54 protein-coding genes and 1 other RNA gene (1 of these 55 running past the window's edge) are annotated in these 57,671 nt (G+C 43.9%); 23 read left to right on the forward strand and 32 right to left on the reverse strand.

Annotation, left to right across the window (positions count from 1 at the left end; genetic code table 11):
• Positions 1–163: 163 nt before the first annotated feature.
• Positions 164–552: a transfer-messenger RNA gene (gene ssrA / locus J7529_RS08995) on the reverse strand.
• Positions 553–714: 162 nt separating this feature from the next.
• Here ssrA and J7529_RS09000 point away from each other — a divergent pair.
• Positions 715–1,566: an Npun_R2479 family HD domain-containing metalloprotein gene (locus tag J7529_RS09000; protein ID WP_271944711.1), complete on the forward strand. Its 852-nt coding sequence runs from the start codon at positions 715–717 to the stop codon at positions 1,564–1,566.
• A 9-nt stretch (positions 1,567–1,575) separates the two neighbouring features.
• Here the strand turns inward: J7529_RS09000 and J7529_RS09005 are convergent, their stop codons facing one another.
• Positions 1,576–1,875 (reverse strand): TMEM165/GDT1 family protein, encoded by a 300-nt coding sequence (locus tag J7529_RS09005; RefSeq protein ID WP_271944709.1) that lies wholly within the window; start codon positions 1,873–1,875, stop codon positions 1,576–1,578.
• A gap of 202 nt (positions 1,876–2,077) precedes the next feature.
• On the reverse strand, positions 2,078–3,997 hold the full coding sequence (locus J7529_RS09010; RefSeq protein WP_318728704.1) for a response regulator: 1,920 nt from the start codon (positions 3,995–3,997) through the stop codon (positions 2,078–2,080).
• A gap of 223 nt (positions 3,998–4,220) precedes the next feature.
• Between J7529_RS09010 and J7529_RS09015 the strand changes: the two genes are divergently transcribed.
• Positions 4,221–4,979, forward strand: coding sequence for a thioesterase II family protein (locus J7529_RS09015; RefSeq protein ID WP_318728705.1), 759 nt, complete (start codon positions 4,221–4,223; stop codon positions 4,977–4,979).
• Here the strand turns inward: J7529_RS09015 and rsmA are convergent.
• Together rsmA and J7529_RS09025 are read right to left on the reverse strand one after the other, a co-directional pair.
• The gene (gene rsmA / locus J7529_RS09020; RefSeq protein WP_318728706.1) at positions 4,974–5,798 is read right to left on the reverse strand and encodes a 16S rRNA (adenine(1518)-N(6)/adenine(1519)-N(6))-dimethyltransferase RsmA; all 825 of its coding nucleotides are present in this window, start codon (positions 5,796–5,798) and stop codon (positions 4,974–4,976) included. The genes J7529_RS09015 and rsmA overlap by 6 nt on opposite strands.
• Positions 5,799–5,915: 117 nt before the next feature.
• Positions 5,916–6,989, reverse strand: a complete 1,074-nt coding sequence (locus J7529_RS09025) for a hypothetical protein (RefSeq protein ID WP_318728707.1) — start codon at positions 6,987–6,989, stop codon at positions 5,916–5,918.
• A 344-nt stretch (positions 6,990–7,333) separates the two neighbouring features.
• Between J7529_RS09025 and J7529_RS09030 the strand changes: the two genes are divergently transcribed.
• Positions 7,334–8,122, forward strand: a complete 789-nt coding sequence (locus J7529_RS09030) for a glutathione S-transferase family protein (RefSeq protein ID WP_271944699.1) — start codon at positions 7,334–7,336, stop codon at positions 8,120–8,122.
• A gap of 449 nt (positions 8,123–8,571) precedes the next feature.
• Here J7529_RS09030 and J7529_RS09035 read toward each other — a convergent pair whose 3' ends face one another.
• From J7529_RS09035 to J7529_RS09045, 3 genes are all read right to left on the reverse strand, one after another.
• Positions 8,572–10,722 carry a Tex family protein gene (locus J7529_RS09035; protein ID WP_318728708.1) on the reverse strand — a complete coding sequence of 717 codons (2,151 nt, stop codon included), beginning with the start codon at positions 10,720–10,722 and terminating at the stop codon, positions 8,572–8,574.
• Between the two features lie 59 nt (positions 10,723–10,781).
• Positions 10,782–11,510, reverse strand: a complete 729-nt coding sequence (gene radC / locus J7529_RS09040; RefSeq protein WP_271944696.1) for a RadC family protein — start codon at positions 11,508–11,510, stop codon at positions 10,782–10,784.
• Positions 11,511–11,630: 120 nt separating this feature from the next.
• Positions 11,631–12,587 (reverse strand): phosphoribulokinase, encoded by a 957-nt coding sequence (locus tag J7529_RS09045; protein WP_271944694.1) that lies wholly within the window; start codon positions 12,585–12,587, stop codon positions 11,631–11,633.
• A gap of 222 nt (positions 12,588–12,809) precedes the next feature.
• Between J7529_RS09045 and J7529_RS09050 the strand changes: the two genes are divergently transcribed.
• Positions 12,810–13,130 carry a cupin domain-containing protein gene (locus J7529_RS09050; RefSeq protein WP_413038855.1) on the forward strand — a complete coding sequence of 107 codons (321 nt, stop codon included), beginning with the start codon at positions 12,810–12,812 and terminating at the stop codon, positions 13,128–13,130.
• A 60-nt stretch (positions 13,131–13,190) separates the two neighbouring features.
• On the opposite strand, the gene glgA is transcribed toward J7529_RS09050, so the two are convergent.
• The 9 genes from glgA to J7529_RS09095 form a co-directional block, all read right to left on the reverse strand.
• Positions 13,191–14,669 (reverse strand): glycogen synthase GlgA, encoded by a 1,479-nt coding sequence (gene glgA, locus J7529_RS09055; protein ID WP_271944692.1) that lies wholly within the window; start codon positions 14,667–14,669, stop codon positions 13,191–13,193.
• A gap of 43 nt (positions 14,670–14,712) precedes the next feature.
• Positions 14,713–14,961 carry a hypothetical protein gene (locus J7529_RS09060; protein ID WP_271944690.1) on the reverse strand — a complete coding sequence of 83 codons (249 nt, stop codon included), beginning with the start codon at positions 14,959–14,961 and terminating at the stop codon, positions 14,713–14,715.
• Entirely contained in the window at positions 14,936–15,172 is a 237-nt protein-coding gene (locus J7529_RS09065) for a photosystem II protein, Psb35-related (protein ID WP_271944689.1), read from the reverse strand. The genes J7529_RS09060 and J7529_RS09065 overlap by 26 nt, the downstream gene beginning before the upstream one ends.
• A gap of 85 nt (positions 15,173–15,257) precedes the next feature.
• Positions 15,258–15,632 carry a hypothetical protein gene (locus J7529_RS09070; RefSeq protein WP_318728710.1) on the reverse strand — a complete coding sequence of 125 codons (375 nt, stop codon included), beginning with the start codon at positions 15,630–15,632 and terminating at the stop codon, positions 15,258–15,260.
• Positions 15,607–16,470, reverse strand: coding sequence for an ABC transporter permease (locus J7529_RS09075; RefSeq protein ID WP_413038856.1), 864 nt, complete (start codon positions 16,468–16,470; stop codon positions 15,607–15,609). Before J7529_RS09075 ends, J7529_RS09070 begins: the two co-directional genes overlap by 26 nt.
• A 110-nt stretch (positions 16,471–16,580) precedes the next feature.
• Entirely contained in the window at positions 16,581–17,714 is a 1,134-nt protein-coding gene (locus tag J7529_RS09080) for an ABC transporter substrate-binding protein (protein ID WP_318728712.1), read from the reverse strand.
• 35 nt (positions 17,715–17,749) lie between these two features.
• Positions 17,750–18,889, reverse strand: coding sequence for an ABC transporter ATP-binding protein (locus tag J7529_RS09085; protein ID WP_271944686.1), 1,140 nt, complete (start codon positions 18,887–18,889; stop codon positions 17,750–17,752).
• 641 nt (positions 18,890–19,530) lie between these two features.
• A complete protein-coding gene (locus J7529_RS09090) occupies positions 19,531–19,923 on the reverse strand; it encodes a type II toxin-antitoxin system VapC family toxin (protein WP_413038857.1) in 393 nt (130 codons plus the stop codon).
• Between the two features lie 368 nt (positions 19,924–20,291).
• On the reverse strand, positions 20,292–21,251 hold the full coding sequence (locus tag J7529_RS09095) for a hypothetical protein (RefSeq protein WP_318728714.1): 960 nt from the start codon (positions 21,249–21,251) through the stop codon (positions 20,292–20,294).
• A gap of 173 nt (positions 21,252–21,424) precedes the next feature.
• On the opposite strand from J7529_RS09095, the gene J7529_RS09100 reads away from it, so the two are divergent.
• Entirely contained in the window at positions 21,425–22,732 is a 1,308-nt protein-coding gene (locus J7529_RS09100; protein WP_318728715.1) for a hypothetical protein, read from the forward strand.
• A 134-nt stretch (positions 22,733–22,866) separates the two neighbouring features.
• On the opposite strand, the gene J7529_RS09105 is transcribed toward J7529_RS09100, so the two are convergent.
• The 10 genes from J7529_RS09105 to J7529_RS09145 form a co-directional block, all read right to left on the reverse strand.
• On the reverse strand, positions 22,867–23,877 hold the full coding sequence (locus tag J7529_RS09105; RefSeq protein WP_318728716.1) for an NAD(P)-dependent alcohol dehydrogenase: 1,011 nt from the start codon (positions 23,875–23,877) through the stop codon (positions 22,867–22,869).
• 131 nt (positions 23,878–24,008) lie between these two features.
• Positions 24,009–24,992 (reverse strand): Gfo/Idh/MocA family oxidoreductase, encoded by a 984-nt coding sequence (locus tag J7529_RS09110; RefSeq protein WP_318728717.1) that lies wholly within the window; start codon positions 24,990–24,992, stop codon positions 24,009–24,011.
• Between the two features lie 12 nt (positions 24,993–25,004).
• Positions 25,005–25,742: a ribonuclease III gene (rnc, locus tag J7529_RS09115; RefSeq protein ID WP_271944669.1), complete on the reverse strand. Its 738-nt coding sequence runs from the start codon at positions 25,740–25,742 to the stop codon at positions 25,005–25,007.
• A gap of 72 nt (positions 25,743–25,814) precedes the next feature.
• A complete protein-coding gene (locus J7529_RS24675; protein ID WP_413038858.1) occupies positions 25,815–25,982 on the reverse strand; it encodes a DUF6760 family protein in 168 nt (55 codons plus the stop codon).
• Positions 25,961–26,290 carry a hypothetical protein gene (locus J7529_RS09120; protein ID WP_318728718.1) on the reverse strand — a complete coding sequence of 110 codons (330 nt, stop codon included), beginning with the start codon at positions 26,288–26,290 and terminating at the stop codon, positions 25,961–25,963. Before J7529_RS09120 ends, J7529_RS24675 begins: the two co-directional genes overlap by 22 nt.
• Positions 26,283–26,588, reverse strand: a complete 306-nt coding sequence (locus J7529_RS09125; RefSeq protein WP_271944665.1) for a hypothetical protein — start codon at positions 26,586–26,588, stop codon at positions 26,283–26,285. The genes J7529_RS09120 and J7529_RS09125 overlap by 8 nt, the downstream gene beginning before the upstream one ends.
• Positions 26,589–26,753: 165 nt before the next feature.
• A complete protein-coding gene (locus J7529_RS09130) occupies positions 26,754–27,347 on the reverse strand; it encodes a phage tail protein (RefSeq protein WP_271944663.1) in 594 nt (197 codons plus the stop codon).
• A 90-nt stretch (positions 27,348–27,437) separates the two neighbouring features.
• Positions 27,438–27,938: a phage tail protein gene (locus J7529_RS09135; protein WP_318728719.1), complete on the reverse strand. Its 501-nt coding sequence runs from the start codon at positions 27,936–27,938 to the stop codon at positions 27,438–27,440.
• 60 nt (positions 27,939–27,998) lie between these two features.
• Positions 27,999–28,502 carry a phage tail protein gene (locus J7529_RS09140; protein WP_271944659.1) on the reverse strand — a complete coding sequence of 168 codons (504 nt, stop codon included), beginning with the start codon at positions 28,500–28,502 and terminating at the stop codon, positions 27,999–28,001.
• Positions 28,503–28,585: 83 nt separating this feature from the next.
• On the reverse strand, positions 28,586–30,355 hold the full coding sequence (locus J7529_RS09145; protein ID WP_318728720.1) for a phage tail sheath family protein: 1,770 nt from the start codon (positions 30,353–30,355) through the stop codon (positions 28,586–28,588).
• 393 nt (positions 30,356–30,748) lie between these two features.
• Between J7529_RS09145 and J7529_RS09150 the strand changes: the two genes are divergently transcribed.
• The 15 genes from J7529_RS09150 to J7529_RS09220 all read left to right on the forward strand — a co-directional run bounded on the left by J7529_RS09150 (position 30,749) and on the right by J7529_RS09220 (position 50,035).
• Positions 30,749–32,053, forward strand: coding sequence for a DUF4255 domain-containing protein (locus J7529_RS09150; protein ID WP_271944656.1), 1,305 nt, complete (start codon positions 30,749–30,751; stop codon positions 32,051–32,053).
• Between the two features lie 30 nt (positions 32,054–32,083).
• Positions 32,084–32,299 carry a hypothetical protein gene (locus tag J7529_RS09155; RefSeq protein ID WP_318728721.1) on the forward strand — a complete coding sequence of 72 codons (216 nt, stop codon included), beginning with the start codon at positions 32,084–32,086 and terminating at the stop codon, positions 32,297–32,299.
• A gap of 66 nt (positions 32,300–32,365) precedes the next feature.
• The gene (locus J7529_RS09160; RefSeq protein ID WP_318728722.1) at positions 32,366–34,342 is read left to right on the forward strand and encodes an ATP-binding protein; all 1,977 of its coding nucleotides are present in this window, start codon (positions 32,366–32,368) and stop codon (positions 34,340–34,342) included.
• A gap of 200 nt (positions 34,343–34,542) precedes the next feature.
• Positions 34,543–34,761 carry a hypothetical protein gene (locus J7529_RS09165; protein WP_318728723.1) on the forward strand — a complete coding sequence of 73 codons (219 nt, stop codon included), beginning with the start codon at positions 34,543–34,545 and terminating at the stop codon, positions 34,759–34,761.
• 150 nt (positions 34,762–34,911) lie between these two features.
• Positions 34,912–36,756: a fatty acyl-AMP ligase gene (locus tag J7529_RS09170; RefSeq protein ID WP_413038859.1), complete on the forward strand. Its 1,845-nt coding sequence runs from the start codon at positions 34,912–34,914 to the stop codon at positions 36,754–36,756.
• 23 nt (positions 36,757–36,779) lie between these two features.
• Positions 36,780–38,534 (forward strand): acyl-CoA dehydrogenase family protein, encoded by a 1,755-nt coding sequence (locus tag J7529_RS09175; protein WP_318728725.1) that lies wholly within the window; start codon positions 36,780–36,782, stop codon positions 38,532–38,534.
• A gap of 19 nt (positions 38,535–38,553) precedes the next feature.
• Positions 38,554–38,943 (forward strand): acyl carrier protein, encoded by a 390-nt coding sequence (locus J7529_RS09180; protein ID WP_271944646.1) that lies wholly within the window; start codon positions 38,554–38,556, stop codon positions 38,941–38,943.
• A 124-nt stretch (positions 38,944–39,067) separates the two neighbouring features.
• Positions 39,068–40,525 carry an MBOAT family O-acyltransferase gene (locus J7529_RS09185; RefSeq protein ID WP_413038854.1) on the forward strand — a complete coding sequence of 486 codons (1,458 nt, stop codon included), beginning with the start codon at positions 39,068–39,070 and terminating at the stop codon, positions 40,523–40,525.
• A 17-nt stretch (positions 40,526–40,542) separates the two neighbouring features.
• Complete coding sequence (locus J7529_RS09190; protein WP_271944642.1) at positions 40,543–41,502, forward strand: hypothetical protein; 960 nt, start codon at positions 40,543–40,545, stop codon at positions 41,500–41,502.
• Between the two features lie 2 nt (positions 41,503–41,504).
• Positions 41,505–42,764 (forward strand): NAD(P)/FAD-dependent oxidoreductase, encoded by a 1,260-nt coding sequence (locus J7529_RS09195; RefSeq protein WP_271944640.1) that lies wholly within the window; start codon positions 41,505–41,507, stop codon positions 42,762–42,764.
• Positions 42,765–42,788: 24 nt separating this feature from the next.
• On the forward strand, positions 42,789–44,639 hold the full coding sequence (locus J7529_RS09200) for a DCC1-like thiol-disulfide oxidoreductase family protein (protein WP_318728727.1): 1,851 nt from the start codon (positions 42,789–42,791) through the stop codon (positions 44,637–44,639).
• A gap of 46 nt (positions 44,640–44,685) precedes the next feature.
• Complete coding sequence (locus tag J7529_RS09205) at positions 44,686–46,167, forward strand: MBOAT family protein (protein ID WP_318728728.1); 1,482 nt, start codon at positions 44,686–44,688, stop codon at positions 46,165–46,167.
• A 21-nt stretch (positions 46,168–46,188) separates the two neighbouring features.
• On the forward strand, positions 46,189–47,382 hold the full coding sequence (locus J7529_RS09210; RefSeq protein WP_318728729.1) for a hypothetical protein: 1,194 nt from the start codon (positions 46,189–46,191) through the stop codon (positions 47,380–47,382).
• Between the two features lie 19 nt (positions 47,383–47,401).
• Complete coding sequence (locus tag J7529_RS09215; protein WP_318728730.1) at positions 47,402–48,070, forward strand: TVP38/TMEM64 family protein; 669 nt, start codon at positions 47,402–47,404, stop codon at positions 48,068–48,070.
• A gap of 21 nt (positions 48,071–48,091) precedes the next feature.
• Positions 48,092–50,035: a CRTAC1 family protein gene (locus tag J7529_RS09220; RefSeq protein ID WP_318728731.1), complete on the forward strand. Its 1,944-nt coding sequence runs from the start codon at positions 48,092–48,094 to the stop codon at positions 50,033–50,035.
• 2 nt (positions 50,036–50,037) lie between these two features.
• Here J7529_RS09220 and J7529_RS09225 read toward each other — a convergent pair whose 3' ends face one another.
• Positions 50,038–50,955 (reverse strand): sulfotransferase, encoded by a 918-nt coding sequence (locus tag J7529_RS09225; protein WP_318728732.1) that lies wholly within the window; start codon positions 50,953–50,955, stop codon positions 50,038–50,040.
• 83 nt (positions 50,956–51,038) lie between these two features.
• On the opposite strand from J7529_RS09225, the gene J7529_RS09230 reads away from it, so the two are divergent.
• The gene (locus J7529_RS09230) at positions 51,039–51,182 is read left to right on the forward strand and encodes a hypothetical protein (protein WP_318728733.1); all 144 of its coding nucleotides are present in this window, start codon (positions 51,039–51,041) and stop codon (positions 51,180–51,182) included.
• A 145-nt stretch (positions 51,183–51,327) separates the two neighbouring features.
• On the opposite strand, the gene J7529_RS09235 is transcribed toward J7529_RS09230, so the two are convergent.
• Positions 51,328–51,717, reverse strand: a complete 390-nt coding sequence (locus J7529_RS09235) for a VOC family protein (RefSeq protein WP_413038860.1) — start codon at positions 51,715–51,717, stop codon at positions 51,328–51,330.
• Between the two features lie 191 nt (positions 51,718–51,908).
• On the opposite strand from J7529_RS09235, the gene J7529_RS09240 reads away from it, so the two are divergent.
• Positions 51,909–54,911, forward strand: coding sequence for a plasmid replication protein, CyRepA1 family (locus J7529_RS09240; RefSeq protein ID WP_318728735.1), 3,003 nt, complete (start codon positions 51,909–51,911; stop codon positions 54,909–54,911).
• A gap of 226 nt (positions 54,912–55,137) precedes the next feature.
• Here the strand turns inward: J7529_RS09240 and J7529_RS09245 are convergent, their stop codons facing one another.
• From J7529_RS09245 to J7529_RS09255, 3 genes are all read right to left on the reverse strand, one after another.
• Positions 55,138–55,791 (reverse strand): hypothetical protein, encoded by a 654-nt coding sequence (locus tag J7529_RS09245; protein ID WP_318728736.1) that lies wholly within the window; start codon positions 55,789–55,791, stop codon positions 55,138–55,140.
• Positions 55,792–55,839: 48 nt separating this feature from the next.
• The gene (locus J7529_RS09250; RefSeq protein ID WP_318728737.1) at positions 55,840–56,406 is read right to left on the reverse strand and encodes a Uma2 family endonuclease; all 567 of its coding nucleotides are present in this window, start codon (positions 56,404–56,406) and stop codon (positions 55,840–55,842) included.
• A 74-nt stretch (positions 56,407–56,480) separates the two neighbouring features.
• The gene (locus J7529_RS09255) at positions 56,481–57,326 is read right to left on the reverse strand and encodes a shikimate dehydrogenase (protein WP_318728738.1); all 846 of its coding nucleotides are present in this window, start codon (positions 57,324–57,326) and stop codon (positions 56,481–56,483) included.
• Positions 57,327–57,492: 166 nt separating this feature from the next.
• On the opposite strand from J7529_RS09255, the gene J7529_RS09260 reads away from it, so the two are divergent.
• A protein-coding gene (locus tag J7529_RS09260) for a GAF domain-containing protein (protein ID WP_318728739.1) crosses the window boundary here: on the forward strand, positions 57,493–57,671 show its 5' end (the start). Its footprint extends 2,593 nt past the window's final position; 179 of the gene's 2,772 nt are visible here — the first part of the coding sequence; it begins with the start codon at positions 57,493–57,495; its stop codon lies off the right edge, out of view.

A 57,671-nucleotide genomic window follows, 5' to 3' on the forward strand; every position in this document is an offset into this window, starting at 1 on the left:
TAGAAAACTCTAATTACTATCTAACTCATTTAACCTATTTCTTGCCCCTTACTTTTGGAGGTGCTATGGTGGTTTTAGGCAGATTTTAGGCAGAGCATAGCCTTCCAAGCTATTGCGGACGGCTGGGAGACTCTGTCCAGCAAGGCTTTTAGGAGTTAATTGTTAATGGAGCTGGGCAGAATCGAACTGCCGTCCGCAATAGCTATTACTCTCTGTTCATTCACAAGCTTATCCCATCTCAATCCTCTGGGCAGGAACCATTCTTGACCCCGAATGGTGGGGATTTCTAGTAAAGTCTTAGCCCTTCAATTGACTAGAAGCTGTTTTAGGGAGCATCCGTTGGGGTTTCACCATAGACCTTAACGGAGTCGGACTATGATGGCTCGCGCCTGTTTGAGGCTAGATTTAGGCTACAGCAGCAGCCTTACGAGCGAAAGGAACGATGTTGTTCGCAGTTACATTTAGTTTGAGCCTTGATTTACGAGAGGGGACTCACTCTCGGCTTGCATCACAGAACAGCTTTCACTATCCCGTCGAAACCATTACAGCCCCGTGCGTGATTCAAGAAACAGATCATGAACACTTAACCCAATTATAACCCCAGCTACCGCTAAACGGCCAAATTTATCCAGAGGACATCTGTTAGCATCTACAATAAAGAAACGACACCAAGTTTATTGATCAAGGTTCCAGAACGGTCTAGCCAGGGACATCATGTTAAACACTACAGAAATTCTCATTAACCATTTTGTTGAGCAAGTTCAAGAAGGATATCGTCGTACCTACGGCGGCTGGAAACATGACTATGAAGATATTATTGGTTGGGCAGCTAATATGGCCTTGGAAAATATCGCTAATAGTGATGCGCTATACCATAATGTAGAACACACGATTTTAGTGACCTTGGTTGGTCAAGAGGTCATTCGAGGACGACATATCCGAGAAGGCGGGGTGTCTTGCGAAGATTGGTTACATTTTATTATTTCTCTGCTCTGTCACGATATTGGCTATGTGCGTGGGGTTTGCCGCCAAGATCAAGAAGGTCTTTATGCGACGGGTAAGGATGGGGCGATGGTTTCTTTACCTCCAGGGGCTTCAGATGCCAGTATGACCCCCTATCATGTAGACCGGGGAAAGTTGTTTATTGAGGAACGGTTTGGCGGTCATAAGTTAATTGATGCGGATGTAATTAAGCGCAATATTGAGTTGACTCGCTTTCCGGTTCCCAATGATAGCGACCATCAAACGACCAGTGATTATCCGGGATTAATTCGGGCAGCGGATTTGATTGGCCAATTGAGCGATCCTCGATATTTGCAAAAAATTAGCGCTCTCTATTATGAGTTTTTGGAAACGGGAGCGGCTAAGGCTCTCAAGTATCGTCATCCAGAGGATTTACGCAATAATTATCCTAAGTTTTATTGGCATGGAGTGTTTCCCTATATTAAGGAGGGACTGGGTTATCTGGAGTTAACTCAAGAAGGGAAGCAAGTGATTGCTAATTTATACGCGAATGTATTCCGGGTGGAACATCAGCCGAATCCGTCTTTGGAGATGATTGTTTAAGGGGAGACTCTAATCGGAATCAAAGTCTTGAGGGATATCTTCTTGGGGCCAGAGTAAACGTACGGCCATGATAGCGAATCCGAGGGCGGCGATCGCCTTTAATAGCTTGGTCGGTAAAATAGCGGCGGTTCCTTCACCGACCATTACCCCAAGAAAGCTGGCTAATAATAGAGCGGTCGCTGTGCCCAGAAAGACAGCGCGGGGAGAGCGGGATGTGCCACTGAGGGCGATCGCCGCAACCTGGCTTTTATCTCCTAACTCGGACAAGAATACGGCTGCAAAACTTAAACTCAATAATTGCCAATCCATAGGGTTTGATCTAGTTTTTGACTCAGTCCCATAGTATAGCGCTAGGCGCTAGGCTAGGTGAATCGCATAACTCTAAAATCAGGTCATAGAGGGCTTCGCGCTAGGGAATAGGAAATAGCTTGTATTGATTAGGGTCTAAGGCTTCAAGGTGTACTCCTCTAGAAGAGAGAAGCAGTATCTACCAAACTTCCCACAGCCTAAGTTACTGTTTTTTGGGCCGTTGAGGAAGAGCGATCGCGAAGGTAGTGTGGCCTGGAGTATCTAGGCATTTAAGGCTACCCCCATGTTTTTCGACAATAATTTGATAGCTGATGGCCATTCCCATCCCAGTTCCCTTACCGACGGGTTTAGTGGTAAAGAAGGGATCAAAAATGCGAGGTTTAATATTTGCTGGAATCCCCATTCCATTGTCACTAATCTGGATTTGGACTTGAGATAAATCCTGAATCCATTGGGTTTTAATTGCCAGACTATAGGGAAAATTAGGCTGTTCTTTTTCCCCGTGATATCTTTCCTGTAGGGCATCAATACCGTTCATCAGGATTTGCATAAAGGCTTGATTGAGGTCTCCCGCAAAGCAGTCGAGTTTGGGCAATTGACCATAATCTCGTTCGACTTGGATTTCGGAGATATTAACTGGACTCATGTCTGGAGAAGACTGGAGTTTGAGGCGATTATTTAAGATTGTAAGTACACTTTCAATTTCATCATGAATGTCTACGGTTTTGAGTTGAGATTCATCTAAATGGGCGAACCGACGTAATGAGTTAACAATTTTGGTGATTCTTTCGGTTCCGCTTTTCATAGACAGGATGACATTGGGTAAGTCAGTTAGGGTAAAGTCGAGTTCTAGATCGGCAATGAGTTCAGTTAAGGAAGAAGAAGGTACAGGATAGGATTGTTGATAAGCATAATACACTTGAATCAGATCGTGGATGTAGCTTTCTAGGTGGTCGATGTTGCCCGCAATAAAGTTTACTGGGTTGTTGATTTCATGGGATATTCCAGCCACGAGTTGCCCTAGGCTAGACATTTTTTCACTTTGGATCAGTTGGATTTGAGTAGTTTTCAGTTGGTGAAGCGCTTGGGCGAGATCTTGGGCTTGCTGTTGAAGTTGCAGTTCACTTTGTTTACGTTGGATCAGGAAACTGATTTGGCTGGCGATCGCCTGAACGAGGGCAACGATATTTAGTTGACAAGGGGTGATTTGACTTTGGTAAAACACTAGAACTGCCATCACCTTTTGGTTGACTAAAATGGGCATACCAAAGGCGCATTTTAAGCCAATTTGAAGGGCTAAGGATTGCCGCGTATATAATTCTTCAGGGGCTTGAGTAATATCTTGAATCCATTCTAGAGTCTGATTCTGCCAGATTTTTCCAGGTAACCCTTCTCCGGCTTGGAACTCTAAGGTAGAACTGAGTTGACAAAAGGGTTTAAGCGTCGGATGAGTAGCGAAGGGATTGGGAAGATAGGATAAGGTTTGGGTGTCCTCCTGGGGTAACCAGGCTTCTCCATAATCCCAGAAAATGCGATCGCAAATACTTTTGATGATTTGGGTAATGGCCTTTTCCCAGGTAGAGGCTTGGGTTAAATATTGAGTGACTTCTAACAAGAGTCGCGTTTCTCGCTCTGCTTCTTGGAGTTGATGGTTTTTCTGGAGTAAAATTTGGTTTTTTTCTTGAAGTTCGAGGTTTAACTGAGTTAACTTTAAGTGATGGGCTACTCGCGCCAAGACCTCTTCACCCTGAAATGGTTTAGTAATATAATCTACTGCTCCTACTTCAAACCCTTTTACTTTATCTGCTCCTTCATTTAAGGCGGTCAAAAAAATAACAGGTATTTTTTGGGTTTCGGGATTACGTTTTAATTGTTCACAGAGAGTATATCCGTCCATTTCTGGCATCATGATATCCAGGAGAATTAAATCCGGGACAAATTGAGTGAGACTCGCTAAGGCGAATTTAGCATTAGGGGCGAATCGTACATCATATCCTTCATTTTTCAGTAGAGTTTTCAGCAAGCGCAGGTTTTCAGGTACATCATCAACCACCAGGATTTTGCTGGTTTTGTAACTGAGAATCGCGCTCTCTTCAGGGTTTGTCCTATTGCTATCTGCCATTACTGTAACCCATTGATTTTCTGATCTAATGCTTACTGGGAAGCACTGAGGACTATCTCTCTATCTTAAAGGAGTTCAGAGAATCTAGGGAAGGGAAGACATCACAAGAAACAAAGGTTTATCCGTTAGATCGGGTATTCTACGGTACAATTCAACGAGATCGATATAGATTGGGTTGTCCGATCGCCGATCGGCCTGTGGTTGTTCAATCTGAGTTTATTGTATGGTCATCTCTCATCCATCAACCCCCTGGGTTATTTCTGCTCCTAAGCGATTTGATGCTCCGTTACGTCTGTTTTGTTTTCCTCCCGCAGGAGCAGGCGCTTTTTTATTTCGTCCTTGGTTAACCTATAGCTCGTCGGCAATTGAAATTCTAGCGATTCAATTGCCAGGGCGAGAACATCGCTTAAAAGAACCTTGTTTCACTCAATTAGATCCATTAATTAAGTCCCTTGCCAAAGCTATTATTCCTCATTTAGAGTTAGGTAAATTCACATTTTTTGGTCATAGTTTGGGAGCCTTAATTGCGTTTGAACTCACCCGTGAACTGCGTCGCCAAGGTTCGGTTTTACCGGAGCATTTATTTATGTGTGGTCGCCGTGCCGCACATATTCCGATAGAGAATCATCTGTGTTCCCAACCAGATTCTAGTTTGATTGAAGCATTGCGTGAATATGGAGGGACACCGGAGGGGGTTCTACAAAACTCAGATTTAATGGAGTTGTTTTTACCCATTTTTCGTTCAGATTTAACCGTCAATGAACAATATCAGTATCAATTAGAGCCACCATTGGATTTGCCGATCTCGATGTTTGGGGGCATGAATGATACTGTAGCTACGCCAGAACAGTTTGAGCAATGGAATCAGCATACTTCAGGAAAATTTAAATTAAACCTGTTTGAGGGCGGTCATATGTTTTTCAAGGATGATCCTGAGCTATTATTAAAGCCGATCTTTGAACAACTCAATTGTCGTTTATAAGGAACTCTCTTGTAAGACATTACTCAGATTAACCCAATTTTCCAGGCTCAGATCTTCAGCGCGAGCTTGAGGGTTAATGTCAAGTTGTTCTAGAATGGGAGTCAGGCGATTGCTCTCAATCCTCGATTTGAGATTATTGTGTAACATTTTTCGTTTCGAGGAAAAGCCAAGAGTTACAATTTGTTCTAAATGACGGGGGTTGAAGGCCAGTTTTTCCAGAGTTCTGGGAGTTAAGCGAATCACGGCAGATTCAACTTTAGGAGGGGGATAAAAGGCTTTTGCTGGGACAGGACAAATGAGTTCACAATGAGCTAAATATTGCACGCGAACTGATAAGGCCCCAAAGGCTTTGGTACTCGGTCTTGCTACTAGGCGATCGGCTACTTCTTTTTGTACCAAGAGGACAATACTCTCGTAGGTTTTGGGAACTGGAGAAGCAATTTTTCCCAAGAGTTTTTCTAAAATCGGGCCGGTAATATTGTAGGGAATATTAGCTACTACTTTATTAGGGTTTTGAAACAAGGGATAGGTGGAAAGGAGAGCTTCTAACTCTAAGGAAAGGATATCCCCTTGTAAGAGCATAAAATTTTGAGAGTCTCCTAATTTTTTGATCAGCTTTTTACACAGATCCCGGTCAATTTCCACAGAAACAACAGCTTGTGCATGGGAAATTAATTGACGAGTTAAAATACCGGTTCCTGGGCCAATTTCTAATACTCTATCTGTGGCTTCTAAATCCGATGCTTGAATAATTTTATGTAGAATGGCTTCACTGTTAAGCCAATGTTGGGCAAAGCGTTTGCGGGGTTGAGGATTCATGTTAGAATTTAAATTAATATTGTTCGCATTAAACCAAGAGTTAGAAACTGGAGTTCTTTCTCCAATTCCCGATCATCTTGACTCATCTGTGTTCATCGTATCAATTGAAGATCTTTATCATGGGGAGGGTGAGAGAACTTCCGGAAAGAGGATTTTGGCGATCGCCTCAGCATTACGTTGTTTTCGCCATTGCCAATGATTATCTTGTCCATATTCGTACAGATGGAGAATTGCCCGATCAATTAGTTCAGGAATCTGCTCAAAATTCTCAAAGGTTTCACCAATGGGAGTTGGCCACTTGACCTGGTGCTCGATTACGGGATAATTGGAGGCAATAATATAGCATCCGCAGGAAGCAGCATCGCTGATTACGCCACTGGTACGATAATAATAGCGATCGCGGTCATAATGAATCACCAGGATGTCGATTTCCTGTAAGACCTTTAAATAGTCTTCTTCCTTCGTCGTATCCCGCAGAGTCGCGTTTATATTCTCTAGCTCCTTGGGTTTAGCGCTTAAGGGTGTACCGATAACCAGTTCGCAGTTGGGATGAGTAGCCGTATAGAGGGTAAGCTGTTGAACCAATTTGGCGATTGGTTTATCCGGACGAATCATCCCTACCACCCCAATTTTAATCCGCCGATCTGCGGGTATCCTTTCCCCTGGCTTCAGTTTCGGTTCCACCTCACTCATAATCGGATGGGGAATCACAAACATCGAATCTGGAGGTAATCGGTACGCTTCTGGAATCACACTATCATCAAGTTCTAGCGTAACCACCTTCAAGTTTTTGAACAGGTTTAGATAAGTCCTAAGATACATCAACCCTAGGTTTTTGATCCGACTCGACATCGCAAACTGCTGATTCCCATGCAAACTAATCAACACCTCTTTCCCCTGTAGAGCTTGCAGTGCGAGTAAGGGAAGCAGAATCGAGAGATGCTGATTATAGAGTTCAAAAACAAAGATCGTATCCACCTCTTTCGGAAATTGTAGAGCACGAGTCCCCATGGCAATATGGCGATACTCCCGGCGCAACTGGAGTCCCACCTGATAATTCATCGATTGGGTAAATTTCTTCAATCCCTGGGGTAAAGGTGTTTCGAGCGAAACAAACCCAATTTTTTTTCCTGGAGCATAATCTCCAAGTAAAAGCAGATCTTTGAGACCATTATGCATCAACGTCAACATATCAAATCCTTAAATGCTTGCCACATATAGGAATTCTAATGTAGTAGAACCCTGTTCTATGGTATTTAATTTGGGGAATAAAACCGTCCCCGAGCGATCGCACACTATTTGTCCTCCTGCTAGGTTCCTGGTAGCCGAACCACACGTCCTGCTGGCAATCGATCTATCGCCTTTCCCTTTTACCGCGCAAAGCGCTGTATATGAGGAACGGTGTTGAATCCTCAAAGCTATGTACCAAAAACCTATTCCCTATTCCCTATTCCCTAGCGCTTTGCGCTATAAATGACTTTTTCTGAAGGCGGATCGTGATAGGGTAAGCTTTAAGACTTGCGTTTGTTGGAATCATGTTAGAGCTATACCAATTTGAATTTTCCCAATTTTCTGAGAAAGTTAGACTGATTCTTGATTACAAGGAATTGGAGTATCGTACGATTGAAGTCACTCCAGGGGTGGGACAACTGGAAGTGTTGAAGATTTCTGGACAACGGCAGGTACCAGTACTCAAAGACGGAAGTACGGTGATTTCTGATTCTACAGCGATCGCCCAATATTTGGATCGCCAATACCCAGAAAAGCCGATTATTCCCACCGAACCCCGGCAGCGCGGTTTATGCTTAATGATGGAAGAATGGGCAGATGAGTCTATTGGAGTCAAAAGTCGCAAGGCTCTATATGGTGGATTGAGTCAAGACCAAAGTTTCCGCACTGCCGTTTTACCCAATCCTATTCCTGATTTTGTCAAAACCTTGGTAGGAGCGGTTCCGAAGGAATTATTTCAGGTTTTAGGCTATGGAGTTGGGGCAAGTCCAGAAGAAATTCAGGCGGCACAGGATAGCTTAAAACAGGATTTAGAGGCACTGAGTCTAATTTTAGTGGATCATCCTTATTTGGTGTGCGATCGGCCCACTCTGGCTGATTTAGCGGTGGCTGGACTCAGTATTTTAATTAAGTTCCCTGAAGGCAATTACCTGAATATCCCTGAATCGCTACAAGGTAAAGGGATTCCAGGATTAGCCGATAATCCATCCTATCAACCCTTTTTTGAATGGCGCGATCGCCTCTACTCTAGCATCCGTCAATCTAAATCTACTCCAGCATCAAGTAATTCGCCCACATCTATTGAAATTGAGTAAGGGCTAATGGGCAGTGGTGATTAGTTAAAGCCATAGTGGTGCATTAGAATAGCTCGCTAAAGCTGACTCTGGCTAAGACAAGCGATCGCTAAAAATAGACAGTTAAAAAACAGCTTCTAAGGCGATCGCATTGGCTCCGCCATTAATAGACGGCGCTCATCATTGGGTATTAGGGAGTTTCAAAAACCGGATAAAAATGTTTGAGTTAAACTCTGATACAATTTCTCCATGAAGTTGCGCTTAATAAAAGATGACAGCTATTAAGTAAAACTTAGGTTGTGACAATAATTCTTAAGCGCATTGTTACAGAGAAATGATATGACATCATCGGTCGAAAATTTCCAGCTCACCTTCAATTGGCATACCCATGAATTTTTCTGCGTTAGACGAAATTTCATGAATGTTCATCAAGCAGACCCTTAATAGAGCTATTTGGTTTAAAGTTGGCATTAAACCCTCAAAGACAAACCAATCCGTTTCAACTGCTCATTCACCTCCAAAACCCTCACCTTCACTACTTGTCCTACCTTGACAATATCCTTCGGATCGCTAACAAAATGATCCGCCATTTGGGAAATATGAATTAACCCATCCTGGTGTACTCCGATATCCACAAACGCCCCAAAGTTGACCACATTAGATACCACCCCCTCCAAAATCATTCCCTCTTTCAGGTCTGTAATCTCGTTGATGCCCTCCCTAAAGGTTGCGTATTCAAATTTGGCTCTGGGGTCGCGACCGGGCTTTTGAAGCTCATTAATAATGTCTTTGAGTGTGGGTAATCCGATCGCCTCCGTCCTATACTTTTGTAAATCAATTTTACCGACCCGATCCGCAATTTCACTAATTTGCGCCAATGGCAACTTCAGATCCTTCACCATCTGTTGCACAATGCCATAACTTTCTGGATGCACCGCCGTATTGTCTAATGGATTATCTCCCTCTCGAATTCGCAGAAAACCTGCCGCTTGCTCAAACGCTTTTGGCCCTAACTTCGGCACTTTCAGCAACTGGCGACGGTTTTTAAACGCTCCATTTTCGTCGCGGAACTTGACCACATTCTTGGCAATAGTTGGCGTAATTCCCGACACAAAAGACAACAGTTGTATCGAAGCTGTATTCAAATCGACACCCACATAATTCACGCAACTCTCTACGGTTTCATCCAACTGTTTTTTGAGCAGTTTCTGATTGACATCATGCTGATATTGCCCCACCCCAATCGATTTGGGATCAAGTTTCACCAATTCCGCCAACGGATCTTGCAACCGCCGACCAATACTAATTGCACCACGAACCGTCACATCTAAATCAGGAAATTCTTCTCGCGCCAAATCGCTGGCTGAATAAATCGAAGCACCTGATTCATTTACCATTACCTTAATCGGTTTGCGCTCTAAAGTCTTCAGCACATCTATTACAAATTGATCGGTTTCGCGAGACGCTGTACCATTGCCGATCGCAATCAACTCTATGTTATATTTCTCGATGAGCCGGATCATAACCTTGGCGGCTTCCTGCTTTTGGCGCTCTCCCTGGTGGGGAAAAATCGCCTGATACTCCAAAAACTTCGCCGTTTCGTCCAATACGGCTACCTTACATCCCGTACGAAATCCTGGATCAATTGCCAATGTCGGTTTCATTCCAGCCGGAGGAGAGAGTAACAGTTCGCGCAAGTTCGTTTCAAACGTTTGGATAGATTCAATATCGGCTGCCAATTTACACTCAGCACGAATATCCGACGTTAGAGACGGCTTCATCAACCGATTAAAGCTATCTTCAATCGCCTCCTGAAACCAGGGACGCAATGCCCGGTTGCGGGTACGCAGAATCTGACTTTCTAAGTTCTCTAGGATTTTATCGCGATCGCCATCAAGATCCAGCTTTAAAACCTTTTCCTCTTCTCCCCGAAACAGAGCCAACAAATTATGGGCCGCCATTTTACTCACTGGAGCGCTATAATTGCGATACATCTCATATTTTGTCGTTCCCTCCGGATAATCCTTCTTAATTTGGGAAACAAATGCCCCCGTTTTAATCATTTGCTCCCGCACTTGCGTCCGTAAAACAGCCGTTTCCGCAATTTGTTCCGCAATAATATCACTCGCTCCTTTGAGCGCATCTTCTACAGTTTCCACCCCTTTTTCTGAGTTTAAATAGGGTTGGGCTAATTCTTCCAAAGACGAGACCGAGCCTTGAGACGTATTCAAATCTTGCAGCAGTTGTGCCAGGGGTTCGAGTCCCTTTTCTTTCGCAATAGTCGCGCGAGTCCTGCGTTTCGGTTTATAGGGCAAATAAAGGTCTTCGAGTTCCGTTTTTTGCTGACAGTTTTCGATTTTTCCCTTGAGATCCTCTGTCAGTTTTCCCTGGCTCTCAATCGACTCTAAAATTGTCTTTTTCCGTGCTTCCAGCTCCGACAGATAAACGGAGCGATCGGCAATTTCTCGCAACTGTACTTCATCAAGCGATCCCGTTCGTTCTTTTCGATAGCGAGCAATAAAAGGAATCGTTGCCCCTTCTTGCAGCAGTTGCAGGACATTCTCAACTTGAGAGAGATTCAACTCTAATTCTTGGGCGATTTGTTGCGGAATTTGTAGCATAATTAATTGAGTTTAGAATTATATATTCAGTAGGATAGGTAATGCTAACATTATAAAGCTTAACCAAACTCTTGATAATCATCCCATAAATCCGTAGTTTGCCGCAAACTCTGATGGGAACCCTGACCTAAAATCAGGTGGTCTAACAACGGAATACCCAATAACTGAGCCGCCTGCAATAACTGTTTGGTTAGCTCAATATCTTCCTCACTCGGTTCTGTGCTTCCTGTGGGATGATTATGGGCAATAATCAAACGACTAGCTCCTTGACGAATTACTTCCCGAAAAATTTCCCTCGGATGAGCCAAGGTTTCCGTCGCTGTACCAATAGTAATAACTTTAGTGGCTAAAACTTGGTTTTTAACATCTAAGGATAAAACCGCAAATTTTTCTTGATTTTGCCACATCAACTCATGACTTAAGGCTGCCGCAGCTTCATCAGGACTATTAATTTCTCGCTTAACCGGGCGACATTCAAACACCCGTTTTCCTAACTCTATCGCTGCTAAAATAGTTGTTGCTTTAGCTGGGCCAATACCATGAATTTTAGTTAATTCTTGAGGACTAATATCACGCAGAACTTCTAGGGCGTTGCGCTGACTTTCGCTTAACTCTTGTAACAGATGTTGCCCTAATCCCATGGCTGATAATTTGCCTTTTCCTTGCCCAGTTGCTAATAAAATCGCAATTAATTCTGCTGTAGTCAAATGACTGGCTCCCTGCTCAATGAGGCGCTCTCGCGGGCGTTCGCTAGTGGGCAGATCCAGCATCCGAATGCTGTAGGTCATTTCAATTCAAAATTTAGAGAGAGATAGGGGGAAATCAAAAGGAATTATCCCATTTTCTGTGCAGTGGAAATGGGAGACAAGGGGCTGGGGACCCCTTATTTAAGGGAGCATTATGGAAATTCACTCACCAACATGGGCGGCTTTCAACATATGATAAGTAATCAATAGTTGGGTGAGTGCTAAGGGGTAACTTTGCAGAATTTCGCCAGTTGTGCCCACCAACTTACCAATTTCTTCATTGCCTTCTAAACTACAGAATTTGCCTAAATAAGGCACATCATGACAGAGGATTTTTTCCAGTTCTTTGACTTGTTCGCTGTTGGCATGACCATCTACTTCTAAGACATCAACGGGTTTATTCATGTCCCGGTCTAATTCGAGACGAATAGCAGAACTCAGGTGCGATCGGCTGGGTTCTAAAATACCGGTAAAATCAGGATGGGGAATAGTGGGGCGCATCACTAAACGCACATTTAATAATAGGTCATTTTCTTCGGTACGATCTTCTGGGGGATAGAAACTAACGACAATATCTGACCATTGGCGTTGCGGACGGATAAATTGCTCTGAGTCAGGTTCCCGTTTGCGTAATTGTTCAATCACTTGCTCTTCTGTATATCCGCGTTTGCGCGTATCGCGCTTAACTTTCCATTGACCGCGTATCTCCTCTGGAGGAGCAAGGTATACTTTAACATCAAAGCTGTCTCTGGCAATGCGGGTGGAATACCCCAAGAGTCCTTCAACAATTACGAATCGTTTGGGTTCGATATATTCGGGAGGATCGAACATCCCAGTATGGTGATTATAAATGGGTTTGAGGATGGGTTGACCGGTTCGCAATAGCCCTAGATGTTGTTGAATAATATCGAGATAGTTACAATCGGGGTGCAGTGCAGAGATGCCCATTTCTGCCCGTTGTTTACGGTCATATCGGTGGTAGTCATCTGTACAAATAACGGTAACAGTGTCTTCTCCAAGAGCTTGAGCGATTCCTTTGGTTAAAGTGGTTTTACCAGCAGCGCTATCACCAACAATACCCAGTAGAATGGGGCGGTTAGAACGGTTACGAGTGGACATGATTTAGGAGTTACTAAGTCTAGGGATTAAGTTGCCTTATGATACCATGAATGGGCAATGGGCATTCGTCATCAGTTAAGGCTGTAAGCTGGTTGTCAAAGGACGAGGGAATAGGGAATAGGGAATAGGGAATAGGAAAAAACCGTTTTTACCTTTTCCTTGCATCGTCCATAAATAGTGTTCTCGAATTTTTTTGACCCTGTAAAATGAGTATTGATGATGATGAATAACCTTTTTCAGTTACCCCATCCCTTACCTAATACTGAACAGTTTGAATCTCTGCACCAGAGTGAAAATCTATTAATTGAACGGATTATTTCTACGGGACAAACTACCCCAGAAGGGCAATGGTATGACCAAGAACAAGATGAATGGGTGGTGTTGCTACAAGGGAAGGCACAACTGATGTATGAGGATAATTCTATTGTCCATTTATGTCCTGGAGATTGGGTATTTATTCCTGCTCATCAACGCCATCGAGTCAGTTATACCAGTAGGGAACCGCCTTGTATTTGGTTGGCTATTCATGGACTATTATCGTAGGGATTAGTAGGGGCAAAAAAATTTTGCTCCTACTACTCACCTCGTTTTACTCCGGCTCAACTATTTGTGACGGATATAGTCGTAGAGTCCTAGATATTGACTGCCGGGATTTTTCCAAGAATAATCGTAGGCCATACCCTGAAGAACTAATTTTTGAAATTCTTTGGGATACTCATACCATAAACCGATCGCTCTATCCATGGCTGATTCGAGGGCTTCATAGTCTGTTTGATAGAATACATAACCATTTCGCTCTTCTAGCGGTTTTTCCGTATCGTAATCCCGGTCGAATACGGTATTTTGTAAGCCTCCTACCCCACGCACAATGGGCACAGTGCCATATTCCAAACCAATCATCTGGGTTAAGCCACAGGGTTCGTAGTTACTGGGAACGACAATCATATCTGCACCTGCATAGATTAAGTGGGATAATTCTTCGTTAAAGCCCAGCTCTAAATGGCAATTTGCATTTTCGTTCAAAAATAGCTTTTCATGCCAGAACCAGTCATTAATCCCTTGCTCTGTTGCCGATCCAAGTAAGACAAATTGCGCTCCCCGATGCAGGGCATAATAGATGGCATGGTGAACTAGATGCACTCCTTTTTGATCGTCTAGGCGACCGATAAAGGCAATGAGTGGTTTGTTATCATCATGGGCTAACCAAAGCTGCTCTCGCAAGGCTTTCTTATTCTTGGCTTTGTTGTTGATGGTTTTCGCTGTGTAACGATAGGGGATAAAGCGATCGACTTCTGGATTCCATACATCATAGTCAATCCCGTTGAGAACCCCACCAAATTTATAGTTGTGCAATTCTAGGGTATGTCCTAAGCCATAGCTGATATCGGAATGGCGAGCTTCCCAGGCATGGTGAGGGGAAACGGTGTTAACAAAATTAGAATAGACGATACCCCCTTTCATCATGTTAAGGGCAAAGGGATTAAAATTATCTTGGAGGCGATCGTAGTCAAAATAATGGGACTCTCGATTGAGTCCTGTTGCCCAAAGTGTATCTACCCCACCAATGCCTTGGTGCTTAAAGTTGTGGATGGTATAGCAAACTCGTTGATTGTCCATGCCATGATATTGATACATTTCATAGAGCAGGACGGGTACCAAACCGGTTTGCCAGTCATGACAATGGATGATATCGGGACGCTTGTTGGTTCTGAGGAGGAATTCTAGAGCGGCTTTGGAGAAGAAGGCAAAGCGCATGTTATCGTCTTTGCAACCATAGTAGCAGCCGCGATTGAAGAAGAGGTCATCTGAGTGGGGATCGATGAAGAAACATAAGCGTCCATGAACCCAACCACACATGACATCGCAGGAAATGGCAGCTCCATACCAAGGAACTTTCAGATCGTGATAGGCTTCGTGCAAACCCCAAATTTGGTCGTAGCGCATACAGTCGTATTTGGGGAGGATGATTTCTACACCGATCCCTCGAAGTTCCAATTCTCGACTCAGTCCATAAACGACATCCCCTAAACCTCCAGCTTTGATGACTGGAGCGCATTCAGAGGCGATCTGCACGATGTACATATTCACTCCTGGGTTCACAAAAGTTTATTATCTCTGCTTTTATTCAAACACGAAGTTGGGGAATGGGGAATGGGAATGGGGGATAGGGAATGGGGAATGGGCAATAGGGAATAGGGAGTTCTCTGTATCTGCGTGTCCTGGTATCCCGGTGTCTCCGTATTCCCCTACTGGGAATGGGCATAAAAAAGGCTAACTCCTTTTCGGGAGTTAGCGTGAGGGAATGGAGGTGAGTACGGGCAGCAAAGGTACTCACGCGACTCGGATAATTAGCGTGCCAGGCTGTTGCTGCCATAGGTATCTAGGCTATATCCAGGGATGCGGTTGGTGTAGTCGGTTTCTTTACCGGTTACGGATTTGGCGATGCTGTTGAAGCCGTCGGAATTCCAATTACGTTCGTGGATAGATTTGGTTTGTTCTCCCATGAAGTAGGCTTGAGTTCCGATAACGGAAACAGCGACCCAACCAGCGATGAAGAGTAAGGAAAGAATAACTAAGTTAACCATGATGTTCTCCTTTGTGTGAACTTTTGTTTCTTATCTTGTAAACTAATGTAACAAAGTCTTGCTATATTTGTCAATATGATGTTAATCACAGTCTACTGTGATCTGAAGTCGGCTTAAACGGTGATATATAGTCGATTCGGTTAACAGTGAGACATAATTGTAGGGGTGAACGGCCGTTTCGCTTCGCGACATGAACGCCCCTACAGATACCGACGTTATAGATAAATGCTAGTGTCTCAACCTTAATCGAATTGACTATAGTGCTTCGCACGAACGTGCAAGAAACCCGGTTTCTAAGGCGGCGATCGCGAATGTGCCAAGAAACCGGGTTTCCTACAAAAACTTGGGATAGGGTCGAGAACCAGGGAAGAAACCCGGTGTCCGAGTCTACACCTAGCGCTCCAACCACGCCAAAATCGGCTATTTCCCCATCTCTAGGCTTGGGGGGTGGGGTCTCCATATTTGATTAAAAGGGCGATCGCCACACTCACAGCTAAAATCACCACCATACTTAGCGCGGAGCCAAAGCCCCAATTCTGAGTCGCCCCCAGAAACTGATTGTAAATCAAGCGAGCAGCGGTCATACTGGATGCGCCTCCGAGCAGTTCCGGATTGACAAAATCGCCCAAACTACTAATAAAAACCAATAAACTTCCGGCTGCAATCCCTTGAAAGGTTTGGGGCACAGTAATTTTCCAGAATCCTTCTATGGGGGTTGCGCCCAAATCGGCGGAAGCTTCTAATAACCGTTTGTCGAGCTTTTCTAGTGCGGCATAGAGAATTAAGACCATGTAGGGCAAAAAGCTATAACTCATGCCAATGAGAACGGCTGGCCATTCATTGAGAATGGTTAAGGGGGGCAGGCCAACACTGGTGATAATACTATTAAATACCCCTGTACGGCGGAGAATGGTAATCCAGGCGTAGGAGCGCAGTAAGGAAGAAGTCCAGAGGGGAAGGACAAAGCCCAAGAGAATTAGGTTTTGCCAGCGTTTGGGGGCGTTGAGGGCGATCCAATAGGCAACGGGAAAACCCAAGAGTAGACAAATAATAGTTGTGCCGATCGCAAAAAAGAGCGATCGCCCAATCACTTGCAGATAAACCGGTTCAAACACCCGCAAATAATTCTCCAACCCGGAAGGATTCACCACATCCCCAGGTCGAATATTGGGTACTAAACTTAACTCAAAAATCACCAGAGTGGGTAGCACTAAGAGCATCAAGAGCCACAAACCAGCAGGCCCTAGGAGAACACTGGGGCCAATCAAAGTTGACCAACGGCGTTTAGGAGTCGGCATTTCAGTTGAGTTGGATTCAGAAGGAACAATTGGGGGTGGGGAAGACATAAGTGCTTCGCGCGGTAATGGGGAATGGGGAATAGGGAATGGGGAAAAACCCGTTTTCTGGTTTAACTACTGGTTAATCGAGTCCAATAGCGGTCATAGAGTTGGGCAATATCCTCTTTGACGGGTGAAACACTTTCACAGTTAGCCAAAACCTCTGGAGGTGGGAACAGGGTGGCATCCTGTTGAATTTCTTCCGGTAATTGTTCGTAGGCGATTCGATTCGCGGTGGCAAAACTGAGACGCTTGGTAATTTCGGCAGCGACCGTTGGTTGCAGCATAAAATTAATCCAAGCATAGGCTCCATCAGGATTGGGGGCAGTTTTGGGAATCACTAAGGTATCGGTCCATAGAGAAGAGCCATTTTTAGGGATCACATAACCTAAGTTTTCATCCTCTTCCATAATTTCACTGGCATCCACGGAATAACCCATGGCAATTTTCAGATCGCCGGTTAAAATCTGGGGTCGCCAAGCATCGGAGGTAAATGAGGCGATCGCCGGTTTGAGTTCCACTAACGCTTCATAGGCTTCTTCAATTTCCTGGGCATCTTGGGAATTCAGAGAATAGCCCAAGTGTTTTAAGGTGGCTCCCATCACTTCCCGGACATCATTGAGCATCGTCACTTGGCGACTCAATTGCGATTGATTCTGCCATAAATATTCCCAATTTTCCGGTTCTCCATTTAAGGCTTGGCGATTATAAATTAACCCCGTTGTTCCCCAACTAACGGGGATACTATGACCGTTTCCAGGGTCATAGGGCGGATTCTGATAATTTTCAAAAAGCTGATTTAATCCTTCAATGCGACCGAGATCCAGGGGAGTTAATAAATCATCCTCCACCATTTTTAGCACCATATAATCCGAGGGATAAATGATACTATATGCCCCACCACCACCAGCTAAAATTTTAGCCAGCATCGCCTCATTAGAATCAAACACATCCGCGATTACCTGAATCCCGGTTTGCTGCTCAAACTGAGCCAGCAAATCGTCATCGGTATAGCCTGCCCAAGTAAAAATATAGAGCCGATTACTGTCTCCTCTTTCCACTGTGCGAGTTTGCACATCAGCTAACGTCCAACCACAGGACGATAATCCTAAACCGGCTAAGGCGGCTGTTGTCCCCTGCAAGAAGCGGCGACGGTTAAGAGAGCGAGAGTGTAAAAGACGATTGAGCTTATCCTGTTGACTCATGGGCAACCCTTCGTTCCATAAAATTGTAGATAGTTTTATTCATGGAGAGCCAAACAATCTGAACTCTGCCAATGGGCATAGAGAGGAGTTTCGGGATTCGATAAAGCTTCAGAATAAGCAGCTCCTTCGCGAACGGGTTGGGAGACGGTAATTTGGTCTCCAGAAACCAATTCCACCACACATTGAATATGGGTTCCCATAAACATCGTATGCTTAATGCGGCCTTGAAAACAATTGCGATCGCCCTCTGGGGGACTCACGCTGAGGTGAATTTTCTCCGGTCGCACGCTGACCACTAGGCGATCTCCGACTCCCGTGCTACCGTTAAGATCTGAAGCCGCCCAAATCTTCAACCCCTTATCCGTTTGTACCTCAACTGTTCCCCCCTGACTCGATGCGCTCCGACCTTTGAATAAATTGGTATCGCCAATAAAATCAGCTACAAACGGAGTAGCGGGAAGATTATAAATTTCACTTGGAGAGCCAATTTGTTCAATTTTGCCCTCACGCATGATGGCAATGCGCTCGGAAAGCGAAAGCGCCTCTTCTTGATCGTGGGTTACCATCACAAACGTCAGCCCTAACTCTTGATGCAAATTCGACAATTCCACCTGCATCTCTTTGCGTAACTTCAGATCCAACGCTCCCAAGGGTTCATCCAATAATAAAACTGCCGGTCGATTAACCAACGCTCTAGCCAGGGCAACCCGCTGTTGTTGTCCCCCTGACATTTGTTTCGGCAAGCGATGGGCAAACGCCTCCATTTTCACCAAGCGTAGCGCTTCCTTTACTCGGTCTTCAATCTGGGCTTTAGTGAGCTTTTTCAGCCGCAGTCCAAAGGCAATGTTATCCCAAACATTCATATGCCCGAATAGGGCATAACTTTGGAAGACGGTATTAACTGGACGACGGTAAGGGGGAACGTGGTTCACGGACTGCCCTTGAAGCAACAATTCTCCAGCAGAGGGCACTTCAAAGCCAGCAATGAGCCTTAACGTCGTGGTTTTTCCACACCCAGAGGGCCCGAGGATACTGAAGAATTCACCAGACTGAATGTTCAAGTTTACGCCTCGGACAGCCGTTTCTGAGCCAAACACCTTAAAGACTTTGCGAAGCTCAACATCTAGCTCGACGTTGGTTTCCCGATTAATTTGATTAGTTGCGGTCTGAGACATAATGAGAACCCCTAGCAATGAGTTCAGAGTTAAGCAGGGACAGTAACAAGGATCTAGATGGTTTCAGTGTAATCTATTCTGAGTACTGCTTGATATCGTATATGATTTCGATCTCCCTCGATCCAATGCTATAGGCAAATGGCTGGGGGATTTGATTGTCAGGGGGCAAAGGGCGATCATTCAACTTCCTAGATGCCAAGCGGGGATGGGGCAGGTTCACCAATCGAATGGTGGGGATTCCTATAATCTGGGTCAACCTGCCCCTACGGTCGATATAATTCTATGCTACGGTTGTCGGATCTACAGCTACAATTCCTTCGCTAACGTATCGAGTAAAATCGGTAGTATTAAAGGTTAGAATATGGGTAATATTGTTAATGTTCATTGCAGCTACTACACAAGCATCGTGTACTTGAACTCCACATACACCATAGGTTATGAAAAGCCTCCGCCATTCAGGATAGAGTCCAGGAATATCGCTTAGTATGGGAAAAATACTTTCAATTAATGTTAAAAACTGATTAGCTTCGATCGCGGTTAAGCCGAATCCATTTTTGTTAGCGGGTCTTATAGCAACCTTCCAACATTCAATACAGTTTTGGGGCGTTACTTACAGATAATGTCTGTTCTGAATTAAGGTTCTAATCGCTGTTACGGTAATTGGATGTTGCCGATCGCTCTGGCGAGTAAAACGCAGGAGTATGTTTAGCGATCGCAATATGCAGGGCATCGTCAGCCGCTTTGCTGGGAAGATTACTTTTTGAGAGAAACTCTATCGCCAGATCTTGAACCGCTTCATTAACTTCAAGCAGTGGTAAGTTATTCAAGATCTCGATTCGCCTACTCGCCATTTCTGCATCTCCCCGTCCTGCCTCATCTAAAACCGTTTGTGAGATGTAGAGTTCAAACTTAGTCCGGTGGGTATCCCACCATTCTCTAGTCGCTTCTACACTTGCCATCACAATAAGATTGTTGCTTATCCTGGCGGTTAAGTAGCCGATAATACTTGTCTCGATGTAAACCGTTTCACTCATGCGGAAATGGGGTAGTTGACTTCTGTATTGTATAGCGATCGTCATTCTGAGCGATCGTCGAACGTGCTATAAACCAGCCCCCCGCCAGGATACCAAGGGGGATGGGGCAGGTTCACTAATTGAATGGTGGGGAGTCCTAAACCTGGGTAAACCTGCCCCTACGGTTGATATCAATTCATCGGTATAGAACACAATAAAATCGGGTTTTGTAGGGGCGGGTTTCACCAACATCTAAGAGAAAAGGGATCGCTCTCCTAAACCCGCCCCCCACCACGACGCAAAGGGGGATAGGGCAGGTTGACCAATCGAATAGTGAGGATTCCTAAACCTGGGTGAACCTGCCCCTACAGTCGATCTCGAACAATGGGTTATCGTTTAATAAATTCAACGCTCAAAATATATTTTTTGACATATCTGTAAACTACCATTCCATCGTCAATATGTTCATCAATCTCTGGCTCAAAACTCATATCAATAATTTCCATGTTGTCATTTTGTTGAGCGCCACGTGCTATCAATAATGAATCCAGTGCCAGTAAGAAAAAGCTGTCTTCAGGAAGACCAACTGAAAAATTATAGTCATTTTTAGCGTCAAGAGTTCTGAGCCTTTTCGGCCAAAGTGCAAGACCATGTGGATGATCGTTGAGGAAAGGTATAGTCCGACTAATTCTGACTGGCTCGTGAAGAGTCAGCAAACGACGGCCTTGATCTGTGACAACGCCAGGTTTGATCTCACGCAGGTTATCTATAGTAAATAAGAAAACCTCAATAGCTCGGTTATATTTAGTATAATTGTAATCATCCGGTTCATAAGTGTGAGCTGTAGCAAAATAAAGAAACTGATTGGGATTTTCTTCTTGATTGGCAAGAATAACTCTATGAAAATGACGAAATTTGTACCACTTACCATCAATTTTTTGAAATTGTTTTAGAGAAAAATGCTCGTCTCTATAGTCTGGCCTAAAAAACACACTACAAAACTGGCTAAATAGATAACGTCTCCCGAAAGGAATAGGATCAAGATCGTAAACATCCTTGTTGGTAAATCCGATACGACATCCCTGGCGGCTAATATTCTCTGTTCCTTTGGGCGCGTAAGCTTCATTGATAGTTTTCATAGCCGTTCCTGTTAGGTCTATTTCACATTTGTATCGATTATTTCCAAGGCTCTGGCAGCTTCTTCTTTCTTTATCCCAACGGACTCCGTTCTTATTTTCAGCTTTATTTTGGGTTTGCAGTTCAACAGGCTGGGTTGACTCTGATAAGATGGGATTATCCTGACTGCTTGCACCAAAGATCAACCATAGGGATAAAAGGGTTTCTAGCATAATCAATGACCTACCAAACAAGAATACTGAATTCCAGTCCCATTATGAAATAATTCATACACCCCGATCTAGTCGGAAGGATCGGGTATTTTTCCAGGAAATTGGGTCGGATGTGTCGGCAATGTTGGAAAAATAGGCTACAATAATTCCAGCCTTTGTACTTTCTGGGATTTATGGATATCATGGAAGTCTTAAAACTGGCTGATGAGCTGGTTTTTGCTCAGACGGGTAAGCATCTGGACTATCTGCAAAAAGCCATACTGCAGGGAACGCTAAGGGGTGAAACTTATGGAACTATTGCAGAACATATCTATACCAGTGAAGGTCATGTGCGCGATATGGGTTCCGAGTTGTGGAAGTTGCTCTCGGAAGGGTTAGGAAAAGAGGTTAGTAAGGCTAATTTTCGCGCTATTGTAAATAATCATTATTCGGCTTCAGCTATTTTTAACGCAACAGTTACCAATCTGAATATTTGTCCAGAATATTATCAGAAAAATAACCATTCCCAAAATCAAGAACAAAGTCAACTTTATGTAGATTTAGGAAATGCGCCAGAACGGTTAAACTGTTATGGAAGAACGGAAGAATTGGCTGTTCTCGATCGCACCCTCCTCACCAAACACTGTCGCCTATTTGCCCTCCTCGGCTTCAGTGGGATCGGTAAAACCACGTTAGCCTTAAATTGGCTGGAGAACCATAAAACCCAGTTCCAATATTCCATCTATCGCAGTTTGCGCTTTTATGCCGATCTCCGCGCTGTAGTAACCAATATTCTAGCTATTTTCACGCCTAATAGCCCAATTCCAGAGGGTATGGAAACCCAAATTTCCCAACTGCTGACCCAGTTGCGTCAGTTTCGCTGCTCGATTATCCTTGACGATGGGCATCTTTTGTGCAGGGATAAGGGGAGTGAGGCGTTTTTGCAGGCGATTGCCGAAATTCCTCACCAAAGTTGTGTTATCTTACTCTCGACCGAAAAGCCGGTGGAGATAGAGCGTTGGGAAATAGCCAATGATGCGGTGCGATCGCTCATCTTACCCGGTTTAGGCGATGCAGCGAAAGAGCTTTTACAAGAACAGCATTTATGCGATTCTGAATCTTGGCCACAACTGATTGACCGTTATCAGGGTCATCCTCTATGGTTAATCTTAACCGCAACCTCTATCCGAGAACTATTTGCCGGTCGAGTCGCAGACTTTTTAGCCTATGAAACCCTGATTGTATCTGAATCTTTGCAGGGACACCTCGACCAACAGTTTCAGCAGTTAACCGAACCCGAACAAACGATTCTAGGTCAATTGGGGACGCTCACTGCACCCGTTAGCTTATCACAACTTTTACAACTTAACCCCTTTTCTCCGGTTGAATTATTCCAGATTATCCAATCACTCCATCGGCGATTTTTTCTAGAGATGGAAGAAGACACGCGGCAATTGTTTCTCAATCCAGTGATTCAAGAATATATCAAGAATGGGAAATAATCCGCAGTGTTATTAATAGCAAGAAGCATCTATAGCGCTTCGCGCTAGGGAATAGGGAATAGCTTGTATTGCTTAGGGTCTAGGGCTTCAAGCTATACTCCATAGAAGAGAGAAGTGCTATAAATGGTTTGAGTTTAATCCATGGTGAGTACTGCTCGATAGCGTACCTGATTCGATCGCACTCGATCCAATGCTATATTAATCTCCTCTAGGGGATAGGTCTCGATAATCGGCGCAATTTTGTATTGAGCGGCAACATTGAGCATTTCATTCATGATTGCTCGGCCACCAATGGGTGATGCCATAATTCGGCGACGCTGGGAAAGGAGAGAGAACAAAGGTAGAGTTAAAGGTGCATCACTAACTCCCACAAAGCATAAAGTACCATCCGCATCCAAGTATTCAACATAGGCCGCCCAATCTAGGTTAGCTGGAGCGGTACTTAAGAGGATATTCAAGTAATTTTTCGGCGTGGGTGGACTTTCTCCACGACCCACGACAATGGTCTCATCGGCTCCGAGGGTTTTGGCAAATTCGGCTTTATCTTCAGAAGTTGTAAAAACAGTAACTCGGTTTCCTAAGCGGTGAGCAAATTGAACCGCCATGTGGCCTAAACCGCCAACCCCAATAATACCGATTTCCTGTCCGGAGGTCATGCCTGCATGACGCAGTCCAGAATATACCGTGATTCCACCACAGAGTAGAGGCCCGGCATGGGTGGGGTCAATGTCTTGGGGAATGGGGAAGGCAAACCGAGAGTCAGTGAGTAGGTAGCTGGCAAAACCACCAGGGCCAGGAATAATGAGCGGCTCGTTTTCTTTACAGAGGTTTTCGTTACCTTTGAGACATTGCGGACATTGGAGACAGGCACTTTTTTGCCAACCGACTCCGACGCGATCGCCAACTTTCAGGTGTTTGACCTGAGATCCAACTTCCTGGACTTCTCCGATAACTTCATGACCTGGAACCACAGGATAATCAGATATGTCCCAATCATTATCAATAATATGAATATCTGAGTGACAAAGCCCACAGGATTGAACCTTAATTAGACAATCATAGTCTTGAGGGCTACTCATTTCAAATTGATAGCTTTCCAGGGCAGCTTTAGCACATTGGGCCGCTTTAGCTTTAACTTGTATCATGGGGTTGGCACTCCTGAGCCTCTTAACTGTAGTTTATCAAATAAAGGGAGTAGAATTGTTGTTGGCAACATCGATAAGAATATCAATTAACAATCAAATAATTCACATAAATAATTAACAATTTAATTGGACTAGCCGTTCATTTTTGATTGAATCTGTTGCAGAGTGCGAACTAGGTCAGCTCCAACCCATCCGGACGAGTGGGAAGAGGGTTGATTATGGCGGACACACTGGAGAAAATGATCGCAGACTTGTTTTAAGGGTTCTCCTGGAGGAGTTGCCAGTACCTCCCGGTTCATCCCAACTGGAGTAAAATTCGACCCTTGAATGTCAAACTGTCCCTGTTGCACAATCAGAGGATCGGCACTGAGTTCATCAAAAATTAACGTTCCTTGAGACCCAACCACGGCTAAACGGCGTTGTTTATCCGGGTTGAGCCAACAGAGGTGAATGGTAGCTTTAAATCCACTGGGATAGAGGAGTTTCACCCAAACCACATCGGGGAAACCGGGTTGTAACCAGGTGTCGGCGGTAGCCTCGACTTCTACGGGGGTTTCCCCTAACCAGTAATTAAAGATAGCGAGATCGTGGATGGCTAAGTCCCAGAGCGCATCTACATCTTGGCGCACGGGGCCTAAATGGGTGCGGGCTGCATATCCATAGCGTAGGTCTCCGACTGTTCCAGAAGAGAGTGCCTCTTTTCCTTGTTGCACCACGGGATGAAACAGATAGGTATGATCAACTACCAATTGCCGTTGTTGGGTTTCCGCTAGACGGCACAGCTCTAGACATTCTTCGGCATCTAGGGTGAGGGGTTTTTCGGCTAATACGTGACAATTCTGAGTGAGGGCGTATTTAATGATGTCGTAGTGGGTTGATGCGGGGGTGGCGATCGCCACTAATTCCACTTCTGGACGCGCCAAAACTCCCTGCCAGTCATCGGTTAACTGCACTGAGTCAGGCATATTATACCGATTTTTGATCGCCTCTCGTCGGTCAGAGTTGGGGTCTACCACTGCTACAACTTCCGTCTGGGGATGTTCGAGGAAATTACGGATTAAATGGTTTCCCCATCGACCCGCGCCCAAAATGGCAATCTTAAATGGTTTATCCACGCTGTATTTTTTTCACCCCTCTTCAGTGGTTTTGATCTTAAATAAGGCATCTTGAGCCGCTGCTTGTTCAGCCGCTTTGCGCGATCGCCCTTTTCCTGTACCGTAAGGTTCTCCCTGCACCCAAACCTGAGCCGTAAAGGGTTCGGCTGTCCGTTTTTGCGATTCTACCGTAATCAGTTTATATTCGGGTAAAACCTTATGAACGGCTTGAGTCCATTCTTGCAGAGCTGATTTATAATCTCGTCGAGCCGGATCTTTACGAATCTCTGTAGACAGCACAGTAAAATGACTATCAAGCCAAGGTCGGATCAGTTCCAGGGTATGAGTACTCAAGTACAGTGCCCCTAAAATGGCTTCAAAGGCATCCGCGAGACGGGACGAACGGCCAAGTTTATCGCTGGCTGTGCCCCGATCCATGAGCAAGTCTTGTTCTAAACTGTAACTATCAGCTAACTGGGCTAACGTGCGATCGCTCACCAAAATTTTCCGAATGGCTGAAAATTCTCCCACCGACGCATCCGGATACAATTCCATCAATAATTCTGAAGCCGCAATCCGAACCACCGCATCGCCAATAAACTCCAACTGCTCATAGTTTTCTGTGGACGATATACTCGGATGGGTCAGCGCTTTATCGAGTAAATGCCATTGCACTGGGGAGCTTTCTGGTAACCCCAGTTTCAGAATGACACTCTGCAACTGCCGTTGTCTTCGCGGATAACTAACTTCTTCAGGGACAGAACTAGACATGACCCATCCAGTGTGAGGTTTTGCTAACTCTCCCATCCTATCTTAAACAATTAAAAATGAAAAAATTCATGACTATTCCGGATTTAGCATACCTGCAATTTGTTCAACCCATTGCTGACGCTCCTGATGCTCTAGAGCTAAAATTTCTGCTCTAGACCAGTGAAAATGAAAAGCGATAAAGGCTACCTCCCGATATAACTGGGGTAGGGGGTAGCCGGTTACTCCCCCAGCATCACTAATTCTGCTTCCGCAGGGTTAATGGTGTTGTATAGATCGAGTAAGTAATCTAAATCGACTAAAAATAGATTTTCTAAGGCTTCTGGTGTTACAGAGGGGAGTGTACCGAGTTGTTCGATCGTGCGCGAGAGCATGACGAGAGCGTGATAATCTGGGTAGTCAGAGACATTGGGGTGGCGATCGCCAATTATCTCATCTTTTGCAGTCGCGAAACGCATCACCCCTTCTCGATGAACCTTTCCCCCTTCGTCCACCAACCCTTTAGGTAAAACAAAGGTAAAACCCATCGAATCATCCATTTCCTCACTCATTCTCTACTGGTTCCAACTCATTAATCTGACGATAAAAATCTTGAAGATAGCTTAAATCTACCGCAAACATATTTTCAATCACTGCCGGAGAAATTTCCTGTAGGGTTCCCAATTGAACAATAACTCGCGCCAAAATAATCACCGTCGCATAAGCCGGATTATCCATTACCCTAGGATCGCGCATCGGGATAATTTCATCCATGGCACGAGAGAGGCGCATCTTTCCCTGACGGTGAAGATTTCCATCGGAATCTAAATAGCCTTTCGGTAAAGTAAAATCAAACTCAGTTTGCAACATAAACTATTAAGATAAATTCATTGGGCTTAAATCTTACACCGCTTGGCTTGCGTTATGAAACACAAGCTTGACTGCTCTCTCTCCATGTACCACAACCCTATTTCCTATTTCCTATTCCCCAGCGCAAAGCGCTGTATCACTCATCCCCATGCCCCGTTTCTCGAACTACGGAGGAGAAACCCGCTTGAACACCTCACAGGCTATTTCCAACTCTTCGCAAGCCAACTCGGAACTTGAAGCCGCATTATCCGTAACACTATAACTAATGGGCCAAGCATTTTCAAACTGAAATAAAGCGCCCATATTACCATTCTGACGATAAACAGTAATGGAACCATTGCGTCGCTGTTTTTCCCAATTGCCCTCTTGCACCGCATTCAACCAATTCCAGAGGGTTTCCGAGCCACTTAACCCTCGCCGGAGACTAATATTATCAATGGTTGTCTTAGCACCAGGGAGTTTAGACGTATACAGCATTCCTCGCTTGGCTTTGCCCCAAGGTTCTGGAAAAACCTCAGTAAACTCAACCACCTCTTGAGCCACCTTAAATCCCTTGCACTCCATGAATAACCCATCGACTCCATCTTTCGATCCATCTAAGGTTAATTCTACATAAAACCGGCACGCAGTCAGGATTTCAGCCAAATTCCGTTGAATTTCAAATGCATCTTTCCCCCGACTAGAAAACCTGGAAGAGATATTAGAGTATTGTCTACCGGGTTGGCGAGATAGATTAATATTGGGAAAACGAGGTAGCATAGTCAGGCAATCCGGATCGTTTTTCAGTCAAAACAACCAGACAAGGGATGAAACCCTTGCCTGTGTTAGTTCAGTTGCTTCAATTATAATTTATGTTGTTGGTAATGGTGCAATCCGCGTCCCTTCCGTGGGTACTTTTCTAATCCCAGTATGGCTAATTTCTATCGTTTCCTTGAATAAATCCGTACTGTCCGCACTCGCTTGAGTCGTCGTATATTTAGCGGGAACAGCATCCGTAATATTGTACCTTGCTCCTTCTTGGCCATTCTGCTTATAGATGATTAAAGAAGCCTCTCCAGCCTCTTCAACAGCCGTGGTTGTACCCCCAGTCATGGATGAGGGATGAGAGCTGGTGTACCAGTTAATTAGAGCATCATTTTCTACGGTTGTGACAAACTCTAAGGTCATATTCTCATAGGATACATGAGATGGCGTAATTTGGGTTCCAGCAGACACATTCTTACCCGCATAAATAGCTTGTCCTTCGGCTGCGGGTTCAATGCTCATGGAAAGGCCACTGACTTTTTGTAATTGTAGGGTCGTAATGCCTTTCACTTCAAAATAAAACCGGGCTTGGGTCAAATACTCCATAGTTACATCTCCGCTTTAGATGGTTATGATTAGATGGGAAAGGGTAGAGAAGTTAAGGGTCTAAGCGGCTTGTGACATAGAGACCACTTTGGTGATTCTCTCGGCCACAAACTCATAGGTTTCCATGACTAATTCCCCAGAAGTGGCATCGACATCAGAAACCGAATATTTTTTGATCCAAGCTCGGTCTAGATTCCATCGCAGGACTTCAGCATTACTTGGATCGAAGACTATTATTGAACCCGATTTACGACTGTTCGCCCAATTTCCATTTCCCCCTTCATCTTTCGGCATCACGTCTAAAAACCATTCAAATAGTCGCGCCGCTGCTCCTTGGGTATCGTCATTCACATAAACTTCAATAGTCATAGAAGGGTTGGTTTCATAGCCAGCGATCGTGGTATGTCTTCCTGCACCCTGTTTACCACAGTGAATGGGTTTATCTCCACCGGTTACCTTACCTTCATAGGTCAGAGCAGCCATACTTTTTATTTCTAAGTTTTCTAAACCTTCAAAGTTTAGATAAAATCGGTTGGCTGTAGTTGTATAAACTGGAGCTGCCATGGTGTAACTGTCCTTTTGCTGATATTTTTAGGGTTTGAATGTATCAGGAGATTAGAATTAATCCAATCTCCTGAAGAGGCTTCTTAACCTTCGCCTTCAGCCGTCCACTGACTGATACGGAAGATCACAAATTCAGCCGGTCGCACGGGAGCAATACCGACTTCTACATACAATCGACCGAGCATCATACTTTGGGGAGTATTAATATCAGAATCACACTTGACGTAGAAAGCTTCAGCAGGAGATCCTCCCATCAACGCACCAGCTCGCCATAAATCGGTTAAGAAACTGGTAATCGTGCGTTTCACCCGTTGCCACAGGTCTTCATCGTTGGGTTCAAAGACGACCCATTGCATTCCATTTTCAATGGATTTCTCGATGTAGCTCATCAAGCGGCGAACGTTGATATAGCGCCATTGGATATTATCCGGCTCAACCAGAGTTCGAGCACCCCAAACTCGAATACCTCGGTTGGGGAAGGGACGGATACAGTTAATCCCCGCAGGGTTAAGCAGTTCCTGTTCCCGGAAATTACAATCGTAAGCTAAACCGATAACTCCTCTGGGGACTTCGTTGGCAGGTGCTTTATAAACGCCTCGCGTTTCATCGTTGCGAGACCAAACCCCTGCCATATAACCGCTGGGAGGAATGGCTACTGGGCGACCAGCATTTCTGGGATTAGGAACCCGAATCCAGGGATAATAGAGAGCAGCAAATTGGGAACGGCGGTTAAATTCCTCCCGCAGCCAACGACTGATTTGTTGGGGTTTTACCCGGTCTGGGGGTGGATCGAGAATCACCATCCGGTTGGGAGCATTAGGAATATCGCCATCGGCAGCTCCTTCACAGAGGCTGACCATTACATCCATAATCCCGTGCAGTTGGTCGATGTTAATCAGGCCCGTTTCATAGACTTTCATTAGATCGGGACAAGCCATGATCGTGACTTCGTCAATCTCGAAGAGTCCTCGAACACCTGTACGGTCATCTCTTACCCCTTCAATATGTTGGGAGAAGCGGTCAGGAGAAGGCATCACTACGGGAGGGCTGATTTCATACAATCCATTACTGGGTCGTCGGGCTAGGGGAGAGCCACTGATGGATAGGTCTATAGCAGCAATATATTCTGATTCTTCTAGGGCTGTAACCACATAGGTAGCCACGGAGGAATCAATTTGGGGATTCATGGTCAGGTTTTCAAACCGTTCGAGTTCTTCATCTCCTTGGGCGATGACTACACTGAAAAATTCGCCTGTATTCGCGGGAATGGTTGTACTGGAGGTACTCTCGGTCGTACTTGAAGTACTCTCGGTCGTACTTGAAGAACTTGCACTTGAAGAACTCGTACTCGATGGTGGGGGTTTGGGTTCTCCATCCATAATTTGCACCCGAACGGAGCGATCCACAGGTACGAGCATGGCATTGATCGAGCCATTATCGGTAGTGGTGAGGTCAGAACCTGGACGGATAGAGAATTTTAGGGAAGGTCGGTTTCCCCGGTTCATAATGCTGGTTCCGGTTTCTGTTGCTTCTGGTTCTGGGGAACCGGGTAAGCGAGTGCCAATACTAACAACCCAACAGCGACCACCGCCATTGAGGAACCATCCATAGACACTTAGCGGTAAGTAGGCCCCAAAGTCGGTAAACCCGTCGGAGTTAGGTCGGCCAAAATATTGCAGATATTGATCCCAAGTGGTGACCAACATCGGTTTAAACGGTTCTGCGCCACCTCGGATGTCCTCGGTAAAACCAACGAAGCCTCCTACGGCAGTCGGGACTCCCTCAATGGGACGACTGCCACGATTGACTTCTTCGATATAAACACCGGGAGCGTAATAATCAAGTCTCGCCATAGTGGATTCCTTCCGAATACCAAATTACTGTGGAGAATTCTGGTTAATAAATGGGCTAAGAGATGACTTTATCCAAATTTGGATAGAAAAATCAAAGAATTAGGGAGATAGGTTTCCTCAAATAAACTCTTAAACCACGATAGTGCCACCATACAATAACCGAGGGATTGATGACTACTTTTTTAAGGGTTTTTCTTGAAGATTTACACAACTTAACTTATCTTATAAAGAGATAATAAATGTCTAATAAACATCAATAAAAAACAACAAAAATTAATGTATAGAGGAATGGCTAATCCTAAGTTAAGATAGCCGCTAAGACCCCATTACGTTATTCTGGAGCAGGGTCTGACTCCAGAATGGACAGAGCAGTGAAGCGAGTGAGTGAATTGAATGGCTAATTATTTAGCGATCGCCACGGCCACAGCGACCATGCAGCGCATTATTCAGCAAGCGATACAAACGGATGTAGATGGTTCTAGGGTAACCACAGTCCGCCCTGATGGTGCAGGGGGCGGTATCCCAGAAACTGGGGTGAATCTATACCTATATCACATCAAACGCAATCCGGCTTTAACCAATCAAGACACTCCCAACTTTCAACGACGGGGAGATATGGTTAAGCGCAGGCAAGCAGCTCTAGATTTATTTTACGTGATTTCTTGTTACGGTAATGATGCTGAATTAGAACCGCAACGACTTTTAGGGTGTGTGGCTCGTGCGTTAGAAGATCAGTTGGTTTTTACACCTCAGATGATTCAGGAAACGATTAATGATCCGACATTTGATTACTTAGAAGGGTCGGATTTAGCCGATCAAATTGAGCAAATTCGGACGGAATTTATCTCTGTTTCTACGGATGAACTCTCGAAAATTTGGTCAGTTTTTTTTCAGACTCCCCATGCTTTATCTGTGGTCTATAAAATCAGTGTGATTCTGATTGAAAGCGATATATCAGCCAAATCTTCACTACCCGTGCGCGATCGCCGCATGATTGGCGGCCCCTTCCCGAAACAACCTGTGGTCGATCAAGTGATCAATACCACAGGCAAGTATATGCCTATTTTAGCCAATAGCACCCTCCGCATTCGCGGTCGATTCCTCTCCCATTCGATCGCCCAAGTTCGGATCAATCAAGCCGAAGTCACTCCCCAAATCATCAACGACACAGAATTAAGCCTTCCTCTGCGTCTGGTTCCCAATACCCATCTACGGGCTGGAGTCCAATCCCTGCAAGTGATCCATCCCCAATTGCCCTCCCTTCCCTCTCAAAATGGTCGCCGTCCTCCCCGTCCTAGTACGACAACTGAACCGGTTCAAAAAGTTGAGTCTAATGTTTTTCCCTTTGTAGTGCGTCCGAGTTTTCTGGGTTATGAACTGATAGACATTGAAGGAACAGAAGAAGACCGCCGCTTGGGTCAAGTCATTATTCGCACGAACCTCACCATCGGTTTGGGACAGCGAGTGGTGCTCATGCTCAATGAATACTCTAGCGAAAATGCGATCGCCTATCTCTTCAACAGTACCCCCATTCGGGAAAATACCCGCACTCCAGTTATTCCCATTAGCAATGTACAACCGGGAGACTATTTTGTTCGTATTCAAGTTGATGGCGCAGAAAGCTTATTGGATGTGGATCTCGATCCCAATAGTCCCACCTATGAACAATATATTGGCCCCATTCTCACGTTGGAATGATTCCATAACATAACATCTGGAGCTAACATAATGAACGCATACAAACTCACCGCTATCCTGAAAGAAGATGGAACCTTGCTGCTCGAAGGATTACCGTTTGAAGCTGGAGAAGCGGTAGAGTTGATTATCTTAGAACAGTCTAAAGAACTAACTGTATCCCCAAATTCTTCTGGTCAATATCCCCTTCAAGGTACCGTTTTACACAGCCATATACCACAACCCTATTCCCTATTACCTATTACCTAGCGCAAAGCGCTATAAGATTATCAACTATCCTTATGTCCAAATTGCTAACTAAATTTTTATTAAGCCATGACTGATTTATTAAACTACACTTGGCAAAATGAAAATCAACAGGATTTAATCCAAGGGTTAGCCAAACTGCAAGCCAGGATTAATGAAAAAATTAGTCGGGATAGTCCAGCAGAAACAGTCACCGAGGAAGGTGAATCGATTCCTGATTTAGAAGACTCTCAATTTGCCCTCGATCAACTGTGCAGTACGTTTAATCTGTCGAGTTTTGAACGGGATATTTTACTGTTATGTGCGGGTGCAGAATTAGATGAACAGTTTTTAGACTGGTTAAGTCAGCTCCAAGGAATAGCTCAGAAATCTTACCCAACATTTGGGTTAGCCCTCAAACTCTTAGATCGCCCCCATTGGAGCGCTTTAACGCCGGAATCTCCCTTGCGCTACTGGCGCTTAATTGAACTGGGAGCGGGGCCGTCGTTTACCCTGAGTCCTCTGCGAATTGATGAGAGTATTCTGCATTATTTAGCTGGAGTCAAAACTCAACCGTTGCCACTCGAAGCTCTGATCGGATCGCTGGACTTTTCGGTATCGCTAATGGAACATGACCATGAACTGATTCAAACGTTAGTGGATACTTGGGTGGGTGCTGCTAATGGTAAAGAGTTTCCTTTAGTACAACTGTGTGGGGAAGATAGTCGGAGTAAACAGGCGATCGCCACCACTGCATTTGCTAGTCTTAATCTAACCCTCCATCATCTCGATCCCGCTCAACTGCCCTCTAGTCCCCATGATGTGCATCAACTGCTGAGGTTATGGCATCGAGAAGCCTTTCTCAAAGGGTATGCGCTGTTGATTAATTGCGATAAACTTGCCACTCCCCTGAACCAAAACTTAGCGCTCATTAAGCTCATTCAAGAGATTAGCACACCGGTGATTCTGACGAGTAGCGATCGCCTCTCCATCCCCAACCGCTCCATCATCAATCTTGAAGTCCACAAACCCACCCTGACCCAACAATCCCAATATTGGCAAACTCACCTCGATTCATGGGGTATCGAACTTAACGGGCAAGTGCAAACCTTAATTTCCCAATTCAACCTTACCAGTACTCAAATTCAAACGATCTGCGCCCACACCCTCAGTAAAAACCGCAGTGAACCCCCTGAAACTATTACTAAAGAACTGTGGAGAGCCTGCCGCCAACAAGCCCGCCCCCGCATGGACGACCTCGCCCAACGGATCGAAATCAAAGCAACTTGGGATGACCTAGTGCTTCCTGAGACTCAAATGCAAACCTTGCAAACCATGGCTGCTCACCTACGCCAACGGGCAAAAGTCTATGAAAATTGGGGCTTTCGGCGCAAAAGTGGACGCGGCTTAGGCATCAGCGCCCTGTTTTCCGGCCCCAGTGGCACAGGAAAAACGACAGCCGCCGAAGTTCTTGCGAATACTCTGCAATTAGACTTATATAAAATTGATCTAAGCTCTGTAGTCAGTAAATATATTGGTGAAACTGAAAAAAACCTACGCCGCGTGTTTGATGCGGCTGAAAGTGGAGGCACTATCCTATTATTTGATGAAGCCGATGCTCTGTTTGGAAAACGTTCGGAAGTTAAAGATTCTCATGATCGCCACGCTAACATTGAAGTGAGCTATCTTTTGCAACGGATGGAAGCTTATCAAGGTCTTGCTATTCTCACCACTAACCTCAAAGGAGCCTTAGATAATGCCTTTATGCGACGGATTCGATTTATTGTTCCTTTCAATTTTCCTGATATTAAACAACGGGCAGAAATTTGGCGCAGAATTTTCCCCCCGGAAACGCCGACTCAAGATTTAGATATGAACAAACTAGCAAAACTGAGTATTTCTGGAGGAAATATCCGCAATATTGCCCTCAATGCGGCTTTTCTAGCAGCAGAAAATGATGAAGCTGTGCAGATGAAACATATTTTGCAAGCGGCAAAAAGTGAATATGTGAAACTAGAGAAACCTCTCCTCGATAGTGAAGTCAAAGGATGGATCGCTAAACCGTAGTGTTTATAGCACTTCGCACTCTAGTAATAGGCAAAAGCTTGTCTCGCTTAGGGTCTAAGGCTTCAAACTATACCTCATGGAAAAAATATTACAAGCACTCTTGGGTATAGCCTTTGCCCATGAGTATAGCGCTACGTTTTATGGTTAGGACATGTCTAAATCCTATAAGTCTTTCACAGTCTACTGTTGCCCGTTGCCTGTTGCCTAGCGCTACGCACTATATCAACAGTTGCCCTCATCCCCCCATCCTTTGGTTAAAGTTTACAATTTTTCACGATCGCATCACCCATTCGAGCGAGTGCGATCGCGGTCAGGGTGGCAAGGGTCGCCTTTCCAGAATCTGGATGGTGACAGCTCTAGCGATGATGGGTTCCCACCAACAGAAGGGGTTCTATAAAGTTTTAGTAAAGATCTTCTAGAACAGATGACACCTCTAAGAGGTCTGTGCCATAATACTACTTAGATTCTGATTAAAAAATCAAGTACTCCAAGCAAAGTTTAGGTAAAAACTCTAACTCGTCACAAGATAATTCTCTCTTGTGGCTTCGATCTCTATTGGAACGGTATTCATGAGTGTAGAAGTGGAAAACTCTATATCCCCAACTCTCAAGTATGCGACTGTAATTGAGTGTTTGCGGGACTTGGCAGTTAACAAGCCAGATCAATTAGCCTATGTATTTTTAGCGGATGGTAAAAAAGAAACAGACCCATTAACGTATCGTTTGTTGCAGCAGCAAGTCCAGGCGATCGCCGCTTACTTGCAGCAGCATCAAGCCTCAGGGGAACGCGCTCTGTTACTATACCCTCAAGGGGTAGACGTAGTGGCGGCATTCCTCGGTTGTTTATATGCGGGTGCGATCGCCATTCCCGTTCCCCCTCCAGAATCTGGTCGCCTCAAACGCACCCTTCCCAGACTACGAGCCATTATCCAAGATGCCCAAGCTTCTCTGGTACTAACGACGACACAAATTCAGTCCTTAATGGCGGAAGGCTCGGAAGAGTTTCCCGAACTCGAAACCCTGCAATGGATTGATACCTCAACCATTTCCCTAGACCTTGCGAACCAATGGGAAGACCCTCAAGTCACCTCAGAGACCCTAGCCTACCTGCAATACACATCCGGCTCAACCTCAACCCCCAAGGGGGTAATGCTTAACCACAGCAACTTAATGCATCACTGCGGCTATCTGCAAAGAGCCTGTGGATATGATACCAACAGTATCAGCGTTACCTGGATGCCCTACTTCCATGACTATGGCTTAGTAGAAGGAATGATGGTTCCTTTATTTAACGCCACCCCCTGCTACATCATGTCGCCCTTTTCCTTCATTAAACAACCCTTGCGGTGGTTGCAAGCCATGTCCAAGTACAAGGCGACTCATAGCCAAGCTCCTAACTTTGCGTATCACCTCTGTGTACGCCGGGTTAAGCCCAAGCAACTCGAAACTCTTGATTTAAGCTCTTGGGAAGCCGCTGGAAATGCGGCAGAACCGATTAACCCAGAAGTCATGCGCACCTTTTATGAAACCTTTGAATCCTGTGGGTTTCGCTGGAATACCTTTGCCCCTTCCTATGGTTTAGCCGAAAATACCCTCTTAGTATCAACAAAACCCAAACTCACCGATCCCGTATTTCTCCCTGTAGATACAGCCGAACTAGAACAAAATCGGGTAGTGACGGCTTCACCAGATGAAGAAGGAGTACGAATCTATCCCTCCTGTGGTCGCTTAGTCTGTGAAACTGAAGTGGCGATCGTTGAGCCGAGTACCTTAACCCGATGCAATGAGCAAACTGTTGGGGAAATTTGGGTCAAAGATCCCAGCGTCGCTCAGGGATATTGGCAGCGGCCAGAAGCCACAAAAGAAACCTTCCAAGCCTATACTAAAGATACCCAAGAAGGGCCTTTTCTACGCACGGGTGACTTAGGATTCCTCCATGAAGGAGAGATTTATATTACAGGTCGAATCAAAGATCTGATTATTATTCACGGGACAAACCACTATCCCCAAGACCTGGAATGGACGGTGCAAGGACTTCATCCAGACTTGCGATCCGATTATGGTGCCGCCTTCTCCATTGAAGCAAAAGGACAAGAACAACTGGTTATTGTTCAAGAAGTCGAACGCAAAGCCCAAAATTTCGATACGGAAAAAGTCATTGGCGATATTCGTCAGGCCATTTCTGAAATTCATGAAATCCAACCCTATGCGATCGTATTAGCTAAAGCGGGGAATATTCTCAAAACAGCCAGTGGCAAAATTCAACGGCGAGCCTGTCGTAACAACTTCTTAGAAGGGAACTTAACCGTGGTTGCAGACTGGTGTGAAAATCCCAAATTCTCGATTACCTATCGCAATTTACAAAGTGAAGTAGACTCCCTTGCTTCCGAGCTTCAATCTCAATCTCAATCTTGATTCTGTTATCTTTGGAAAAGTCCATGCAGCAACTGAAACAATATTGCCTAGCTGAAAAGCTAGAACAGGCTCTGGGGAATCCAGAATCTCCCGATAATATCATGTCCTATAAACAGGTCGTTGATATTGATGAATCAGAAGCATTTCCCCATGAGCAAGTAAACTGGCTCTATGACTGGAAACTTCAGAACTACTATGTTCCCCAGCAATATGGGGGTGAGTTTACCTCCTTTGAAGAGTTTGTTGCTATTGTTCGGGTCTTATGTCGCAGAGACCAAACCATTGGTATTGCCTTTACAACCATGTTTTGGTCATTTATTACCTGGATGGCCGGTACTCCAGAGCAAAAAGCTTGGTTATCGAATTACATGAGAAATGAAAATGGTGCCATGTGTCTTGGTTATTCCGAACGGGAACATGGCGCTGATTTAACAGGAGGAGACCTCAGTGCCAAGAAAGTCGATGGAGGTTACCTCTTAAACGGAGAAAAATGGCCGATTAACCGGGCAACCATTTCTGGTGTTTCTTACATTTTAGCCAAAACAGAGGACAGTGCAGCAGCCAGAAGCCTGTCCCTATTTATGGTAGATAAAAGCCGTCTAAATCCCGATCAGTATTACAATTTGCCCAAAATTTTGACCCATGGAATTCGGGCATCAGATATGAGTGGTATTGGGTTCAAAGATTGCTTTGTTCCTGATGATATGCTCTTGAAAGAAGAAGGTGCCGGATTAGAGTTAGCCCTGAAAGGATTCCAAATTACGCGCACCTTGTGTTCTGCATTTTCCCATGGAGCCGCAGACACAGCTTTGAGAACTACCCTAAAATTTGCCCTCTCACGGGCGGTTTATGGAACAACTGTTTTTCAGATGCCCCAACCCCGCCATACTTTGGTCAATGCATTTTTGGATCTTCTCATCTGTGAGTGTGAAACGATCGCCTCAGCTAGGGGATTTCATGTTGTCCCCCAACAATTCAGTGTTTGGGCAGCCGTCGTCAAGTATTTCGTCACCATTCAACTGGAGAACATGATTAATGATATCTCCGTGGTGTTGGGTTCACGATTCTATATGCGTGAAGAACATGATTCGGGGATTTTCCAGAAAGTTTTACGAGACAATTCAATTATTAGTGTATTTGATGGCAGTAGTGTCGTGAATCTCCATGCCTTGTTGCTCCAATTTCGTCAAATTTCTAAATCTAGATCCAGACGAAATGACACTAAAATGGAACAAATTGGTCAGCGTCTGAATACGATCTTTGCCTTAGATCAAGAGCTTCCTAAGTTTGAACCAGAGAAATTAGAATTAGTTGGCCGTGGGGCGGATGATGTTCTACAAGGCTTAGAAATTACTTTAGGCCAGCTTAAGATGCTGAAAGAGAAAAATGCAGTCAGCCCAGAAATTATTGAACCCCTGATTGCCTTGACTCAAGCTATTCTTGAGGAGCTTGATGCCCACGATCAATTCATTGCTAACTCAGCCTTTGAATATGGTCACAATCAATCCCCAGAACTGTTTGAGTTGGCGAAAAAATATTGCACCTTACATGCAGCAGCTTCATGTGTGCAGATGTGGGTTTATAATCGGGAAAACCTAGATGAGTTTTTCGCTGAGGGCAAATGGCTGATTCTAAGCCTAAATCGACTGTTAGCCCCCTTCGGGCGATCGCATCCGGTTCCTGCTCCCTATATGGAAACCGTTGCCCAGCAACTCGTTAAGCTGTATGAACAGAAACAAATGTTCTCTATTGTTCCTTTCCAACTAGCAACTCTCTAAACAGAGGAGACTCCAACCCATGCAAGTTCAAAATTCTACGTCCGAACAAACTCAAACTGAACAATCACCTGTTGAAGTGCTGCAAACTTGGCTGGTTAACCAGTTAGCTGAAGTATTGTCTAAAAAACCAGACGAAATTGATGTTAGCGAATCTCTAACTCGCTATGGTTTAGATTCCATTGATGCGGTAACCTTAGTGGGAGACTTAGAAGATTGGCTAGATCTAGATGATGTAGAATTACCCTCTACTCTATTTTGGGATCACCCCACCATTGAAAATGCAGCCCAATATTTAGTATCTGAATTTGATATTTCTGACTTGGATAGTTCAGAGGGAGAAGAAGCCAAGGCGGCACCAGCAGAAAAAACGAAGAAATCAGGCTGGGGTGGATTCTTTAAAGGTAAGTAAACTGAACCCTTATTTTTCCCCTGACAGCTATACTTTTGAAGTTAAGGAGGGGTTCTTCTCTCCTTAGCTGTTGAAGATCAAGTCTCACCCCACCGATCACAGCGTTAAGAGAGGAAGCCACTCATTGAACTTCTCCGATTTTTCTTTCTGGTGGATTCTGTTTTTATTTTCAGTTCCATTTTTTACAATTAGGCTCATTGGCAAAAGTTTTAACTTGTGGCCAAGGTATTTGGATACCTTGGGCTTAATGTTTCTGTCCCTAATTTTATTCTTAAATGCTAGCTTCTCCAGCTTCATTATCTTCATCTTTCAGGTTATCTTTAATTACCTGATGGTGAAGTTTATGTTGCAGTATAAAGGTTGGAAAGCCTATCTAGTGGCGGCAACCTTAATTATTTTTGATGTCAGTGTTTTAGCTTACTTCAAATACTTAACTTTCTTGGTTGAAGATGTGATCGGTTTAGGGTTTACGATCCCTTCTAACTGGAAACAAACGTTTCCGCTACCGGTATTCCAGCAAATTCCACCAGGCATCTCCTTCTATACGTTTCAAATGGTGGCTTTCGTTGTTGATTCCTATGTCTCTAAGCGGAAAAAGCCGATTAATTTTGTCGATTATGTAAACTTTATTGCCTTTTTCCCCCAAATTGTTGCGGGTCCAATTGAACGGCGTAGTCAACTTTTACCCCAGCTCCAAGGCTTTCAGTTTAAGTTTACTGTGGAAAACTTAGAATATGGGTTGCGCTGGTTATCCTTAGGGATGTTCATGAAATTTGTCCTTGCCGATAACATTGCCCCTTATATTGAGTTACAAGAAACCAGTAATGCTTGGTTTATTTGGTTCCATGCCTTTCTCTTTACCCTCAGAATTTACTTTGACTTTGGGGGCTATAGTTTTATGGCGGTGGGCATTGCAAAGTTTTTTGGAGTCAAGCTAGAGCTTAATTTTTTAGCCCCCTATACCTCTGTTAGTATTCAGGAATTTTGGCGGCGCTGGCATATTACCCTAAGTAACTGGTTCCGAGATTATGTGTTCATCCCTTTGATGGGCCGAAACAAAAAATGGGCCCCCTTTTACTTATTTGTTACGTTTACATTGTCCGGTTTTTGGCATGGAGCCGCCTGGAATTTTATCCTCTGGGGCGCTTATCATGGAGGACTCCTTCTGGTTTTACGATACGCCGGTCGTCCCTTCCAAAAGCTGATAGGACAGTGGACTTCTAAAACTGAGTTTATCTCTTGGGGATTAACGTTTGTCTCTGTAACGTTGGGTTGTCTATTCTTCATGGATACTAATATCGGTCGATTAGTCCTGAAGTTAAAATCCTTAATTAATCCGTTGGCTTATTCTTTTGGTAATTTTACATCCGTTTTTAGGGATTATAATACCAATCAAATGAGTGCTTTAATGGTCACCCTGGCTTTAGCTTTAGGAGTTCTCTTTCTTGAACATTTGGCCGTTTGGCAAAAACGAGCAGAATATGATATCTTGGTGTCCCCTTGGGTTTCCAGAGGATTATTAGGATTGGCTATTTTGCTTGGGGCAAATACTCCTTCAGAGTTTATCTATTTTGATTTCTAAACTAGATTGAGAAACCTATGCAGACAGCACTAAGATTAGGCAGTTGGGTATTAATTGCGGGAATAGCATGGGGTATCGGCTATTACCATAATGCTCGCTATGGGGGGAATTTGAGTTGGTTACGGAGGTTATATGAATCGAAGATGGCGATCGCCTCTGAACCCATAGAAGCCCCCCGCAGACTCCTGATTATGGGAGGATCGGGTGCTCATTTCACCATTGATTCCGTCCTCTTGCAGGAGCAACTCGGTATCCCGGTCTTAAATCTCGGATTAGACGGTCCAGTGGGATTAAATGTCATTTTACCCAGTATTCTCCAGCATGTTCAGCCTGGAGATGTGGTATTGTTGATTCCAGAATACAATTTCGTTTTGTGGGATGACGATGGAATTAGCGATCGCTCCGCTGCTCTAGCCATTGCCACCGGACAACCCACAGTTGGCAATATTCCTGCCAAAGAACTTGCTCAAGAAGGCTTCTTATTAGGCGTTCTCACCCTTCGGGGAGCCGTTGAATCCACATGGGACTTAATTGAAGAAGGAAAATTAACCGGTTACTATTCAGATGTCACCGCCCAAGGAGACCCCATTGCTTATCAAGAGCGTACTGGAAAGTGGTGGCAAATGGTCGTTAACAAACCCCCTTCCAAACATGCAATTAAGCGGATTAGTCAGTTTAAAACTGAAGTGGAAGCCAAAGGCGGTACACTCATCCTATCGTTGCCTTGGATTTATGGCGATAGAAACGACAAAACCATCAAAAATGTACAAATCACCATCGAAAAACTCGAAAAAATAGCTCCCTTAATTTACGATCCAGATACCTTAAATGTTCAAAGTAATGTTAGCTGGTTTGCCGATACCCATTACCATTTAAATCCTGAAGGGAGGAAAGTTAGAGGTGAGCAGCTTGTCAAAGAATTGAAACCCATTCTAGATTCTTTACCCGAACCCAATCCCACCTCTGGCCAAAACTGATCATGCATACTCCTATTGATCTTTCCTCCCCTCATACAAGCATTCAATCCCCTTTCAAGGTCTGTATTCTTGGGGGAGGATTTGGAGGACTCTATGCGGCCTTATATCTCCAGCGCTTTTCTGAACTACAAGTCACCCTCATCGATCAAAACGATCATATTTTATTTACCCCTTTACTCTATGAATTAATTACCAATGAACTTCAAATTTGGGAAATTGCCCCCCCCTTCTCGAAGTTAATTCGCCAGAAAAAAATCAAATTCTATCAAGATCATATCCTAGGAACTGATTTAAAAAAACAGCAAGTTTACCTACAAGACAGGGGAGAACTTCAGTATGATTATTTGATTATTGCAGTAGGAGTAAAGAGTCTGATCGATAATGTCCCTGGAGTCAAAGAACATGCTGTCAGTTTTCGGACTCTAAAGGATACTGAATTTTTAAAAAAGAAATTACAGGATTTTCGGAGTCTAAGCAAAGCTCCTGTCCAAATAGCCATTGTCGGAGGGGGGCCTTCTGGAGTCGAATTAGCCACGAAAATTGCAGACTATTTAGGACAGAAAGCAGAAGTCCGTTTAATTACGAGGGGAGATAGAATTCTGCGATCTTTTACCAAAGCAACTCGCCTCACCGCTGAAAAAGCACTGGAAGAAAGAAACGTAAGGATTAGTTTCCTAACCCAAGTTAACTTAGTCCAAGCCAATCGGTTAATCGTCGAACAAGCCAATGAAACCATAACATTGCCGACTGACTTAGTGATTTGGACAACAGGGACTAAAGCGCGATCGTGGGTTTTAGATCTAGACTGTGAACATAATCGTTATGGACAATTATTAGTCGAACCTACCCTTCAGTTAAAAGGATATCCAGAAGTATTTGCCTTGGGCGATATTGCCGATATCCCCAGTAACTCAGAAATTCCCCGGACAGCTCAAGCTGCATATCAACAAGCACCAGTTGCAGCCAAAAATCTCCGGTCTAGAGTCCACCAAAAACGACTCAAAAAGTTTCGGTATCTTCATTTAGGCGAAATGATAACCGTAGGAGTGAATGACGCAGCAGTATCTAGCTTTGGTCTACATTTTCATGGATCGCTTGCTTTTTTATTTAGAAATCTGGTTTATTTAATTAGGATGCCCACGATCTCTCATCGCCTACAAGTTTTCCTCAGTTGGTTACAAGGATGGTGGATGGGATGGGTAAATTGGATTTTTAAAACTCGAAAACGTAAAGCTAAAAACTATCCCACAGGTATTCAATAGAACTTTAAAATAGAGGGTCATACAATGGTGAGTGAAAGCAAGTCAGTCTTATCTCCCTGGCGCAATAAACTAGAACAGATATTTGGGTTAGACTTGCGCTCTTTTGCCTTATTCCGAATCGGTTTATCCCTCGTCTTAATCGCCGATTTATTGATCCGCTCTAGAGATATCCGAGACCTATACTCTAATGAAGGTGTTTTACCCACACCTGTCTTATTTGAACTTCTCAAACCTGGGTATTGGTCAATTCATGCTCTCAGCGGTCAAACCATTGTTCAAGCCCTATTATTTTCCTTTGCTTTACTCATGGCATTAGGAATGCTGGTTGGGTACAGAACTCGATTAGCCACCATTGCATCTTGGGCCTTATTAATTTCTCTTCATAATCGCCATCCATTTGTTATTTTTGCTGCTGATGATGTAATTAGGGCACTAATGTTTTGGGCCATGTTTTTACCTTTAGGAGCCACCTATTCCATCGATAGTGCGCTCAACTCTTCACGTGAAAAACTTCCCAAACGAATTTTAACTGGGGCAACCTTAGCCTTACATTTTCAGCAATGCTATATCTATATGTTTTCTGCTGCCTTCAAAGTCAGTAGTTCAATTTGGTTCCCTGACGGCGATGCAGTTTATTACGCTTTTAGTTTTGATCAATATGCTACTCCAGTCGCTGAATGGGGTTTGAATTTCCCCCCGCTCATGACTCTGGCAACTCATTCCACATTAGTGATTGAATGGTTAGGCCCTTTATTGCTATTTGTCCCCTTTCGGACTCCTATCGTTAGAACGCTCACAGTTATAACGTTTATTCTTCTCCATATTAGCTTTGGCTTAGGATTTGAAATTGGAATTTTTCCATTTCTTAGCAGTGCAAGCTGGTTGGTTTTTCTTCCGAGTGAATTTTGGGATTATCTCGAAAAGCGTGTAGCCACTCCACAACGCATGGGATTAAAAATTTACTATGACGCAGAGTGTGGTTTTTGCAAAAAAGTAGTTTATCTACTACGAACGTTCTTAGTTCTACCCGGTACTACTCCCCTCACCTGCGCTCAAAATGAACCCTCAATTTACGCTGATATGGAAGCCTACAATTCTTGGGTAGTGGTGGATTGGCAAGAGAAGCGCCGTTTTAAGTGGGACGCGATCGCCTATGTAGTTAGTTTATCTCCCATCTTCAAGCCTTTTGCCAGAGTTTTACGTTGGCAACCCTTAATGAATTTGGGTAATAAATTCTATGAGACTATTGCCAATAACCGTAAATTTGCCGGTAAGTTTACCGCTCCCTTTAAATTCCGTCCATTAGTTGTTCGACCATCTTCTTTCTTAAGTGTAGTGGCGATCTTGCTATTTACTTATGCCACCTTTTGGAACATTAAAAAATTAGCCAACAGAACCCTAAGTCGAGACCATAACATCAATCGAATTCTATCCAAAAGAACTTTTCAGAGAATAGAAGGATTTGGCGGTTTAACTCGCTTAGATCAAGGATGGAGTATTTTTGCCCCCTCTCCTCCTAAAGATGATGGCTGGCACATCATTCAAGGCCAACTGAAAGATGGCACATTCGTAGATCTTCTCAACCGAACAACAGGAGAAGTAAGTTGGGAAAAACCCACTCTCAAACAACGGAATCGCTGGTATCCAAACATGCAGTGGCGAACCTATTATATCAACCTGAATCGATCGATTGGTAAACGTCTTTATCCTTATTTCGCTGACTACTTATGCCGAACTTGGAATCAAAATCATACCGGTGAACAACAAATGGATCAAATCACAGTCTATTTTATGGATGAGCGCACTGTCCCACCAGGGGAAGACCAAACTGTTGAACAAACAACCCATTGGGATCAATCTTGTTCTAATGAGTAACCAAAGTTAACTCAGTTTTGATAGTTCTCTTTTCTCAAAAACAAAAATGCTGTTCAACTCTTACATTTTTATTTTTGTATTTTTACCGATAACCTTAACGGTATTTTTGACTTTAAATCAATTCAAATTGATCAAAGCATCTCAAGTTTGGTTAACTGCGGCTTCCTTTGCATTTTATGCCTATTGGAATATTGCTTACTTGCCCCTCCTGTTCATATCCGTTATTTTTAACTATCAAATGGGAAAGAGCATTGCCTATGCTCAACCCAAAAGTCAATCTGCTAAAACCTTACTCTGGATCGGGATTACTCTCAATTTAGTCACGATTGGTTACTACAAGTATGCGAACTTCTTCATCACTTCTGCCAACCAAGTTATTCAGGCTAACTTCTCTATTCCTACAATTATTTTACCCTTAGCAATCTCTTTTTATACCTTTACCCAAATTGCTTATCTGGTCGATGCCTATCGAGGAGAAACGAAAGACCTCAACTATGATATTTTAACCTATAGCTTATTTGTCGTCTTCTTTCCTCAATTGATTGCTGGCCCTATTCTTCGTCATGATGAATTGATCCCGCAATTACGGAACTTTAGGAAGTATATTTTTTCCCATGAGAATTTTAGCCGAGGTCTAGTATTATTTAGCCTGGGATTATGTAAGAAGGTTTTAATCGCGGATAATCTTTCCCCTTGGGTCGCTACCGTATTCGATCACCCCAATGAAATTACTTTCATTGAATCCTGGGTTGGTGTACTCAGTTATACCTATCAACTGTACTTTGACTTCTCTGGCTACTCTGATATGGCGATCGGTTTAGGATTATTGTTTAATATTAACTTACCCATTAACTTTAATTCCCCTTACAAAGCCACGTCCATTAGTGATTTTTGGCGACGTTGGCACATTACTTTATCTAACTTCCTGCGGGATTATCTCTATATTCCTCTAGGAGGTAGTCGTCAAGGGGAAGTTCAGCGTTATACTAATCTAATGATGACCATGTTGCTTGGGGGATTATGGCATGGTGCAGGTTGGACTTATGTGATCTGGGGAGGACTGCACGGTTTCTATCTTTGTGTTAATCATGGTTGGCGTAAGTTAAATATTTCTCTACCTAAGCTTCTATCGTGGTTAATTACGTTTTTGTCTGTTATTGGAGCCTGGGTTTTATTTAGAGCCGATACCCTATCGAACGGGCTGAAAATTTTACAAGTTATGATGGCTGGAAATGGATTGGTTTTACCTGGAGAGCCAACCGGAAGACTGGCTATATTAACTCAATTTGGAATTCAAGTTCAATCCTGGCGATCATTGAATTACTTGCCAGAGTTTTGGGATAGCGATCGCTTACCATTTGTGATTCTAGTCCTCTTAACCATTGCTGTCAAATATATGCCAAATACCCAAGAACTGATGCACAAATTCAAACCTGATTTTATCTGGTCTTGTTGCCTGGGTTTATTAACCGGAATCTGCTTATTATCTATGAATCGTGTATCAGAATTTTTGTATTTTCAGTTCTAACTTATTCCCTATGAATCAAAAATGATCTATAAAAGTAATCTGCCTTTTAAAAGAAAAAACAAAAAGTACATATTTTTTAATATTTTATTCTTTTCATTTATGGCCCTACCGTTAATTGTCGTGGGGAGCTTCAATATGATAATTGATCCATACGGAGTATATGATGAAAAATTTGTGGTTTATGGATTAAATCATCATAAACCCAACAAGGAAAATAATGATAGGCTCTATAAAGCCATAGAGATTATTCATCTTAAACCCAATACTATTTTACTTGGCTCATCCAGAATGAAAAGAGCTTTAGATCCCAATCATCCATCCCTACAAACTTTTGCCCCTGTTTATAACCTAGGTCTTAATGGTGCAAATATTTATGAACTGAGGAGATATGTTGAGCACACACTCGTGAATAATCCAAATTTACAGAGAGTGATTTTAGGGTTGGATTTCTTTATGTTTAATGCAAATTTAGACAATCAGCCCAGTTTTACTGAGTCTCGTTTAGAAAAAAAACATATTGTTTTTGAAGATTTTCTCAATACTCTGTTATCTTTAGATACCCTGGAAGCGAGCCAAGAAACTATTGAAGCAAGTGTAGAAGGATCGGAGAATGAAGAAGCATTATCACAACAGGGGTTCTTGCCTTACTTCAAGAAAGAGGACGGTAATACAACCATTCGATTTGAGGGATCTACAAAACTTTATTTTAAGTTACATCATGATTATAAACTATCAGAAGAATATATTCACGAGTTTCAAAAAATTGTTGATCTGTGTCAAAAACATAATGTAGAATTGATTATTTATTTTTCTCCTGCTCATGCGATTCGACTAGAATCAATTTATGCCAGTGGGAAATGGAGTGTTTTGGAAGATTGGAAAAGACGAATGGTTTCGATCGCGCCTGTTTGGGATTTTTTCAATTATAATAGTATTACGACTGAACCCCTATCTGAAACTATGAATAATTATGTTGATGACTCTCATTATATAAAGCCGATTGGGGACTTGGTTGTGAATCGTGTTTTAGGTAATGAAGAGAAAAAAGAGTTTGATGATTTTGGGCTTCTTTTAACTCCTAAAAATATAGATAATGTTCTGGATAAAGATCGTATCAATAGAGAAATTTGGGCAAAAAATAATCGTCAAGCAGTAGACTTTGTGAACTCAATAAAATTAGATGTCCTGGCGAGTCTTGAAAGCCAAAATAGATAGCCGATCTTTATTAGGTTGAATGAAAGGTATTTTTCTGATTATTTTTGTTATTAGTATTATTGTGACTCTAGCAGGGGTTTACGGGTTGGCGGGAGTTGATTCTTCAAAACTGGAGCTTTGGCTAGAATCTACAGGATTTTGGACTCCACTCTTTTTTATGATGATTTATATCATCTCAACCTTGCTAATTTTGCCAACTACACCTCTAAATTTGATGGGGGGAGTAATATTTGGGCCTTGGTTGGGATTATTTTGGACGAGTTTAGCGTCCATTATTTCTGCCTTAATTGGCTTTGGATTTACTCGAATAAAGGGGCAAAAAATGGTGTCTGATAAGCTTAAAGGTTATTGGAAAGCTATGGATGCGGAAATTTATCAAGGAGGTGTATTCTATATTTTTGCTATTCGCCTGCTGCCGGTTATTCCTTACGGAATCGTTAATTTTGCGGCGGGTTTAACATCAGTCAGTTTTAAAGATTATCTGTTAGGCACAGCGATCGGAACGATATTGGGTCTGTTTCCTTTTATTCTATTGGGAAGTGAAGGTGTTAAGGCAATTCAAACTGGAGAAATTTTGCCTTTATTGGCAGCATTTGCTCTTTCTGGCCTATTAATTGGTATGGCGACATGGTATCGTCGTCGTCGGATGATTTCTAGAGAAATTATCGAGAAAATAAATCCTAAATAAACATAAACAGAGAGTGTGAACATGAAACGCAATATTCTTATATTATTTATTCTTGGATTAGTGAGTTTATCTATTATCCTATGGACACAGCGAGATCTGGATCAGTATCCATTAAATATTGATTCTGGTTATACTCAAGAAAATCTGGACTCTGTCTATTCTCTCTTTGATTTAGGGGTGGCTGATATTAATCAAGATACCTATTTAGATATCTATTCTGCCAATCATAACGCCCGGCAAATTTTCGATATTAATCAGCAAGGTCAAGGATTTGAAAATAAAATTTATGATTTAGGATTTCCTCAAAATTATGAAGTTACAGAGCAACCTGTTTCTGATCTGCTTTTGAATAGACCAGATCCTGGATTATACATTTATTGGCATAACTATCAATTAACGATCGCTGCCCAAAATCTCTCCAATCCAGAAGACTTTAGTGGATTAGTCATTGTCCCTCTATCAGCGACTCCCGTAACTTCGGGCGATCTATCCATTAAAATCAATGATACGAATGCTTTATCTGGGGGACTCGATAAAGTCAGGTTGGTGAACTTCCAGATCAAAGGCAATGGTCGTTTATCGATCGCCTTTCCCGCATCTTATCCTTTTTTCCCACCATTTTTCAAACTCAATTCTGAATCGGATTTAACCCAGGTTTATATCGATTCTAACTTTGGATCTCCCCCCTCCCATGATTTTTCCCTACCTCCGATTAATGCCTTACCTCATATGGATCGGCATGGTATGGCTTGGAATGATTATGACAATGACGGAAATTTAGATGTGGTGATTGTACGGGGTGGTATGGTTGGGAAGATGCCAGAACTTGCACCTAATGCTACTGATGAATTAATGTTGCAAACCCGATCTGGCTTTGAAGATATTGCTGAACAAGTTGGGTTAAAAAAACAAGGTTGTGCAGCACGACAAGTGGCTTGGGTTGATTTTGACCAAGATAATCTGCTGGATCTTTATACTATGTGTGGACGGCATTGGCCGCCAAATTCTTTGCAAGCGAATCAACTCTATCGCCAAATCTCTGAAGGTCGTTTCATTGATCTGGCACAAGAGAAAAATTTAGCTATGTCTGATATGGGTTGGTTTGTATGGTTAGATGTGGATAACGATCGCGATATGGATCTGTTTTGGGCTGATGAAACCACGTTTTGGCTCTACAGAAACCAAGCGGGAAGCTTTGTCGCTGAAAAGCTAGGGGAACAGGAGCGTTCAGTTAATCAGCTCACGATCGCCGATTATGATAATGATGGAGACTTAGATTTATTTGCCGCCTCTAGAAGAGGAAGTGTATTATTTACAAATAATCAAGGTGAATATACGGCTACCGATCCTGAATCTATTGGACTTCCTTCTAGAGCCTTTGCTGCTAACTGGGTCGATTATGATAATGATGGGTTAACTGATTTATATACGTTGCGGTATGGAATGTATCGCCAACGTCCTAATCACACCTTTGAGAAAATTAATCTATTACAGGTTAATTCACCTAAGACATTTGGAGGATATGCTTATTGTACTTGGTTTGATGCCGATAATGATGGCGATCGCGACTTACTGATCGGTAAATCAGAAGAAATGTCTTGGTGGGAAAAACAACAAAAGAAAGCCGAGGATATTGCTGAATTAAGCAAATCTAGCAAGTCTAAAGTGTTGCTCTATCGGAATCCTGGAAATGAGAACCATTGGTTACAAATAGAATTGAAAGGGGCTGCGGGCAATACAGTCGCTATTGGTGGTAAAGTTAAAGTCATTACCGAAAATGGGACTCAATTCCAGCAAGTGGGTCAAGCAGATGGGGCTTGGCGATCTCAAGGTCACTACCGACTCTACTTTGGTTTAGGACAGCAAGATAAAGTTGAGTCCATTCAAGTCACTTGGCCCAATGGAAAAACTCAAGACATTCCCAACCCAGAAATTGATAAACTCTTAATTATCCAGCAAGTCTAAGCTCATGAGTCTAACCAAGCAATCTCTCGATGCAAAATCTCTTTAAGGTTGATAATATCAGACCGAAAGACTTCATTCAGAGATTGTCTTAACTCCATGGATAAGGGGGGAATAGGGGCACTATTCCATTGCTTCAAGTTTTTGATTAACTTCTGATATAAAGACCGTGGTAGCCATTTTTCTAGAAATGACTTTAAGGGATTAGAGGTATATAAAAACTGATGGACTAATTTATTTTTCGGCCAATATCCTTGATTTTTTCGTCCTTCAACATTTGGGACAAAAGTATCATCTACCCCTAGATAATGATACACTTCCTTCATTGTCCCTAGGGGATCTTGGCGAAAATCATCATATACAATAATTTTTAGTTGTTCTGGGGGAAAGTAATCTAAATATCGCTTAATTTGTTCTGAATACATCCCCACTTGAGTATAATGCCAATCCCAACCCCAACGATTATTGATTCTCTCTTGTTCTTGGTCTAAAGCATCTTCTAAGGATAAAGGTTCTAGTAAATGCCGGATATTCATCACATAATGGGAATACAACCGATCCACCGGATTTCGTAACATAACAATCATTTTTATATCCGGAAGATAGTTCTTAATCTTTTCCGGGGCTTGGGGAAAATAAAGATATCTGACTGAGGCTTCGCCAATGGCACTTTCTCCAGAGACCCTATCAAACAATTGTTGATAACTTTGCCAATCAGTAATCGTGTTTTGATATAATCTTTTACACAAAATTTCTGGAGGTTCTGGCCCGATAAATGGGGGTAACTTCATCCCTTCAAAGACAAAAAAGTTAGGTTCTTTAGGATTAGACATGAACACCTGGGGATGCTGTTTGAGGTAATTCCAGACAGAGCTAGTCCCGGATTTTGCTGCCCCTAGAAGGATAAAGTTGGGAAGAGTCATTGTATGTTAACCTCAACCAGAAGTATGGAATAAATGAGTATTAAACTAGAATACGATACGATAGCTCCGTCTAGCCAAGGCAATTGAACTCAAGGAGTCCAGAGTATCCTGTAATACAGATTAATCGTGCAAAAAGGCGATCGCCCAGATTGACCCTAGAAGGAATTGTAGCCGATTATTCACCCTTAAGCCAAGAGCCGGTGCGATCGGCGATCGCTATAGATTAAGCTACGATCAAGTAATTATTCCTCAAGCTGTTTATGATGAAATGGCTGCTTTCGGTTATACCGTTGCCAAAGTCAAAAATGTCTTGGTTCTTAGATTGAGTTTAACTTCGTTCAACCCAACCTACAGCTTGTCTTACTGAAGACCTTACCTCTGCTCTGCGTAGTTTGAAACTTCAATCAAATTACCATCTGGATCTCGAAAATAAAACGACATAATTGAACCGGTTGCCCCCGTTCGTTTTATTGGTCCCTCAATTACCTCAACCCCTTGGCTGATGACATGAGACATGGCTTCTTCTAAGTCTGTTTCGGTAATAAAGCATAAATCTTCAGAGCCTGGAGTGGGTAAGTTAGCTTTGGGTTCAAATTCTTTGTCAACTTCATGGAGATTGATTTTTTGATTTCCAAATTTTAAGGCGATTCTTCCTGCTCCAAACACCTCTTTCTCCATTCCTATGACTGATTCATAGAACTTTACAGTTATTTCTATATTCTGAACGGTTAGAACAATATGATCGATTCTGGAAATTTTCATAAGGCTTTCACTATTCACTCGTTCTCACTCAACTAACCGGATAAATCCTCTAAAGACAATGGTTGCCCCTGAGCGATCGCCAAACGCCCCCTACATCTAGAGTCATAAATCTTCGTTAACTGACTTGCCAACTACAGATAGTGTGGTTTACGATAAATACCCCTATCTCTAGTCAAGCCAACGCAACCGCCGTGAACCACCTACTTGAATGGGAAGCCAGTGGAGTCGATCGCCAGCTTACCAGCCTGAATGTCATCCCCCTCGAAGGACAAACCCCCTACGACTATCTCTTGTACGCAGACGACCTGCCCCGCCGTAAAGATGGCCGGTTGCGAGCTACCATTATGCAACGCTATCAACATCTTAAGCAAGGGGGATGGTGGTGTTCCGGTATTAACCCCCTGACTGGAGAAGATGAGGACTGGGGATGCTTCAAGCCGGCTCAACCGAGATATGCAGACGGCAAACCGATCAAATACGAACACCCCCCCAAAACTCCCACCCGACTCTTTGCCCTGCGAGTTACCCAGTCCATCTGGCAAACGATCGCTAACCGGGGAAACGTCCCCCTCACCCCCGAACAGATCCAGCCCGAACACTCCGATCGAGGGTTTTGGCAGTGGGTGAAAGACAACCCCAACCTTCCCTTGTGCATTACCGAAGGAGCCAAAAAAGCCGGCGCTCTGCTCACCGCAGGCTATGGAGCGATCGCCCTTCCCGGTATCCATAGTGGCTATCGTATCCCCAAAAATAACCAAGGTCGGCGCATCGGTCATCCCCATCTTATCCCTGAACTGCAACCCTTTATCGCTGCCAACCGACCCATATATATGGTCTTCGACCAAGACACCAAACCCCAAACCCTACGCGCCGTTCAAACCGCCATTCGCCGCATGGGGTATCTCCTGCAACAAGCCGGATGTCAAGTCAAGATCGTCACCTGGAACCCAGAATGGGGAAAAGGAGTAGACGATCTGATCGCCAGCCAAAGTTCAGCCCGCTTTCACCAAGCCTACAGCCAAGCCATCCCCTTTGAGCGCTGGAAAGCCACCATCACCCAACAGCTCACCTATCCCCGCACCCTCACCCTCAATGACCGCTATTTTCCGGCAACTCTTCCCCTACCGGAAAGCGCCCAACTGGTAGCGATCAAATCTGCGAAAGGAACCGGGAAAACCCAACTACTCGAAACCATTGTTAATCAAGCCAAACGCGCAGGACAACCCGTCCTTGTCATCAGTCATCGGGTGCAACTGGTAGAATCTTTAGCGACTCGGTTTGGCCTTCCAACGCTCGCGGGTGAAGCCTCTCCAGATCCGGGGGTGGTGCTGTGCATTGACTCGCTGCATCCCAACTCCCGCGCCCAGTTTAATCCCCAAGAGTGGCAAAATGCCCTGGTGGTGATTGATGAAATCGAGCAAGTACTGTGGCATGGTTTAAATTCCAGCACCTGTCGTCGTCACCGGGTGGCTATTCTCAATACCTTGAAAACCTTAATCCAAAACGTTTTAGGGGGCAGCGGTCAAGTTTGGGTAGCCGATGCAGACTTAAGTGATATTGCCCTAGATTATTTGATTGCCCTCTCTGGAATTGACCCGGATGTAGCGGTGGTAGAAAATACCTGGAAACCGAGCGCCCAAGAGGCTTGGCGGGTATATAGCTATGAGGATAAAACCCCAGAGCGCCTAGTCCAAGATTTAGCCCATCATATTGCGGCTGGGGGACGACCAATGATCTGTTTATCGGCTCAGAAGCGGGGCAGTAAGTGGGGAACCATTACCCTAGAGAGCTATCTACAGCAGCGATTTCCTGAGCATCGGTTTTTGCGCATTGATTCGGAAACGTTGTCCGATCCAACTCATCCCGCTTATGGTTGTATGGATCGCGGCCAGAGTTTAGATGAATTGTTGAGTCAGTATGATGGCGTTTTGGCTTCTCCAGCCATTGAAACCGGCGTGAGTATCGATCTTCGGGGTCATTTTACCTCGGTGTGGGCGATCGCCCAAGGCATCCAAGCCGAGAACTCTGTCCGCCAAGCTCTGTCACGAGTCAGGGAAACTGTGCCTCGATATCTCTGGGTGGCTCCCTATGGCTTTAACCGGGTGGGAAATGGATCTACCTCTCTTGCCAGTTTACTCAGTTGCGAACATCGGTTAACTCAGATGAATATTCGCCTGTTGCAACAGTCCGATTTTACCCAGTTGGATGGTTTAGACTTAGGATTTCAAGCAGAGTCCCTCATGACTTGGGCCAAATTGGCAGTACGGTTTAATGGGGGAATGGCGCGGTATCGCGAAGCGGCGATCGGCGGATTAATGGCTGAAGGTCATGTTTGTCAACCCGCAGTAGAGCAGACGCAAGCGCCAGAAGAGGAGAGTGAACCGAGCTTAAAGACGATGATCGATCGCGTGTTGGCGCAAAATTATCAGGCAGAATGTGAAGCTATTGCCCATTCCACGGTTCAACTGACTTCCGTGATTTCCCCGAAAGAGTTTTGCCATCGCAGTAGTCAAACCCCCGATCAACGACACCGATCGCGCCATCAAGAATTGTGGCAAAAGTATGGCATTCGCGTGACTCCGGAGTTAGTCAGTTTAGACGATCGCGGCTGGTACGAGCAATTGCAGTATCATTATTTTCTCACCGTCGGTCGCCCCTATTTAGCCGATCGCGATACGGCTATGGCGCGGGAATTACTATCACGGAGATCTGGTGGTCTCTTTTTACCCGATTTCAACGGCTCTCAACTGGGGGCAAAGATTGGCGCGATGGAACTCTTAGGCATTCCCGGTTTAATTGCCGATGCAGAGCGCGTATTTATGAATACCGATATCGATTTGCAGCAGTTACAGCACATTGCTCTCTCGAACCGTCAGGAAGTGCGATCGCTATTCGGTATCGGACTCGCGAAAAATGCCTCTGGAATTATGATCGTGCGTCGTTTCATTAATCTCTTGGGATATAGTCTAGAATATCAACGTTGCACCAGCCTCAAGGGTTCGCGCAAACGCCTACGGATCTATAGCTTAGTTTCTCCCGACGATCCCAGAGAACAAGTATTTCAGCAATGGTTAGAGCGCGATCGCACGGATCGCCAAACCTATCCGCGTATCCCGTTGACACTTCCCGATCTAACTCAGGTAGAGGAGTCGGAGAGCGATCGCTACCAACAACTGAGTCTATTTAAGGAATAATTTAGGGCATCTTTATTCATTGCTTTTCGAGGTACATTTCCATCCTCCTTCAAAAAGGTAGGACTGTGGGATTCTCCCCAAAAAAAGCATGGGGAGATGAGAGAATCTTTTCCGACTGTACCTCATTACCTCGCAAAGCGCTGTGATTTTTGAAAGATACCAGCCATACCTCTATTTCTAGGATTCTGCTGAACAATGGCATTCTTTAACAGCGATCGGGTGGCAATTAGATAGATGAGGCTTCTACTAATATAAAATCTTCGGCATCTTCCATCTCTAAACCCGTACCATAAAATTTATCGTCCTCCAAATATTTGTATCCAGTTGTTGCTCTTTCTTCATCAATTCCCAAAAAAACTACGAATTCCGCAACAGCATCCATGCCATAGTACTGTATTTTTTCAGTGTCATAGGGATCTCTTTCACTTTCTTTACAACTATCAAAAAAATGCAAAAGATCCTGTAGATTTTTTCCTTCTACGCAATAGTTCAATATTTTTTGAGGATTTCCTTGGAACTGTTTCCTGATTCTATCATTAACATATTCATAACCAAAAGTAAATGAATCAGGATCGTCATAGAATTCATCAATTAACTCTCCAGAGTCGTACAGTAAGTAAATAAAGTGAACTCCACTGAATACAATGAATACAAATACAGTTGATGACAGTATCTCTGATACTTTTTGTGCAAAAGCACTTATCTCATGATAGATAAATTTCTCGGATGTCCGATCGTATATGGAGAACCATCCATTCTTTTCAGGCGTTATGTAAGCTTGACTTTTGGTAATGGTTTTTACTGCTTCACATATATCAGATATAGAGAGAGCAGATATAGAACGACTCTTAACCTGATAATTCACGAATTTTTCGCCCATTTACAGTTTCTCCATCTATTCGTAACATTCACAATTTCTAAAACTTTATTAAAAATTCCATGGCTCGAATAAGTCTGATACTGCCATCGAAAACCCCGCTATCACATCTTCTCCATCAAGTGTATCTCCCACCCGCAAGAGACGATCCGGCTCAGAAGAGTGATAAACCAAGATATACCGTTCATCGGGATGAATCATCCACAACAGGCGCGTCTGATTCTGGAAATACTCTACGATCTTGGTATGCATTTCCTCTACTGTATTTCCTGGGGACAAAATTTCCACCACTAAATCTGGCGATCCCTGAAAAAATCCCCGGGGCGGACGGCTTAATCCCTTCAATCTGTCACGACTGATAAAAGAAATATCGGGCGATCGCCGATTACCCTCTTTTAACGTAAACGCTGTACTCGAATCACACACCGCCCCTAACTTATTTTGGCGCACAAAAGCCATCAATTCGGCTACCAAAAGACAGGCCACATAGCCATGCTCCATTCCCGAATTTCCCATATCGACTAACTCCCCATCCACCAACTCGTAACGATGCCCATCACTGGATAGCGCCATAAACTCATCATCTGTCCAGACTTTAGCAACAGTAGCAACTGTCATACTCAGTCCTCTTAAAATAATTGTTAATTGTTTCGGCTGTCGCCGACATGAAAATTGTTAATTATTAATTGATATTACAGCGCATCCAAAAGTGCTTGACGCATCACCCCAACGGGAGTGGGTTCATCAAGCCACAATTGTAGAGCGGCTGCTCCTTGCTGAACGAGCATTTCTGTACCATCAATCGTGAGCAGATCGATCTCCCGTCCCAATTGTAAAAAACGAGTCGGACGAGGATTATAAATCAAATCATATAATATGGCTCCTTGAGGCAAACGAGCCAAGAGTTCCCCATCTACCGGAGTCTCATTGACATTGGGAGACATACCGATGGGTGTAGTATTGACCAACACTGTGGTTTCAGATAACAAATCCGGTAACTCATGCCATTCATGAATCATTACAGGATTGGACCAACTCTGTTGAAAGGCTTGCAAACGCTCAAGATTACGCCCCACCACATGCAAGCGCTCAACCCCTAACTCCAAACAACCGGCAACCACTGCTCGGGCCGATCCGCCATTGCCTAAAATCACCACTTGTGCATTGGACCACTTCTGATGCTCCTCTTTCAAAGGAGCAATAAATCCCAAAACATCTGTATTGGTTCCTTCCCATCCCCGTTCCGTTCGCCAAACCGTATTCACTGCACCCACGGCTTGGGCAACTGGGGAAATTTGGGATAAGTAGGGCATAATTGCTCTCTTGTGGGGAATAGTGATATTAAACCCAACCACCCCAACCGCTTGAAATCCCTCTAGGACAACCTCCAATTGGTCTTGGGTAACCGGAAAGGGGACATAGACATAATCAGCACCTAGATGGGAAAGGGCAGCATTTTGCATCACCGGCGATCGCGAATGCTTAATCGGATCGCCAATAATACCCAGTAAACGGGTGGTTCCTTGAATCTCTTGCATGGGTTTAATCTCTCGCCAAAAGAAGGCCTTGTACAATCAGGGTATCATTGAGATTGATTGCATAGCTAAATCCATTCAGATCGGGTTGCACGATATGATCGCCAACGAGAGCTACTCCCTGACTCCTTCTTCAAAATACGCTACTGGCCTGGATTTGGCCAGGGGAATGAAAGCCAAAACCCGAAATTATCGTACTCTGATTTCGACGATATTTTTCTGGACGGCTGCCCACCCCCTGCTGACAATAGCCGTTTGCCAGGCGATCGCAGATTCTGAGGATGCACCCATCGTGGGTCGCGAAGAAGAATGGATTTCTAAGTTAGTGCAAAGGGAATTAATTCAGAA

Source organism: Roseofilum sp. Guam (assembly GCF_017746735.1).
GTDB lineage: Bacteria > Cyanobacteriota > Cyanobacteriia > Cyanobacteriales > Desertifilaceae > Roseofilum > Roseofilum reptotaenium.

Bases quoted from the DNA above. Each gene is read 5' to 3' on its own strand.
- J7529_RS09000 (WP_271944711.1), top strand. From the start codon at position 715: ATGTTAAACACTACAGAAATTCTCATTAACCATTTTGTTGAGCAAGTT.
- J7529_RS09005 (WP_271944709.1), bottom strand. From the start codon at position 1,875: ATGGATTGGCAATTATTGAGTTTAAGTTTTGCAGCCGTATTCTTGTCC.
- J7529_RS09010 (WP_318728704.1), bottom strand. From the start codon at position 3,997: ATGGCAGATAGCAATAGGACAAACCCTGAAGAGAGCGCGATTCTCAGT.
- J7529_RS09015 (WP_318728705.1), top strand. From the start codon at position 4,221: ATGGTCATCTCTCATCCATCAACCCCCTGGGTTATTTCTGCTCCTAAG.
- rsmA (WP_318728706.1), bottom strand. From the start codon at position 5,798: ATGAATCCTCAACCCCGCAAACGCTTTGCCCAACATTGGCTTAACAGT.
- J7529_RS09025 (WP_318728707.1), bottom strand. From the start codon at position 6,989: ATGTTGACGTTGATGCATAATGGTCTCAAAGATCTGCTTTTACTTGGA.
- J7529_RS09030 (WP_271944699.1), top strand. From the start codon at position 7,334: ATGTTAGAGCTATACCAATTTGAATTTTCCCAATTTTCTGAGAAAGTT.
- J7529_RS09035 (WP_318728708.1), bottom strand. From the start codon at position 10,722: ATGCTACAAATTCCGCAACAAATCGCCCAAGAATTAGAGTTGAATCTC.
- radC (WP_271944696.1), bottom strand. From the start codon at position 11,510: ATGACCTACAGCATTCGGATGCTGGATCTGCCCACTAGCGAACGCCCG.
- J7529_RS09045 (WP_271944694.1), bottom strand. From the start codon at position 12,587: ATGTCCACTCGTAACCGTTCTAACCGCCCCATTCTACTGGGTATTGTT.
- J7529_RS09050 (WP_413038855.1), top strand. From the start codon at position 12,810: ATGAATAACCTTTTTCAGTTACCCCATCCCTTACCTAATACTGAACAG.
- glgA (WP_271944692.1), bottom strand. From the start codon at position 14,669: ATGTACATCGTGCAGATCGCCTCTGAATGCGCTCCAGTCATCAAAGCT.
- J7529_RS09060 (WP_271944690.1), bottom strand. From the start codon at position 14,961: ATGGCAGCAACAGCCTGGCACGCTAATTATCCGAGTCGCGTGAGTACC.
- J7529_RS09065 (WP_271944689.1), bottom strand. From the start codon at position 15,172: ATGGTTAACTTAGTTATTCTTTCCTTACTCTTCATCGCTGGTTGGGTC.
- J7529_RS09070 (WP_318728710.1), bottom strand. From the start codon at position 15,632: ATGGAGACCCCACCCCCCAAGCCTAGAGATGGGGAAATAGCCGATTTT.
- J7529_RS09075 (WP_413038856.1), bottom strand. From the start codon at position 16,470: ATGCCGACTCCTAAACGCCGTTGGTCAACTTTGATTGGCCCCAGTGTT.
- J7529_RS09080 (WP_318728712.1), bottom strand. From the start codon at position 17,714: ATGAGTCAACAGGATAAGCTCAATCGTCTTTTACACTCTCGCTCTCTT.
- J7529_RS09085 (WP_271944686.1), bottom strand. From the start codon at position 18,889: ATGTCTCAGACCGCAACTAATCAAATTAATCGGGAAACCAACGTCGAG.
- J7529_RS09090 (WP_413038857.1), bottom strand. From the start codon at position 19,923: ATGAGTGAAACGGTTTACATCGAGACAAGTATTATCGGCTACTTAACC.
- J7529_RS09095 (WP_318728714.1), bottom strand. From the start codon at position 21,251: ATGCTAGAAACCCTTTTATCCCTATGGTTGATCTTTGGTGCAAGCAGT.
- J7529_RS09100 (WP_318728715.1), top strand. From the start codon at position 21,425: ATGGATATCATGGAAGTCTTAAAACTGGCTGATGAGCTGGTTTTTGCT.
- J7529_RS09105 (WP_318728716.1), bottom strand. From the start codon at position 23,877: ATGATACAAGTTAAAGCTAAAGCGGCCCAATGTGCTAAAGCTGCCCTG.
- rnc (WP_271944669.1), bottom strand. From the start codon at position 25,742: ATGTCTAGTTCTGTCCCTGAAGAAGTTAGTTATCCGCGAAGACAACGG.
- J7529_RS09120 (WP_318728718.1), bottom strand. From the start codon at position 26,290: ATGAGTGAGGAAATGGATGATTCGATGGGTTTTACCTTTGTTTTACCT.
- J7529_RS09125 (WP_271944665.1), bottom strand. From the start codon at position 26,588: ATGTTGCAAACTGAGTTTGATTTTACTTTACCGAAAGGCTATTTAGAT.
- J7529_RS09130 (WP_271944663.1), bottom strand. From the start codon at position 27,347: ATGCTACCTCGTTTTCCCAATATTAATCTATCTCGCCAACCCGGTAGA.
- J7529_RS09135 (WP_318728719.1), bottom strand. From the start codon at position 27,938: ATGGAGTATTTGACCCAAGCCCGGTTTTATTTTGAAGTGAAAGGCATT.
- J7529_RS09140 (WP_271944659.1), bottom strand. From the start codon at position 28,502: ATGGCAGCTCCAGTTTATACAACTACAGCCAACCGATTTTATCTAAAC.
- J7529_RS09145 (WP_318728720.1), bottom strand. From the start codon at position 30,355: ATGGCGAGACTTGATTATTACGCTCCCGGTGTTTATATCGAAGAAGTC.
- J7529_RS09150 (WP_271944656.1), top strand. From the start codon at position 30,749: ATGGCTAATTATTTAGCGATCGCCACGGCCACAGCGACCATGCAGCGC.
- J7529_RS09155 (WP_318728721.1), top strand. From the start codon at position 32,084: ATGAACGCATACAAACTCACCGCTATCCTGAAAGAAGATGGAACCTTG.
- J7529_RS09160 (WP_318728722.1), top strand. From the start codon at position 32,366: ATGACTGATTTATTAAACTACACTTGGCAAAATGAAAATCAACAGGAT.
- J7529_RS09170 (WP_413038859.1), top strand. From the start codon at position 34,912: ATGAGTGTAGAAGTGGAAAACTCTATATCCCCAACTCTCAAGTATGCG.
- J7529_RS09175 (WP_318728725.1), top strand. From the start codon at position 36,780: ATGCAGCAACTGAAACAATATTGCCTAGCTGAAAAGCTAGAACAGGCT.
- J7529_RS09180 (WP_271944646.1), top strand. From the start codon at position 38,554: ATGCAAGTTCAAAATTCTACGTCCGAACAAACTCAAACTGAACAATCA.
- J7529_RS09190 (WP_271944642.1), top strand. From the start codon at position 40,543: ATGCAGACAGCACTAAGATTAGGCAGTTGGGTATTAATTGCGGGAATA.
- J7529_RS09195 (WP_271944640.1), top strand. From the start codon at position 41,505: ATGCATACTCCTATTGATCTTTCCTCCCCTCATACAAGCATTCAATCC.
- J7529_RS09200 (WP_318728727.1), top strand. From the start codon at position 42,789: ATGGTGAGTGAAAGCAAGTCAGTCTTATCTCCCTGGCGCAATAAACTA.
- J7529_RS09205 (WP_318728728.1), top strand. From the start codon at position 44,686: ATGCTGTTCAACTCTTACATTTTTATTTTTGTATTTTTACCGATAACC.
- J7529_RS09210 (WP_318728729.1), top strand. From the start codon at position 46,189: ATGATCTATAAAAGTAATCTGCCTTTTAAAAGAAAAAACAAAAAGTAC.
- J7529_RS09215 (WP_318728730.1), top strand. From the start codon at position 47,402: ATGAAAGGTATTTTTCTGATTATTTTTGTTATTAGTATTATTGTGACT.
- J7529_RS09220 (WP_318728731.1), top strand. From the start codon at position 48,092: ATGAAACGCAATATTCTTATATTATTTATTCTTGGATTAGTGAGTTTA.
- J7529_RS09225 (WP_318728732.1), bottom strand. From the start codon at position 50,955: ATGACTCTTCCCAACTTTATCCTTCTAGGGGCAGCAAAATCCGGGACT.
- J7529_RS09235 (WP_413038860.1), bottom strand. From the start codon at position 51,717: ATGAAAATTTCCAGAATCGATCATATTGTTCTAACCGTTCAGAATATA.
- J7529_RS09245 (WP_318728736.1), bottom strand. From the start codon at position 55,791: ATGGGCGAAAAATTCGTGAATTATCAGGTTAAGAGTCGTTCTATATCT.
- J7529_RS09250 (WP_318728737.1), bottom strand. From the start codon at position 56,406: ATGACAGTTGCTACTGTTGCTAAAGTCTGGACAGATGATGAGTTTATG.
- J7529_RS09255 (WP_318728738.1), bottom strand. From the start codon at position 57,326: ATGCAAGAGATTCAAGGAACCACCCGTTTACTGGGTATTATTGGCGAT.